This window comes from Streptomyces sp. CRN 30 (genome assembly GCF_034105845.1).
The window spans coordinates 1-52,554 of the sequence record NZ_JAVRHI010000092.1; the positions used below are offsets into that span (position 1 = coordinate 1).

Below are 52,554 nucleotides of genomic sequence, written 5' to 3' on the forward strand. Positions count from 1 at the left end.
GATTCCGGGTCCCGCCGCGCCGGTCGTGCCCCCGGCCCCCTCCCTGCCGCCCGCTCCCGCTCCCGCACCGGCCTTCGGTCCCGGCCCCGCCCCCGGTCACGACCCCTGGGCGCGGTACGACCCCTGGGCTGTCGCCCAGGGGCGGGCGGCCCTGCGGCGGAGCGGCGGCGGCGGTGGTCGGGCGCCGCGGCGCCCGCGGACCGTGGTGGCCGGCGTGGCGCTGCTGATCGCCCTGGTCTCCGGCGTCGGCGGCGGTGTCGTCGGCGCCTACCTGGAGCGCAACGGCGGCGTGGGCACCGTGGAGCTGCCGCAGGCCGACAGGGAACCGGCCGACCGCGACCCGGACAGCGTGGCCGGCATCGCGGCCAAGGCGCTGCCCGGGGTGGTCACCCTGCACGTGAGCGGCGCCGAGCAGGCCGGCACCGGCACCGGCTTCGTCCTCGACGACAAGGGCCACATCCTCACCAACGACCACGTCGTGCAGCCCGCCGGGGCCGACGGCGTCATAACGGTCACCTTCCACAGCGGCGACACCGCCGAGGCCACCGTCGTCGGCCGGGACAGCGGCTACGACCTCGCCGTGGTCGAGGTCCGCGGCGTCCGCGGCCTCACCCCCGTGCCTCTGGGCAACTCCGACAACGTCCAGGTCGGTGACCCCGTCGTCGCCATCGGCGCCCCCTTCGACCTGGCGGGCACGGTCACCTCCGGGATCATCAGCGCCACCGAGCGGCCCATCACGGCGGGCGGCGAGAAGGCCGACGGCAGCGACGTGTCGTACGTCGACGCGCTCCAGACGGACGCCCCCATCAACCCCGGCAACTCCGGCGGTCCGCTCCTCGACTCCGCCGGACGGGTCGTCGGCATCAACTCCGCCATCCGCTCGGCCGACGGCGCGGGCGGCCCGGAGAGCGGCCAGGCCGGCTCGATAGGGCTCGGCTTCGCCATCCCGGTCAACCAGGGCAAGCGCGTCGCCGAGGAGCTGATCAACACCGGCCACGCCACCCACCCGGTCATCGGCGTCACCCTCGACATGGACTACTCCGGCGACGGCGCCCGCGTCGGCGCGCGGGCCGGTGACGGCGGCCCCGCCGTCACCGAGGGCGGCCCCGGCGCCAGGGCCGGACTGAAGGCGGGCGACGTCATCACCGCCGTGGACGGCCGCCGTGTCCACTCCGGTGAGGAACTGATCGTCCGGACCCGGGCCCACCGCCCCGGCGACCGCCTGGAGCTGACCCTGGAGCGCGACGGCGAGGTGAGGAAGGTCTCGCTCGTCCTCGGCTCCTCGGACGGCGACTGACCGCCGGCACAAGCCCCGTAGGAGGACCGGAAAGGCAAACAATGCGGAAAGCCGCCGTGCGGACGCGTCAGGAGCGCACGGGACTGTACCGGTCTGACGGGATGGGCGGGTACCGTGGAGGCGGACCGGACATCCCAAGGAGCTTCAGGTGTTCAATGACATAGGACCGCTCGAGCTGGTCACGCTCGTTGTCCTCGCCGTGCTCGTCTTCGGTCCGGACAAGCTCCCCAAGGTCATCCAGGACGTGACCCGCACGATCCGGAAGATCCGCGAGTTCTCGGAGAGCGCCAAGCAGGACATCCGGCAGGAGCTCGGCCCCGAGTTCAAGGACTTCGAGTTCGAGGACCTCAACCCCAAGACGTTCATCCGCAAGCAGCTGGACAACGACGAGCTGGGGCTGAAGGAGATCCGCAACGGCTTCGACCTGAAGAAGGAGATGGCCGAGGTCACCGACGCCGTCCACGGCCGCGACTCCGAGTCGTCGGCGTCCGGGACGTCCTCCTCGTCTCCCTCCTCTTCCTCCGGCCGGGTCGACATGACCAAGAAGCCGGAGGGCGGCGCCCGCGACGAGCGCCCGCCCTTCGACGCGGACGCCACCTGAGCCCACCGGTTCCCTTCACGCCCGTCGACCTGCGCCTCCGCGCCGGTGACGGGCGTGACGTGCGTCATACTCCATCACGGTCGTCCACGGCTGGTTCCCGCCCTCCGTACGACCCACGCGCAGGGCGCTTTCCCGGCAGTTCCGATAGGTGTGGCTATGCTGCCGACTTGTTGTGCGGATCGTACGAGTACGCCCGAAGGGGGGCGGGCCGTGCCGGTCCGACGAGAGCGAGGAGGCGTCCGGGCACATGGAGACGACGAGTGGGGCAGTCGCGCAGGCGCCGGCCGCGGAGGGCGGAGAAGCGTCCCCGTCCGCCCGGCGTGCGGTCGACGGCTTCCTGCGTGCGCCCTTTCCGTGGTACGGCCTCGACGAGGCGTTCACCGGGCCGCGCCGGCTGATGCAGGTCGGCACGGCAGCCGACGGGGCCGTGGAGCACGGTTCCATCGGACACGGTGACGAACCGTCGGTACGCAACGAGCACGTGGCGGGCGACGATCAGGACGCCAAGGAGAAGTTCGCGGTCGTCGTGACGGTCGCGGCCAATCCGGTACGGCGCAGCGCCGACGGCACGGGGATGCTGGAGGCCACGTCGGTCTCCTCGGCGGCCTGGCTCGCCGGGGTGGGCCTGCTGTCCTGCACCTGGCCGGGACAGATGGACCACTCCCTGCGGGACGACTGGCTCGACCAGCAGACGGAGACGGCGTGGGTCCTCGCGGACGACCTCCACGGCGAGGACTGGTCGACGCTGTCGCTTCCCGTGGACGGGGTGCCGACGCGGTTCCACTACCGGGAGTCCGAGTTCGGGTGGGTCCTCGCCGGCTCCACCGAGCAGGGGGTTCATCTGGGGGCGTACGGGCGGGGCATGAGCGCGTACGGGCTGGCTTTCGCCGTTGTGAAGGATATCGGCGCCTACACGTGATTCCGGGCGGCTGCGGGCTCGTTGCGATTGCCCGCGCCGTTCCCCGCGCCGTTCCCCGCGCCCCTTACGGGGCGCGGTCCCTCTCGGGTGCGGATCAGGACTCCGGGCTAGAACTTGTTCCTGGGCGTGATGCCCAGGGACAGGCCCGAGAGGCCGCGCTGGCGGCCGCCCAGCTTGCCGGCGATGGCGCGCAGGGAGGCGCCCGCCGGGGAGTCGGGGTCGGAGAGGACGACCGGCTTGCCGTCGTCGCCGCCCTCGCGGAGACGGACGTCGATCGGGATGGAGCCGAGGACCGGGACCGTCGCGCCGGTGGTGCGGGTCAGGCCGTCGGCGACCGTCTGGCCGCCGCCGGTGCCGAAGACGTCGACCATCTCGCCGCAGTGCGGGCAGGGCAGCCCGGACATGTTCTCGACGACGCCGACGATCTTCTGGTGGGTCTGCACGGCGATCGCGCCGGCCCGCTCGGCCACCTCGGCCGCCGCCTGCTGAGGGGTCGTCACGACGAGGATCTCGGCGTTCGGCACCAGCTGGGCGACGGAGATCGCGATGTCACCGGTGCCCGGCGGCAGGTCCAGGAGCAGGACGTCCAGGTCACCCCAGTACACGTCGGCCAGGAACTGCTGGAGCGCGCGGTGCAGCATCGGGCCGCGCCACACCACCGGGGCGTTGCCCGGGGTGAACATGCCGATGGAGATGACCTTCACGCCGTTCGCCGACGGCGGCATGATCATGTTCTCGACCTGGGTGGGACGGCCGTCGGCGCCCAGCATGCGGGGGACGGAGTGGCCGTAGATGTCGGCGTCCACGACACCGACCTTGAGGCCGTCGGCGGCCATGGCGGCGGCGAGGTTCACCGTCACCGACGACTTGCCGACGCCGCCCTTGCCGGAGGCGACCGCGTAGACCCGGGTGAGGCTGCCCGGCTTGGCGAAGGGGACCTCGCGCTCGGTCTGGCCGCCGCGCAGCGCGGTGGCCAGCTCCTTGCGCTGCTCGTCGCTCATCACGTCCAGCGTGACGTCGACCCGGGTGACGCCCTCGACCCGGGAGACGGCGTCGGTGACGCGCTGGGTGATGGTGTCCCGCATCGGACAGCCGGAGACCGTGAGGTACACGGTGACCGCGACCGTCCCGTCCGCACCGATGTCCACCGACTTGACCATCCCGAGTTCGGTGATGGGCCGGTTGATCTCGGGGTCGTTCACCGTCGCCAGTGCCTCGCGCACCGCGTCTTCCGTAGCCATGAGGACGATGGTACGGCGCCCGGCGGGGCCCCCGGTAAGCCCGTCAGCGGTCGTCTGCGTCACGTCCCCGCGGCCGTTCCGCCGGGAGTGCCGGGAAGGATCCGGTATCGGAGCGGTGGCCGTTCTGCCGGACCTCCAGCTCCTTGAGGATGGACTCCAGCTCGGAGCGCATCCAGTCGCGGGTCGCCACCTCGCCGAGGCCGATGCGCAGGGCGGCGATCTCCCGGGCCAGGTACTCGGTGTCGGCGATCGACCGCTCGTTCTGTCTGCGGTCCTGCTCCAGGTTGACCCGGTCGCGGTCGTCCTGCCGGTTCTGCGCGAGCAGGATCAGCGGGGCCGCGTAGCTGGCCTGGAGGGACAGCATCAGCGTCAGGAAGATGAACGGGTACTCGTCGAAGCGCAGACCGGTCGGCGCGGCGATGTTCCACACCACCCACGCCACGATGACCACGGTCATCCAGACGATGAACCGCCCGGTGCCCAGGAAGCGCGCCACGCTCTCCGACAGCCGTCCGAACGCCTCCGGGTCCCATTCGGGCAGCAGCCGGCGGCGCGGCGGCCGGGGCTGGTCCAGGCGGGCGCCGCGGGGCCGGGAGGTGGCGGTCGCTCCCGAGACCGCGCGCTCCCGCACGCCGGTCTCCCGCTCAGGCGCCATCGGTCCGCACCTCCCCGGTGCCCTCGTCGAGGTGGTACTCGGTCTCCCGCCAGTCGTCGGGCAGCATGTGGTCCAGTACGTCGTCGACCGTGACCGCGCCCAGCAGCGACCCGGAGTCGTCCACCACGGGGGCGGCCACCATGTCGTAGGCGGCGAAGAACCCGGCGACCACGGGGAGCGCGGCCTCCGGTTCCAGGGGTTGCAGATCGTCGTCGATGATCGAGCCGACCAGGGTGTACGGGGGGTCGCGCAGCAGCCGCTGGAAGTGGACCGTGCCGAGGTACTTGCCGGTCGGGGTCTCGTCGGGCGGGCGGCAGACGTAGACCTGCGCGGCGAGGGCGGGGGACAGGTCGCGGTTGCGGACCCGGGCGAGGGCGTCGGCGACGGTGGCGTCGGGCCGCAGCACGATCGGCTCGGTCGTCATCAGGCCGCCCGCGGTGTGCTCCTCGTACGCCATCAGCCGGCGCATGTCGGCCGCGTCGGACGGCTTCATCAGGCTGAGCAGCCGCTCCTTGTCGGCCTCGGGCAGCTCGCCGAGCAGGTCGGCGGCGTCGTCGGGGTCCATCGCCTCCAGCACGTCGGCGGCGCGCTCCTCGGCGAGCTTGCCGAGGATCTCGATCTGGTCGTCCTCCGGCAGCTCCTCCAGTACGTCGGCGAGGCGGTCGTCGTCGAGGGCGGCGGCCACCTCCGCGCGGCGCTTGGGGGAGAGGTGGTGCAGGACGTTGGCGAGGTCGGCGGGGCGGAGCTGCTCGAAGGTGGCGAGGAGGTTCTCGGCGCCCTGGCCGTGCTCCTCGGCGGAGAACCCGGTGACGGCCGAGAACTCCACGGTCAGAGCGTCGCCCTTGCTGCGCCGGAAGGCCCCGCCGCGGCGGCCCTTGCGGACGAAGACCCGGTCGATCTCCCACTCCCGGCGGGCGGGGAGCTGCTGCACCGACAGGTCGAGGACGGTGACCTCCTCGCCGGTCTCGGTGAGGGTGACGCGGCGGTCGAGGAGTTCGCCGAAGACGAGGCGTTCGGTGGGGCGCTGCTCGAACCGGCGGACGTTGAGCACACCGGTGGTGAGGACCTGGCCGGACTGGACGCCGGTGACCCGGGTCATCGGCAGGAAGATCCGGCGGCGAGTGGCGACCTCCACGACCAGGCCGAGCAGGCGCGGGGGTTTCTGTCCGACGCGGAGCATGACGACCAGATCGCGCACCCGTCCGACCTGGTCGCCGTTGGGGTCGAAGACGGCGACACCGGAGAGATGCGATACGAAGATCCGGGGGGCGCCCGCTGCCATGGCCGCGGCTCCTTTTCGTCGAGCCCGCCTGTGCAGGCTGTGCTGCGTCGTGTTCCTGTGTCCCTTTTCCGAATTGCCCGCTCGGACGGCCTTCAGGCTAGCCCGTCCCGAACGTGTCCGCCCTGGTGGCCGGTCCGGACGGACTGGCTCCGCCGGCCGTGCCGGGCACCGGTACGCTGCCGTACGCCGCACCGGCCTCCCGCGAGAAAGGCAGCCCCACCCGTGACAGTGACTCCCCGGCGCAGAACCCCTCGGGCCGCTCTCACGGGCGCCGCGTGCGTCCTGGCCGTCGGGGCGGGACTGACGGGGTGCGGCGGCGACGAGGACCCCGACGCGGGCACCAACGGCGTGGGCAAGCTGACGGCCGCGCAGATCCAGCAGAAGACCCGGACGGCCGCCGCGGCCGCCGAGACGGTCCGGCTGCACGGCTCGGTGGTGACCAGCGGCCGCACGTACGCCCTCGACATGCGGCTGAACTCCGACGGCGGCACCGGCTCGGTGACGTCCAAGGGGTCGAAGTTCGACCTGCTGCGGATCGGCGAGCAGCTCTTCCTCAAGGCCGACGCCGGGTTCTGGAGCCATGACACGGGCAAGGCGGACGCCGCCGCGGCCGAGAAGCTGGCCGACAAGTACGTGAAGGTGCCGCAGGGCGACCCCTCGTACAAGAAGTTCAGCGGGTTCACGGACAAGGACGTCCTCCTCGACGGTCTGCTCGCGCTGCACGGCACGGTGGAGACGGACGGCCGGCACGAGCAGAACGGCACGCGCACCGTCCGCATCAGCGGCGACGACGGCTCGGGCGGTTCGCTCGACGTCTCCCTGGAGGGCAAGCCGTACCCCCTGCGCCTGGTCCGCGCGGGCAGCGCGGGCACGTTGCGCTTCTCCGACTGGAACAAGACGCTGGAGCTGAAGGAACCGGGCAAGGACGAGACCTTGGACTACGGCAAGCAGTTGCCGACGTCGTAGACGCTTGTGCTGTGGCGCCCCGTAAGGGGCGCGGGGCTCAGACATCGTGCGGCTCCGCCGCGTGGGCGCGCCCAGCCCCGACGAGCCCGCGGCCGAGGCCCTACCCCCGCCGCCCCCGGCGTTTGAACAGCAGCCGTGGCACCGCCGCCGGAACCGGCCGGCGCGTGGTCGCCGGCGTCGGCAGAGGCGCCGCCGCCAGGTCGCCGTCCGGCAACGGCACCGTCGACCCCACCGGCTCCAGCCGTACCACCCGGCACTCCCGCCCCCAGCGTTCGACCATCGCCTCGCCGTCGGGCGCGTTCAACCGCTTGCCCTTCAGCTCGGCGACAGCCGCCTCCCACGCCTCGGAGCCGGAGGCCAGTTCCACCACCCGCGCCGTCCAGGTGACCAGCCGGCCGCCCTTGTCCTTGCTGCGGACCGTCACCTCGACGTTCGCCCCGTCGGTCAGGGACGGCAGCGGCTGCTCGCCGGGGCCGTCGCCGACCACGCAGGCCGCGCCCTCGTACCAGACGTGCCACAGCGCGCGGGCCGGTGCCCCGGGGGAGCCGGCCCAGATGAGGCCGGACTTCTTCGTGGCCTCCTCGACGAGAGTCCGGCCGAGCAGCTCGCTTGTCATGCCGCCCAGCCTAGCCAGGCCGCCCGGCGCGGGCGGGTCAGAGCCAGCCGTTGCGCTTGAGGGTGCGGTGGATGCCGAAACAGATCGCCACGGTGACGCCGATGACCATCGGGTAGCCGAACCGCCAGTGCGTCTCCGGCATGTGGTCGAAGTTCATGCCGTACACCCCGCACACCATCGTCGGCACGGCGACGATCGCCGCCCAGGACGTGATCTTGCGCATGTCCTCGTTCTGCGCGACGGACGCCTGGGCGAGGTTGGCCTGGAGGATGGAGTTCAGCAGTTCGTCGAAACCGACGACCTGCTCCTGTACCCGGGCGAGGTGGTCGGCGACGTCCCGGAAGTACTTCTGGATGTCCGGGTCGACCAGCCGCATCGGCCGCTCGCTGAGCAGCAGCATGGGCCGCAGCAGCGGGGAGACCGCCCGCTTGAACTCCAGTACCTCGCGCTTGAGTTGGTAGATCCGGCCGGCGTCGCTGCCGCGCGGGGAACCCTTGCGGCCGGGCGAGAACACCTCGGTCTCGACCTCGTCGATGTCGTCCTGCACGGCGTCGGCGACCGCGATGTAGCCGTCGACGACGTGGTCGGCGATGGCGTGCAGCACCGCCGAGGGGCCCTTCAGCAGCAGCTCGGGGTCGTCCTGGAGGCGGTGGCGCAGCGTGCGCAGCGAGCCCTTGCCGCCGTGCCGGACGGTGATGAAGAAGTCCCGTCCGGTGAAGCACATGACCTCACCGGACTCCACGACCTCGCTGTTGGCGGTGAGCCGGTCGTGGTCGACGTAGTGGATGGTCTTGAAGACGGTGAACAGGGAGTCGTCGTACCGCTCCAGCTTGGGCCGCTGGTGGGCCTGGACGGCGTCCTCCACGGCCAGCGGGTGCAGCCCGAACTCCCGGGCGATACCGGCGAATTCGTCCTGGGTGGGCTCGTGCAGCCCGATCCACACGAAACCGCCGTCGCGGCGCACCAGGCGCATCGCCTCGTGCGGGGTGAGCGGGGCGTCCGTCCGGAGCCGGTGGCCGTCGCGGTAGACGGCGCAGTCGACGACGGCCGAGGCGGAGGCCGGGTCGCGGGTGGTGTCGTAGGCGCCGCTGTCCTTGCGCAGCGGGACGCGGGACGGGCGGACCGCGGCTCGCAGGTCACGGATCATCGACATGGCAGGCTCCTTCGCTACGGGCAGCGAACGGCGCCGACGACGGGTGGAACCACCCGGAATGAGGACGTCCTGCACAGGGCGTGCGTGCACGGGGCGTGCGTGCACGTGTCCGGCGCGTCCACAAAGCGGGGAGCACCGCACCGTCGCGGTGGCGGGCTTCGCTGCTGGTTCACATGAGACGAAGTGCTCTTCCGCAGGAAAGCGCGCGGCTGACGAAAGGCGGCAACCGGTTCGGTCCGGAAGCGGCGGCGTCAGCGGCCGGAAGAGCGGGTGGTACTGCACGGTCGACTTCGGTCCATGCCAGCCCCACCTCCTCCGGCCGATCCCTCGTGAGGGATGTCCATTCCCTCGTTTAGGAGGGTTCCCCGTAGGGGAGTGTTCATCACAGCGTCGAGGCTTCGAGTCACACGCTTCTGCGTGCTGCCCGACGACCGGCTCAGAGTACCAGCCACCCGTTGTGTCAAGGCGCCGCTTTGCCTTGTACTGACGAGTTCTATGCTCGCCGCATGGCTGATGTTCTTCCTCTGGTCGAGGCCCGGTTGCGCAGCGCGCTGGGGGAGCCGGACGCCCGCGCGGCCGTCACCTTCCTCGGCACGGACCGCATCGAGGTGCTGCGCTTTCGCGGGTCAGGCCCGGAGGGCGACGTCGTCCGCTACGCCACCCTCGGCATGTCCGCGCAGCCCATGGCGGACCCGACCGCGGTGCTCGCCGATCCGGTCGCGGGCCCCCGCGCCGAACTGGTCCTCTCGGTGCGGGCGGGGACCGCCGACACCGACAAGGTGCTCAGGCCGCTCGCCGTGCTCGCCGCGTCCCCGCAGGTCGAGGGCGTGGTCGTGGCCCCCGGCGCCTCCCTGGACGTGGGCGAGCCGCTGTGGCCCGGGGCGCCGTTCACCTCGGTCCTGGTGGCCGAGCCGGGTGGCCTGGTGGAGGACCTGGAACTGGACGCTCCGCTGGAGCCCGTACGGTTCCTGCCGCTGCTGCCGATGACGCCGAACGAGGCCGCGTGGAAGCGGGTCCAGGGCGGCCCGGCGCTCCAGGAGCGGTGGCTGACGCACGGCACGGACCTGCGGGATCCGGTCCGCCGGTCCGTACCGCTGGAGTGACGTAACTCACCGTACGGCCGGGCCCAGTTGGCGTCGGCCGGCGCGGACCGAGACGTGGTCCTCGGTGGCGTGCCGGGGCTTCGGCTCCTCCGCTTCTCCGCTCCTCCGCTTCATGGGCGAGCGCCCGGCGTCGTACGCCGACGACGACCGCGCCGGCGACGACCGCGAGGGCGGTGGAGACGGGGAGCGCGTCGCCGAGGCCCCGGCCGGCCCGGTGGCCGATGAGCCGGCCGACCGTGGCGGAGGTGTCCGCGAGGCCCGCGAAGACATCGCGATGCCGGTGACAGGCTCCGTCTCCGGCCGGATCGGCGGCGGAAAGACCCTGCTGTCGGCCTCGCCCTCGTCGTGGGGCGACGACGGACGCGCCGATGGACACGACGGCGGACGCGCCGGCGGACGCGCCGATGGACGCGCCGATGGACACGACGGCGGACGCGCCGGCGGTGGCCCGGACGGCCTAGGGCTGACGCGGGAAGCGAGCCGCGTCTGCTTCTGCCCGGTCGGAGGCGACGGCTCGGGGGTGCCCGGCCGGATGGGTGATCGTCCTTGACGTGGTGCGGATGGGGTAGGACCGTGGGGCCCTATGAGGGGCGAACCCAGTTGCCCGAAGTGTGGTGGCCGGGTCAGGGCTCCCGGTCTCTTCGCCGATTCCTGGCAGTGCGACGCGCACGGCCCCGTCCATCCGGTCCAGCCGGTGATACCGCCGAGCGTGGAAGCCCTCGAAGTCGTCGTGCACCGCACCCAGGTCCCGGTGTGGATGCCCTGGCCGCTGCCGGTCGGCTGGCTCTTCACGGGAGTGGCGTACGCGGGCGACGAACGTACCGGCGGCCGGGCGACCGCCGTCGCCTGCTCCGGTCCCGGGCCGCTCGGCGGCATCGGCGAGCTGATCCTGGTGGCCGAGGAACTGGGTGTCGGCCTCGGCGCGCACTACGCCGGCCTGGACGGGCCGGACCCCGGTCCCTCCCTCGACGTCGAGAAACCGCCCCAGGCCAAGGTGCTCGCCGCCGGTCGGCCCACGCCGCTGTGGCACGTCTCCGGCGCCCCCGCCGACCGGGCCGTCTTCGCGGGCGAGGCGCTGGGAATGTGGCTGTGGGCCGTCGTGTGGCCCGAGCGGGCGGGGCTGCTGATGTACGACGAACTGGTGCTGACGGATCTGCGCGAGGCGGGGGCGGAGGTACAGCTGGTGCCGTGCGGCGCGCTGTCTCCGCGGCTGATCGATCCGTAGGGGGTCCGGGATCCGTAGGGCCGCGCGGGTGCGCGAGGAGAAGTTCGGCGTCCGGTTATCCTTCTTTACGTCCTTCTGTTCGATGTCAACCCTCTGGAGTCGCCGTGCGTATCGACCTGCACTGTCACTCCACGGCCTCCGACGGAACGGACACCCCCGCCGAACTGGTGCGCAACGCCGCCGCCGCCGGGCTCGACGTCGTCGCGCTGACGGATCACGACACCACCCGCGGCCACGCCGAGGCCCTCGCCGCGCTGCCCGAGGGACTCACACTGGTCACCGGCGCCGAACTGTCCTGCCGGATTGGCGGCGTCAGCATGCACATGCTGGCCTATCTCTTCGACCCCGAGGAGCCCGCGCTGCTCGCCGAGCGCGAGCTGGTCCGGGACGACCGGGTGCCGCGCGCCAAGGGCATGATCGCCAAGCTCAACGAGCTGGGCGTCCCCGTCACCTGGGAGCAGGTCGCGCGGATCGCCGGTGACGGTTCCGTGGGCCGCCCGCACATCGCGACCGCCCTGGTCGAGCTGGGTGTCGTACCGACCGTGAACGACGCCTTCACCGGGGACTGGCTGGCCGACGGCGGCCGGGCCCACATGGAGAAGCACGAGACCGACCCCTTCGAGGCCGTCCGGCTGGTCAAGGGCGCGGGCGGTGTCGCGGTGTTCGCGCACCCGGCCGCCGCCAAGCGCGGCCGTACGGTGCCGGAGTCGGTGATCGCCGAGCTGGCCGCCGCCGGTCTCGACGGCATCGAGGTCGACCACATGGACCACGACGCCGCGACCCGGACCAGGCTGCGCGGCCTCGCCGGAGACCTGGGCCTGCTCACGACCGGGTCGAGCGACTACCACGGCAGCCGGAAGACCTGTGTGCTCGGCGAGTACACGACCGACCCCGAGGTCTACGGGGAGATCACGCGGCGCGCGTTCGGGGCGTTCCCCGTGCCGGGAGCCGGCGGAGCCTGACCCCCCCGCGGGCCGTCGCCCGTCCCGGGGCGTCATCCGTCCCGGGACGTTGCCTGTCTTGGGCTGTCGCCCGTCCAGGGTCGTTGCCTGGCTTGGGCTGCCGCCCGTGCCGGGTCGTCGCCCGCCGTCCGTTCCCCGTGTTCGCACCATCGCAAGGCCAGTAACGCACCCATGTTCGATGTCGCCGTCTTCGGTTCCCTCTTCCTGACCCTGTTCGTCATCATGGATCCCCCCGGGATCACCCCGATCTTCCTCGCCCTGACCGCCGGACGGCCGGGCGCGATGCAGAAGCGGATGGCCTTCCAGGCGGTCTGTGTCGCCGGCGGTGTGATCACCGTGTTCGGGCTGCTCGGCCACCAGATCCTGGACTACCTGCACGTGTCGGTGCCCGCGCTGATGATCGCGGGCGGACTGCTGCTGCTCCTCATCGCGCTCGACCTGCTCACCGGCAAGACGGACGAGCCCAAGCAGACCAAGGACGTCAACGTCGCGCTCGTACCGCTCGGCATGCCGCTGCTGGCCGGTCCCGGCGCGATCGTCTCCGTGATCCTCGCGGTGCAGAAGGCCGACGGCATCGGCTCCCAGGTCTCCGTCTGGTCGGCGATCTTCGCCATCCACGTCGTGCTGTGGCTCGTGATGCGGTACTCGCTGCTGATCATCCGGGTCATCAAGGACGGCGGCGTGGTCCTCGTGACCCGGCTCGCCGGCATGATGCTCTCCGCGATCGCCGTGCAGCAGATCATCAACGGGATCACCCAGGTGATCAACGGCGCCTGACTCCTGGGCGGCGGAGCCCACCCGGCGCTGCGGAGAACGTGCCGCACGCGGACGGGCCCCGTACACACCGTGTGTACGGGGCCCGTCCCTGCTGTGAGCGGAGATCCGCCGCTACGAGGCCGTGGTGTCGGCGGGGCGGATCCACAGCCGCTGCCCTATGGCCGCGGCCTGCTGGACGATGCGGTTGACGGAGGCGGCGTCCACGACGGTGGTGTCGACGGGCGTGCCGTCGACGTCGTCGAGTCGCATGACTTCAAAGCGCATGGCCTCTCCCTTCGTCTGGTCATCCTCCGCGGCGGGACGGACGGTCCCGTGAGGAGGACTACTGAGGGGAGCCCGCGGGTCATCGGTGCCCGGGGTTCCGTAATGAGTCAACGGGTCGTGTGTTACGAACATTCCCTACGCTAAGGAAATTTTTCGAAAGACTAATTACCGCACGGTAAGTTGTCGATTACCTGTGTGGAACAAGACTGACCGGGACCGGTTGTGTTCGCTGCGTGACCGCCGGGACAATGGAGGGGATGAACGACGACCTCGCTTCCCTGCCCTCCCGCATCGACCGCACCAACGAGCTGCTCCAGCGCATGCTCGCCGAGGTGGCGAAGACGCCCTCGACCCACGCGATCTTCGTCGATGCCGGGTACCTCTACGCGGCGGCGGGACGGCTGGTCGCCGGGACCGAGGACCGCCGTGCCTTCGACCTCGACGCCGAGGGGCTGATCGAGGCGCTCATCGACCGCGCCCGCACGATCTTCGCGGACAGCCGGCTGCTCCGGGTCTACTGGTACGACGGCGCCAGACGCCGCATCCACACCGCCGAGCAGCAGTCCATCGCCGAGCTGCCCGACGTCAAGGTCCGGCTCGGCAACCTCAACGCCAACAACCAGCAGAAGGGTGTCGACTCCCTGATCCGCAGCGATCTGGAGTCCCTCGCCCGGCACCGCGCGATCAGCGACGCGGCGCTCCTCGGCGGCGACGAGGACCTGGTCTCGGCGGTCGAGGCCGCCCAGGGGTACGGCGCCCGCGTCCACCTCTGGGGCATCGAGGCCCCCGAGGGACGCAACCAGGCCGACCCGCTGCTCTGGGAGGTCGACAGCCAGCGCACCTTCGACCTGGACTTCTTCAAGCCCTATGTCTCCCGGCGCAGCCTCCCCGTCTACGAGGCGTCGGGCACGGCCCGGCCGACCCGGGAGAACGTCCGCTTCGTCGGTTCCCAGATCGCGGCGAAGTGGCTGGCGGCACGCGGCCGGGAGGCGCTCGTCGAACTCCTCGACGGCCACCCCTATCTGCCCGGCCCGGTCGACCAGGACCTGCTGGTCGAGGCGGAGGGACTGCTCCAGTACTCCCTGCGCGGCCAGGCGGATCTGCGGCGGGCGCTGCGGGACGGATTCTGGGAGTACGTGCACACGCAGGACTAGTGGGTCCAGCGGGTCCAGCGGCTCCAGCGGGTCCAGCGGGTCCGTCCGGCTGGCTCGGTCAGTCGACCCGCACCACGAACTTGCCGCGCACCCCGCCGGCCTCCAGGGCCCGGTGCGCCGCCGCCGTCTCCTCCAGCGGGAAGACGGTGTCCACGGCCGGACGCAGCACGCCGTCCGCCACGTAGCGGGCGAGATCGTCGAAGAGCGGCCGCCCGGGGGCGCCGCTGAAGAACCGCACCCTGCCGCGCCCGTGCACGGCGCTGGCCGCGAGGTATCCCAGCGACGCCGCGATCCGCCGGGTGTCGACCGCGATCGTCACCATCCGCCCGCCGGGCCGCAGCAGCCTCCGGTGGGCGCGCAGCTCGGTGCCGACGGTGTCGAGCACGACGTCGAAACGGCCGAGGCCGCCGACGTCCCCGGGGGTGACGGTGCGGTGGTCGACGGCGTGGTGGGCGCCGAGGGCACGGACGAAGTCGAGGTTGGCGGCGCGGGCCAGCGCGGTCACCTCGGCGCCCAGGGCCCGCCCGAGCTGCACGGCGACGGAGCCGACGCCGCCCGCGGCGCCCCGTACGAGGAGCCGTTCGCCGGGGCGCAGCGCGGCCTTGTCGCGCAGTGCGGTGACGGCCGTGGTGCCGACCGGGAGCGCGGCGGCCTCGACGAGGTCCAGCCCCTCCGGGACCGGACCGAGCCGGTGGGCCGGTACGGAGACGTACTCGGCGGCGGTGCCCTTCGGGGTGCGGCCCGGGACGCCCCACACCCGGTCGCCGACCGCGAAGCCCGTCGTACCGGTGCCGAGCGCCGCGACCTCACCGGTGAAGTCGAGGCCGACGCGCTGCGGGAACGCCGAGCCGGTGAGCAGACGGGTGCGGCCCTCGCGCAGGTACAGCTCGCCGCCGTTCACGGAGAACGCCCGTACGCGCACCAGTACCTCGCCGGGCGCGGGGTCGGGGCGCGGCACCCGGCCCACGTAGAGGACGTCGGGGCCACCGAAGCGGTCGAAGAGTACGGCTTTCATTGTGGGGTTCATGGTGTTCATGAGGGCTTGTCTCGTCTCTGCCGGTGGGTGGGGGTGGGGGTGGGGGTGGGCGTGGAGGCCGAGCGTAGGGTGACAAGTGGACGGCATCGTCCACTTCTGGCGGAGGTGAGAGAGAGTGACGGCCGATTCCTCTCGGTTCGGAGAGGCGGCGGACGGAGCGGGGGACGCCGTGGGGGACGAGGCGGGCGCCGTCGGTGCCGGGCTGCGCGCGGACGCGCGGCGCAACCGGCGGCGGATTCTCGCGGCGGCCCGCGAGGTGTTCGCCGAGCACGGCATCGACGCGCCCATGGCCACCGTGGCCAGACGGGCCGGGGTCGGCGTGGCCACGCTCTACCGGCGTTTCCCGACCCGCGACGACCTGGTGGACGCGGCTTTCGCGCATCAGCTGGACACCTGTGCCCGGGTGCTGGCGGAGGCCGTGGCCGACCCGGACCCGTGGCACGGCTTCCAGCGGCTGTTCGAGACGATCTGCCGGTTGCAGCAGGAGGAACGGGGGTTCCCGGCGGCGTTCGTCGCAGCCTTCCCCGACCGGTCGAAGGACCACACGCGGGCCCGCGCGCTCGCCGAGCGGCAGCTCATGACCCTGATCCGCAGGGCACAGGCCGCGGGCGCGCTGCGGTCCGACTTCCACCCGTCCGACCTCGGGGTGGTCCTGCTCGCCCACTGCGGTCTGGTCACCGCGCTGCCCGGCGACGGGGCGGCGTCGCGGCGGCTGGTGGCCTACCTCCTCGAAGCGTTCCGCGCGCACCCGGCGCGGGGCGCGCTGCCGCCGCCGAGCGGGCTGCGGCTGGATTCGCTGCCGATGGCGGCGGAGGGGCGGGGATAGCGGGTCCGGGTCCGGGTTCGGGTTCGGGGCCGGGGGCAGCGGGTCCGGGTCCAGGTCCGGGGGCGTGAGGTGGTCCGTCAGGCGGCTGTCGTCGTGTCCCAGAAGTCGGCGAGGGCCGTGGCGGTGTGCAGCGGCCGGTCCGCGTTGGGGGAGTGCTCCGCCCCGGTGACGACGGTCCGGCGCGCGTCCAGTCGTAGCGCCATGTCGTCCAGGAGGGGCAACGGCCACGTGTCGTCGCGCTCGCCCGACAGGACGTGGAACGGCAGCGGCAGCACGGACAGCTCCGCGACCCGGTCCGGCTCGCTGCACAACTGACTTCCAGCGGCGAGGAGTTGAGCGGGCTTCGTGGTCAGCCAGCGCAGCCGCAGCCGCTCCTCGTCGACCGGGTCGCCGCCGGGGCCGCCGGGCCCAGGGGCCTCGCCGGGCCCGCTGACCTCCTCGGGCGCCCCCATGGTCTGCATCGTCTCCCAGACCTCAGCCATCGACATCACGGCGAGCGCGTCCCGCAGCAGCTTCACGCGCTGCTGCTGCGGCACCGAGATCTGCGCCGGACCCGAGGACATCAGGGTGAGGGAACGGAAGGGGGCGTGGTCGAGGAGGACGGCGGCACGGGCGATCTGGCCGCCGAGGGAGTGGCCGAGCAGGTGCAGCGGGGTACCGAGTGCGGCGGCCTGGGCGAGTACGTCCCGGGCCAGCTCCGGCTGGGCGTACGCGGACTCGTCGTGCTCCGGGCCGCCGGTCTCGTACTGGCCCCGGCCGTCCACGGCGACCGTGCGGTAGCCGCGCGCCGCGAGGGGCTCGTGCAGCAGGGTGAAGTCCTCCTTGCTGCCCGTGAAGCCGGGCAGCAGCAGCACGGTGCCGCGCGGCTCGACGCCGTCGGCGGCGGGCGAGTCGACGGCGGCGAACTCGCCGCGCGCGGTCCGCAACCGGTACGCGCGGGCGGCGGGGGGCGGGTCGAAGGCGGCGTTCCTGCTCACAGGCCGAGGGTATCGGGCCCCGGTGGAAACGCCGTCGGCCCGGTTCCGCGCGGGGCGGGACCGGGCCGACGGCTTCGGCTGCGGGAGATCAGCTCTCCGGGGACTCCGCGGCTTCCGGGGCCTTGGCGGTGGCCTTGCGGGTGCGGCGTGCCTTGGGCTTGGTCTCCGCCTCCGTACCCTCGATGCCCTCGGTGCCCTCTGCTGTGGCTGTCGCCTTGGTGGCCGCGGTCTTGCGGGTGCGGCGGGGCTTGGCCTCGGGTTCGGGTTCGGCGGCGGTCTGGGCCGGGATGTCGGCGGTGGTCTCGGCCGTGGCCTTGCGCGTGCGGCGCGCCTTGGGCTTGGCCTCGGTGCCTGCCGCGGTGTCGACCGCCGTCTCGGCCGCCGCTTCGGCCGGCGCCTCCGCCGTTGCCTTGGGCGCCGCCGTCTTGCGGGTGCGGCGGGTCTTCGGCTTGACCTCGGCCGCGGCGTCGGCCTCGGTGGCCTCCGCCGTGTCGACGGCAGCTTCGGCCGCCGTTTCGGCCGGGGCCTTGGCGGTGGTCTTGGCGGTGGCCTTGCGGGTCCGCCGTGCCTTGGGCTTGGCCTCGGTGACGTCGGCGACCTCGGCCACGGCGGCGTCGGTGGTGCCGGTGCCGGTGCCTTCGGCCGCGTCGACCGGCGTCTCGGCCGGGGCCGTCGCCTTGGCCGCGGTCTTGCGGGTGCGGCGCGGCTTCGCCTCGGCGGCCTGCGGGGCCGTCTCGGCCGGTGCCGTCGTGGACTCGGCGGTGTCGACCGCCGTCTCGGCGGCCGCCGCGGCCTTACGGGTACGGCGGCGCGGCTTGGCGACGGGCGCCTCCTCGGCCGGTGCGGTCGCCGCCGGGGCCGTCGCGGCCGGAGCGGCCTCGACGATCACCGGCACCTCGGTGGCGGTGACGGCCTCGGCCGACGGCACGGTCTGTGCCGGGACGGTCGGAGCCTCCGCCGACTTGCGGGTACGGCGGCGGCGCGACTTCGCCGGGGCCTCGGTGCCGGTCGGCGCCTCCGCGACCGCTACCGCGGTGACCGGCGCGGCCACGGCGTCGGTGACCGCCGCGGACGACGTGCCCTCCGAAGCCGAAGCCGAAGCCGAAGCCGGGACTGAGTCCACGATCGTCTGCGCGGCGTCCGGAACGACGGGGGATTCCGTCGCCGCCGTGGCCACCGACTGCCGGGACGGAGCTCCGTTGCGCGTGCGGCGGCGACGGCGCAGGGTGCGCGGCGCGTTCTCGTCCTCACCCGGCGTACCTGCGTCCGCCACACCGGTCGCACCAGCCGCGCTGGTCGCACCGGTCACGGCCGTGGCCGCCTCGTTGCCGGAGACCGCCGCGTCGAGGGGTGAACCGCCGCGCGTACGGCGCCGGCGCCGGGGCGTGCGCGCCGAGCGCTCACGGTCGGCGGACCGGGACTCGTCCGGCCCGGAACGGGAGTCGTCCCGTCCGGAACGCGAGTCGTCCCGTCCGGAACGGGAGTCGTTCCGCCCGCCCCGGCCGCCGCGACCGCGGTCCCGGCCACCCCTGCCCCCGGGCTCGCCCAGGTCCTCCAGCTCTTCGGCCGCCAGACCGGCGCGCGTACGGGCCGCGCGCGGCAGGACGCCCTTGGTGCCCTCGGGGATGGAGAGGTCGGTGTAGAGGTGGGGGGAGGTGGAGTACGTCTCCGGCGGGTCGTTGAAGTCCAGCTGCAGTGCCTTGTTGATCAGCTGCCAGCGGGGGATGTCGTCCCAGTCGACCAGAGTGATCGCCGTACCCTTGGCGCCCGCGCGGCCGGTGCGGCCGATGCGGTGCAGGTAGGTCTTCTCCTCTTCCGGCGACTGGTAGTTGATGACGTGGGTCACACCTTCGACGTCGATGCCGCGGGCGGCCACGTCGGTGCAGACGAGCACGTCCACCTTGCCGTTGCGGAAGGCGCGCAGCGCCTGCTCGCGGGCGCCCTGGCCGAGGTCGCCGTGGACCGCGCCGGAGGCGAAGCCGCGCTGCTGGAGCTGGTCGGCGAGGTCGGCCGCCGTGCGCTTGGTGCGGCAGAAGACCATGGCGAGGCCACGGCCCTCGGCCTGGAGGATGCGCGCGACCATCTCGGGCTTGTCCATGTTGTGCGCGCGGTAGACGAACTGCGTGGTGTTCGCGACCGTCTGGCCCTCGTCGTCCGGCGCGGTGGCACGGATGTGCGTGGGCTGCGACATGTAGCGGCGGGCCAGGCCGATGACCGCGCCCGGCATGGTCGCCGAGAAGAGCATGGTCTGCCGCTTGACCGGCAGCAGCTTGACGATCTTCTCGACGTCGGGCAGGAAGCCCAGGTCGAGCATTTCGTCGGCTTCGTCGAGGACCAGGCACTTGACGTGCTTCAGGTCGAGCTTCTTCTGGCCCGCGAGGTCCAGCAGCCGGCCCGGGGTGCCGACGACCACGTCGACGCCCTTCTTCAACGCCTCGACCTGCGGCTCGTACGCGCGGCCGCCGTAGATCGCGGTGACGCGCACGTTGCGGACCTTGCCGGCGGTCAGCAGGTCGTTGGTCACCTGCTGGCACAGCTCGCGCGTCGGGACGACGACGAGGGCCTGCGGGGCGTCGGTCAGGGCGTCGGGGGCGGCGCGGCCGGCCTCGACGTCGGCGGGGACGGTGACGCGCTCAAGCAGCGGGAGGCCGAAGCCCAGCGTCTTGCCGGTGCCGGTCTTGGCCTGGCCGATGACGTCCGTGCCCGAGAGGGCGACGGGGAGCGTCATCTCCTGGATGGGGAAGGGGTTGATGATGCCGACGGCCTCCAGGGCCTCGGCGGTCTCGGGAAGGATTCCGAGGGAACGAAACGTCGTAGTCAGGGTGCTGCCTCTTCTGTGTGCGCGGTGCGAGGCGAGCGCGGGGGTCGTGTCGGACCGTGCCGGGGACGTCGGCTGCCTTACGGGCGAGCCGTAGACACGGGACCTCTGCCGACGCTCTAGCGCTCGAACCGCTGAGGGTCCCCCTCCGGGCTGCCGTACACACCGTGGTGTACGGCCGGGAGGGCTGTCGGGCGGAGCCGATCGGGCCACCGACCGGGCATCCTCATGCGTGCGGCCCGACGAACACGTCACGTAGCCGTACGTCGCGTACTCGTACGTCACATACTCGGCAGGCGCATTACCACCATACCTCGAATCCACGCACATGCGATGGCCGAATTGGTCACGTAGTTGTCGTCACAGTGACTGACCAGGCCCTTACGGGTGTCGGCGGGCGGGCTATTGTGCGCTCCATGACGAGCTCTGACAAGCCTGGCACCGCCGCAGACGCCCCCGCCGGACGCACCGCAGTCGCCGACCGGGACTGGTCGGGCGCCGCCGCCGACCCCCAGTACCACGCCGCGGTCGTGGACCTGCTCGGAGCGCTCGCGTACGGCGAGCTGGCGGCGTTCGAGCGGCTCGCGGAAGACGCGAAACTGGCACCGACCCTGGCGGACAAGGCGGAGCTGGCGAAGATGGCCTCGGCGGAGTTCCACCACTTCGAGCGGCTGCGGAACCGGCTCGCCGAGATCGGGGAGGAGCCCACGGCGGCGATGGAGCCGTTCGTCGCGGCCTTCGCCGGGTTCCACAAGCAGACGGCGCCGTCCGACTGGCTGGAGGGCCTGGTCAAGGCGTACGTCGGCGACTCGATCGCCAGTGACTTCTACCGCGAGGTCGCGGCCCGCCTCGACGCCGACACCCGGGAACTGGTGCTGGCCGTGCTCGACGACACGGGGCACGCCGGTTTCGCGGTGGAGAAGGTCCGCGCGGCGATCGACGCGGACCCGCGCGTGGGCGGACGCCTCGCGCTGTGGGCGCGGCGGCTGATGGGTGAGGCCCTGTCGCAGTCCCAACGGGTGGTCGCCGACCGCGACGCGCTGTCGACGATGCTGGTGGGGGGCGTCGCGGACGGCTTCGACCTCGCGGAGGTCGGCCGGATGTTCTCCCGCATCACGGAGGCGCACACAAAGCGAATGGCGGCGCTGGGACTGGCGGCCTGAGCCACTCCGGCACCGGCCACTCCGGCACCGGTCGCTGCGGCACCGGCCACTGCGGTACTGGCCACCGGCACCGGCAGCTGCGGTACCGGTCGCTGCGGCACCGGCCACTTCGGCGCCGGTCGCTCCGGCACCGGTCGCTCCGGACAGGCCGCCCGAGGACGGGTCGCCCAACGACAGGCCGCCCCAGGGCGGGTCGTGGGAGATCGGCCGCGGGGGTGCGGCTGAGGCCGGGTCGTGGGAGATCGGCCGCAGAAGATCGGCCGTGGTGGACCGGTCGTGATGGGCTGTTCGTGGTGGACCGGCCGTGGTGGACCGGTCGCCCGAGGGCGGGCCGCAGGAGGCCGGTCGTGGTGGATCGGTCCCGGTAGACCGGTCGTGGTGGGCCGATCCCAGCGGACCGGCCGCAAGGGACCGGTCACGGCGGACCGGCCGCAAAGGACCGGTCGCGGGGGACCAGCCGCAAAGGACCGGTCGCCGGGGACCGGCCTAAGGGGCGCTCCCGGTGGACCGGTCGCCGGGGCCCGGACCGCTTGCCGGGGCTTCATGGAGGACGCCCCTCCGAGTCGGTCGGCAGTCGGCCTCACCCCGGGGGCGGTCAGCAGCCGGCCTCAGTCCGGGGGCAGCCGACGCCGAAGGGGCCGGCGCCCAGGGCGGCGGCCGGTCAGGCGGGTGCCGATCGGCCGCGCAGTCTTCCCGCCGGGCGCAGGAGGAGCGAGAGCGACGCGGCGGAGACGGCTGCCGCACCCAGAAGGACGGGAAGCAGACCGGCGGCGCCCAGCGCGCTGTGCGTGACGAACGCCCCGAAAAGCGCTCCGGCGACGCCGGTCGGCAGCACGAGCGCACGGGCCGGGAGCCGGTGCGAAAGCCGATGCGCGGCAGCCCACGCCAGCATCAGACCGAGGATCGCGGCGCTGAACACTTCCCACAGCATGTCGGGGTCCCTCCCACACGGCCGGCCTGCGCGAACAGTCACAGCCGTCATACCCCTGACCTGCGGAATGCAATCCTCCCCTATGGGGGACTTGTGCCCGGTCCGTGAGGGGGGACGGGACACGCGAAAGGGCCCGGCGGTCGGTCACCGCCGGGCCCTCTCCGAATACCGATGCGCCTACAGCGCGCCGAAGCCCACCTTGCGCGGAGCCGGCTCGCCGAGCTCGACGTAGGCGAGACGGTCGGCCGGGATCAGGACCTTGCGGCCGTGTTCGTCCACGAGGCTCAGCAGCTGCGACTTGCCGGCCAGTGCCTCGGCCACCACGCGCTCGACCTCCTCGGCACTCTGACCGCTCTCCAGAACGATCTCGCGGGGCGCGTGCTGCACGCCGATCTTGACCTCCACGGCTATGTCCCTCCGACGGTCAGTGATGTGCGCGATCTTCCGCGCCGTACCCAGCACACATTAGCCCGGTGAGGGGACGTACACGCTCCGCGCGGCAACGCCAGGAGCGAACAGTGGTCGGGAACAACGCGGCACGCACCGCGTCGACGGATCGCCGTGCGACCCCTCAGTGCTGCTCGATGCCGTGCAGCGGGAATCCGGCGATGCCCCGCCAGGCCAGCGAGGTCAGCAGCTGGACCGCCTGGTCGCGCGGCACGCTGCGGTCGCTGTGCAGCCACGAGCGGGCCACCACCTGCGCGAGGCCGCCCAGACCGGAGGCGAGCAGCATCGACTCCGCGCGGGAGAGCCCCGTGTCCTCGGCGATCACGTCGCAGATCGCCTCCGCGCACTCGGTCGTGACCTTGTCGACGCGCTCACGCACGGCGGGCTCGTTGGTCAGGTCGGACTCGAAGACCAGACGGAACGCGCCGCCGTCGTCCTCGACGTACGCGAAGTAGGCGTCCATCGTGGCGCGCACCCGCTGCTTGTTGTCGGTCGTCGACGCCAGCGCGTGCCGTACGGACTGGATCAGCGCCTCGCAGTGCTGGTCCAGCAGGGCGAGGTAGAGATCGAGTTTGCCGGGGAAGTGCTGGTAGAGCACCGGCTTGCTGACTCCGGCGCGCTCGGCGATGTCGTCCATCGCGGCCGCGTGGTAGCCCTGTGCCACGAACACTTCCTGAGCGGCGCCCAGCAGCTGGTTCCGTCGGGCGCGACGCGGCAGGCGCGTACCCCGCGGGCGTGCCGCCTCTGTCTGCTCGATGGCTGTCACGCCGCCTCCCAAAGTCGTCCCTGTGCGGTGTGCGCCGCGCCGCCATCGTACTTTTCGGTAACCGTGGTGTGTGCGGTGCGAGCGCAGAATTTCACGGACCGGACAGTGGCGAAAGAAGTGCAATAGGTTTCATACAGTGCCAGGTCGGGCATGCGCAGGCCCCTTCCGGCTGTCCGCCACCGGGTCGGCGGGGTCAGCGGTAGTCGTCCTCGTCGAGGGAGACCACACGCGCCTGCTCCGCGAGGTCGCCCTCGCTGGCGCGGCCGGGATCGACGCCGGTCAGCGGGTCGTCCTGGCTCGGCGCGAGGTCCGCCTGCTGTTCGGCGGCGTCGGCGTCCGGCGCTTCGACGTCGAGGTCCTGCGCCTCCTGCGCGCCCTCTTCTTCGAGCTCCTCGAAGGTCTCGGGATCGGTCGGGTCGATGGCCATGCTGCTGGCTCCCTTCGGTTCGGTCGGTTCGGTCGGTTCGGTGAACGCCCGGACGGCCCCTGTACTTACAGGGGTCTCACGCGGGTGCCCTCTCCGCGAGCCCCTAAGAGCCCCTATGGGCTTCTGAGAGTCTCTGAGCCTCCAGGGCCCAGGAGACACCCGAATCGGACGCCGTGCGATCCGGTGCTGCCGGTCGGCGGCCGAACAAATGCACCACTTTTGTGACGCCGAACACATGAACCACCGCGTGATCGTCTCGTAACATTGCCGCATGTCTTCGACCGAGCTGCCGTCCGTGCCGCCCGCCAACGTGCTGCCGAAGGTCGCGGCCGTCAGGGTGGCGGAGGGCGAGCGGCTGAGGTCGGTATATCTGCCGGGGATCACGCTGACCGTGCGTGCGCGGCGGCCGGCCCGGGAGGGACTGCCGCCCGCCCTGTACGTCCACGGCCTCGGCGGCTCCTCGCAGAACTGGTCGGCGCTGATGCCGCTGCTGGACGACGTCGCCGCGAACGAGGCGGTCGACCTGCCCGGCTTCGGTGACTCCCCGCCGCCGGACGACGGCAACTACTCCATCACCGCGCACGCGCGCGCGGTGATCCGCCACCTCGACGCCGCGGGGCGCGGCCCCGTGCACCTGGTGGGCAACTCGCTCGGCGGTGCCGTGGTGACCCGGGTGGCCGCCGTCCGCCCCGACCTGGTGCGCACCCTGACCTTGGTCTCGCCCGCGCTGCCGGAGATCCGCGTCCAGCGCAGCGCCGTACCGACCGGACTGCTGGCGCTGCCCGGCGTCGCGGCGCTGTTCACGCGCATGAGCCGTGACTGGACCGCCGAACAGCGGGTCCGCGGTGTGTTGGCCCTCTGCTACGGCGACCCCGGCCAGGTCTCGGAGGAGGGTTTCCGGCACGCGGTGGAGGAGATGGAGCGGCGCCAGCGGCTGCCGTACACCTGGGACGCGATGGCGCGCTCCGCGCGGGGGATCGTCAACGCCTACACGGTGGGCGGGCAGCACGGACTGTGGCGCCAGGCCGAGCGCGTCCTCGCGCCGACGCTGCTCGTGTACGGCGGCCGCGACAGACTCGTCGGCTACCGCATGGCCCGGCGGGCCGCCCGAGCCTTCCGCGACTCGCGGCTGCTGACCCTTCCGGACGCGGGACATGTCGCCATGATGGAGTATCCGCAGACAGTCGCCACGGCCATCCGCGAACTCCTCGCGGACACGGCCGGTTCGGCGGCCGGTGACGGCGCGGACCGCGCCGTCGCGGACAGGTACACCGACGAGAACACAGGAGGCTGAGGCGCGAAGTGGGACGCCACAGCCGCCGCGGACCGGCCCCCAAGGGCGACCCCGCGGACGCCGCCGCAGCAAGGCAACGCCGGAGCGCACGCCCGGAGGAGCGGACCACCCCGGGACGCGGATCGCCGCGTTCGAACGAGGGCAACACACGGTCGTACGAGGGCAACGCGCGGTCCAACGACGGCAATCCGCGCGCCTATGACGACAAGCCGTCCCGCGGTGTGCCCAGGCTGCCGGACGGCACTCCTGCGCACGGCGTGCGGCAGGTGCGCGGCGGGCACCCCGAGCAGCGGGAGCCGGGCGGCGGCTGGGGCGCGTTCCGCGAGTCCGGGCCCTCCGGCAGCGCACCCGGGACACAGCCCCACGGTCCCGGCGCGACCCGGGCCCCCGGCGCCGCGCAGAGCCCCGGTGTCCCCCTCCCGCGGCAGCGACGGACGCCCCCGGGCGGTCCCCGGCAGGACTACCTCGACGCCTTCGACGGCGGCAGGCGTGCTTTCGACGGCAGGGACGCCTACGACGGCAGCGGTGACGACGGCAACGTCTACGCGGCGCACGCGTCCACGTCCCCGCGCAACCGTTCCGACGCGCACGCCCCCACCGAGGACCCCTACGCCTCCGTCACCGACTGGACCGCCGAGACCGGCGCCGTCCACGCCGACGGGGACAGCCCCGACCGTGCCGACGGCAAGGAGAAGAAGGGCGCCAAGGGGCGGGCCTTCACCGGGGTCGCCGCCGCGGCCGTCACCACCGTGCTGGCCATCGTCGTGGCCGGGCAGGTCGCCGACGGGCGCGACGGCGCGGGCACGGCGTCCGGATCGGCCACGGACCAGGCGCGCGCCACCAGCGAGGCGGCCTCGGGAGCGGGCGAGGGCACGTCGGAGTCGGACACGGGCACCGAAGCGGAGAAGAACGGCTCGGCACCGCTCACCTACGCCCAGAAGATGGGCACGATCTATCCGCTCGCCGCCGACCTCAAGGCCACCGGGAAGTTCGACGCGGTCCCCGGCATCGCCAAGGCGCCGGGCAAGGGGCAGAAGTACACCTACCGGGTGGATGTCGAGAAGGGGCTGGGCCTCGACGGCGAACTCTTCGCGCAGGCCGTGCAGAAGACGCTCAACGACGATCGGAGCTGGGCCCACAACGGTGCCCGTACGTTCGAACGTATCCACTCCGGGGATCCTGACTTCGTGATCACGCTCGCCAGTCCGGGCACCACCGCCGACTGGTGCGCCAAGTCTGGCCTGGACACCACCGTCGACAACGTTTCCTGCGACTCGGCCGCCACCGAGCGCGTGATGATCAACGCCTACCGCTGGGCGCAGGGCGCCAAGACCTACGGCGACGACAAGATCTACGCGTACCGGCAGATGCTGATCAACCACGAGGTCGGCCACCGTCTCGGCTACAACCACGTGACCTGCGACAAGAACGGCGACCTCGCCCCCGTCATGCAGCAGCAGACCAAGTTCCTGGAGTACGACGGCATCCGCTGCCGCCCCAACGCCTGGGCCTACCCGTCCGGCTGACCAGCGCCCGCGGCGCACGTCCGGCGCACGGCCGGAGGCGTGGCGCCCAGGTGACTGCTTGATCCCCTAGCGCGATCGAACGCGCCCCGCGCGGGAAAGTTACGACCGTTCACCCCTTCTGGTGGCGCGATGGACAACCGTCCGTCGCGCCACCGCCTTGTCCGCATACGTTCGTCCCGCTGCGAGCCGCCGGACCAACGGCGGCTCCCCATACGGGAGATCGGGGGTGCGTGTGCGCATCGGACTACTGACAGAGGGCGGCTACCCGTACGTCAGCGGTGACGCCGGACTCTGGTGCGACCGGCTCGTGCGCGGGCTCGGGCAGCATGAGTTCGACGTCTACGCGCTCAGCCGCGGCGAGCGCCAGGAGGACGAGGGCTGGGTCCCGCTGCCGCCGCAGGTCAGCCGCGTACGCACCGCGCCGCTGTGGACGGCCGAGGACGACGGGATCGTGTACGGCAGGCGTGCGCGCCGACGTTTCGCCGAGTCCTACGGCGAACTCGCCGCGGTCCTCTGCGCGGCCGGCCGCCCGGACCCGGCCGGTGCGGCGGAGGACGCCTCGACCGCCGAGGCGGACCGTTTCGCCAGCGCCCTGCACGGACTCGCCGAACTGGCCCGCGACACGGGCGGACTGGTGAGCGCACTCCGCTCCGAGACCGCCGTACGCGCCCTGGAGCGCGCCTGTCGCGCGCCGGGAGCCCAGCACCCCGCACGCGAGGCGCGCGTGCCCGATCTCCTCGCCGTCGCCGCCCACCTGGAGCGCGCCCTGCGCCCCCTCTCGCTCGACTGGTACGAGGAGGACGGCCTCGGCGCCGTCGACCTGTGCCACGCGGCGTCCGGTGGCGCGGCCGCCCTGCCCGGCCTGCTCGCCGAGCACTTCTTCGGGGTTCCGCTGCTGGTGACCGAGTACGGGGTGCGGCTGCGCACCCATTACCTCACCAGTCCGGACGCCTCACCGGCCATACGCACCCTGCTCGCCGCGTTCCACGGCCGGCTCGCCGCCGCGATCTACCGGCGGGCCGCCCTGGTCACCCACGGCAACGCGCACGCGCGCCGCTGGCAGGAACGCTGCGGCGCCGACCGCGACCGGCTGCGCACGGTCCACGCGGGTATGGACGCGTCCCCGTTCGCCGAGGTCGGCGAGGCGCGGGGCTGCGGTGATCCCGGCACCCTGGTGTGGGTCGGCCGGATCGAACCTGCCAAGGACCTGGTCTCCCTGCTGCACGCCTTCGCCGAGGTGCGCGGGGCGCGGCCGGGCACGCGGCTGCGGATCATCTCCGGTGCCGGTGGTGCCGGTGGTGCCGGTGGTGCCGGCGGTGCGGGGGACGTCGAGTATCTCGCCCACTGCCGGGCCCTGGCCGCGCAGCTCTTTCCCGACGAGGCCGACGGCCCGCACGCGGTCGGCCGCAACCCGGTGACCTTCGAGGAGATCGGCGGACCGGACCTGCCGTCCGTCGCCGACGCCTGCGCCGCGGGCGCCCTGGTCGTCAGCTCCAGCGTCGTCGAGGGGTTCCCGGTCGGCCTGATCGAGGCCATGTTCTGCGGGCGAGCGACCGTGTCCACGGAGGCCGGCGCGGTGGTGGAGGCCATCGGCGGCACCGGACTGGTCGTACCGCCACGCAACCCCCGGGCGCTGGCCCAGGCATGTCTGTCCTTGCTGCGCGACCCCGAGCGCCGTGAGCGCCTGGGCGCCGCCGCGCGCGCCCGCGCACTGGAGCTCTTCACCGTGGAACAGAACACTGCGGCATTTCAGGGCATTTACCTGGAGATCCTCGCGCACACGCCACGCCACCGGGTGGTCCTCGACGATGCCGGCACCCCCCTGCCGTTCGGCGTGCCCGCCGAGATTCACGTCCCCGGCCCCCGGCTGACCCGCACCGCGTCCCGCGCGGTCACCCGAGGAGGGCCGGGCTGGGCGACCGGCACACCGGTCCGGGTGACGGCGCCCGCCACCGAGGGGGTGCGATGAGCGGCCTCGACGACCTTGACCGTCCCGTCACCCCGGCCAGTCCCGGCGCCTGGGACGAGCGCTCCCGCGCCTGCCTCGCTTCGGCCTCTGCCTCGGCGTCCGCCCTGGCGTCCGCGGCGGCCGCGGCGGCGGCTCCGCTGACATCCACGAATCCGCACCGGGACCCTTACCCGGACCCCGATCTGAACCCGGACCCGACGCCGGAGTCGGGCGGTACGGACCCCGGCCCGGCACCGGCCCCCGACGCACGCCTCGCCCCCGTCGGTGCCGATCGCCGTACCACCCTCCGCCGCCCCGGCGCCGACCCCGTGAAAGCCCTGATCCACCGCCACCGCGAGCTGTGCGAACGGGCCGTCGACCCCCTGGAGATCGCGGCGGGCCTGGAGGCCCACGGCGTCACCGACCGGACCGCCTCCCGCTTCCGCCACCGCGACGTGTTCTCCCTCGCCGAGGAGATGTACGCCCGCGTCCCGCACGACGGCGACCGGCCCGAACCGGCCCCCGACCCCACCGGACCCGCGACCGCCGCCCCGGCCGATGTCCCCGCGCCCCGGCCTCGCGCCGGCTGGATCGCCCTCACCCTGCTCCCGGGCGCACTCGGCACGGCGACGGTCGCCGGCCTGCACCTCACCCATGGGCGGCCTCGCCTGGTCATTGCCGCCGTCGGCACCCTCGCCGTGTTCCTCGCCGTGCGCGCGCTGCTCGGCCGGGGCAGGCCGAACGACCCCGCCGGCCACCACCCGGTCCTCTGGATCCTCTGGCTCACCGCCTACGCCGTCCTGGGCGACGGCCTCCTCACGGCGGCTCTCGGCGGCGGCCCCGACGGGCTGCCCACCGGCGCCGACGACGGCCCCTGGCCCGTCACCGTCGCGCCGGCCCTGGCCCTGACCCTGGCCTGCGCACCCGCGGCCTGGTGCATCCGCCTCTTCGGGGTGCGCGCCGGGCGCAGGCTCTCGGCCAGCCGCGGCCTCGAAGACTTCGCCGCCTCCGTACGCCCCCTGCTGTTCGGCAGCCTCGCCGCGTTCCTGTGCGCCCTGTCGGCCCTCCTCTTCCTCACCGGCACCGTCCTGGACGAGCCCGCGGCCTACGCCCAGGCCCTCCCGCTCGGCGCACTCCTGCTGCTGGCCCGTCTTCTCGCCCGCCACGGCTCCGCACACGCCCCGGCGCTCGTCCTCACCGCGGCGGCGACGGTCGAGGCCACCGCCCTGGCGGCCCTCTTCGCGAGCCGGCTGCCCGGCTGCGACGCCCTGGCCGCCCCTGTCGAGGCCCTGGTCGCCGCCTGCGGCCCGGGAAGCGTCCCGACCGCCGCGTGCGGCGCCGGAGCCCTGGTCCTCCTGCTCCACGCGGCCCGTCGGCTCACGAGGGCCTCGGCCCACGCCCACCCGGAGCCGCGCCGATGACCACGCCCTCTCTCCGCCCGGCCCTTCCCCGGACAGCGGCTTCCGACCGCGAACCGCGCGACCGAACCGGTCGCCGCCCGCACGGCCACGCGCTCGTCACCCGTCGCGGCGCCCGCGCGGCGGCGAGAGCGCTCCGCACCGCGCCCCGCGCCGGCGCGAGGCACCCGCGCGCGTGACCGCGGACGCTCGCCTGCCACCACGCGCACTCCCCGCCACACCGTCCCGCCCCGCCCCCCGGGCCCTGCCCACCTCTTCCGCACCACCTCTTCCGCACAACGCCCTCCGCACCACCCCGGCCCGACCTACGGGCCCTGCCCACCCCCTCGGCACCACCCTCAAGGAGAACCGCACATGACCACCTCCCGACCCGACACCTCGGCCCCGGGAGCCGACCGATGAGAGTCCTGCTGATCGGAGCCAACGGGTACATCGGCCGCTTCGTCGCCGACCGCCTCCTCGCCGACCCGGCCGTCCAGCTCACCGCGCTCGGCCGCGGCGACGACGCCGACGTCCGCTTCGACCTCGCCAGTGGCAGCCCCGGCGCCCTCACCCGCTTCCTCGACGCGGTCCACCCCGGCGTCGTCGTCAACTGCGCCGGCGCCACCCGCGGCGGAGCCCGCGACCTCACCCGGCACAACACCGTCGCCGTCGCCACCGTCTGCGAGGCCCTGCGCCGCAGCGGCTGCGGCGCCCGCCTGGTGCAGATCGGCTGCAGCGCCGAGTACGGCCCCAGTCAGCCCGGGTCCTCCACGGCAGAGGACGCCGTACCCCGCCCCGGCGGTCCCTACGGCGTCAGCAAACTGGCCGCCACCGAACTGGTCCTCGGCTCCGGACTCGACGCCGTCGTCCTCCGCGTCTTCTCACCGGCCGGACCCGGTACCCCCGCCGGCTCCCCGCTGGGCCGCCTCGCCGAGGCCATGCGCCGCGCCATGCAGTCCGGCGACGGCGAACTCCGTCTCGGCGGCCTCGGCGCCCAGCGCGACTTCGTCGACGTCCGCGACGTGGCCCGCGCGGTGCACGCCGCCTCCCTCTCCGCCGCCCAAGGCGTCATCAACATCGGCTCGGGCCGCGCCGTCCGCCTGCGCGACGCCGCCGCCACCCTCGCCCGCGTGGCCGGCTACGGCGGCGCCCTCCACGAACTCGACGGCCCGCCCGGCGCCCTGCGTCCGGTCATCGGCCACCCCCGCGGCGAATCCGCGGTCCACCGCTCCGACGGGCTCGGCCACCGCACCGAGGTACCGGGCCACCACCGCGCCGACAGCGTCGGCCACCGCGTGGACGGCCTGGGCCCCCGCAACGAGGCCGACCACCCCGCGCCCGTCGCCTACCCGTACCCGGACGGCTGCGGCAGTTGGCAGCAGGCCGACGTCCGCACCGCCCGCGACCGTCTGGGCTGGCGGCCCCGTATCAACCTCGAAGAGTCCCTGGCCGACATCTGGATGGAGGCCGCGTGCCGCATCTGACCAGCAACAGAGGAGGAGCGACCGCGAGTACCGACGTCCGGACCGGCCTCGGCGTCCCCGGCCTGGCCCACCCCCTGGTAGCCCCCGCTGAATGGGCGGAACTCATGCGCCCCGGCACCTCCTTGCACTGGGTCGTCCTCGACGTCGCCGACGGTCCGGGCGCCGCCCCCGACCCGCACTGCCTGGAGGCGGCCGGCCGACTCCGCAACACCGGCATCCGCGTACTCGGACGGCTCGACGCCGCCCACGGCGCCCGCCCCTTCGGCGAACTGGTCGCGGACGCGCACCGCTATGCCGACTGGTACCGGACCGACGGCTTCCTTCTGGACCACTGCCCCGGCGAACGCGAGGCGCTCCCCACGACCCGCCGTACCGTCGCAGCGCTCCGGGCGGTCGGCGACGGCGCGTACATCGTCCTCGGCCACGGGACCCACCCCCATCCCGGCTACGCCGAGAACGCCGACCAACTGATCACCTTCCGCGGCCCCTGGAGCGACTACCGCTGGTCCCAGGTGGCCGAGTGGACCGCCGACTATCCGCCCGAACGCTTCTGCCACCTCGTCCACGGCACGCCCGGCCCCCACCTCGACGAGGCCCTGCGCATCGCCCGCTGGCAGGGCGCCGGAACGGTCTGGTTCACCGACCGCACGGACCGCGGGGGCCGCGCCGACCCGTGGGAGACGATGCCCGGCTACTGGGACGACCTCGTCTCGCGCATCGGGACAGGTGTCTCGGAATGAAAAAGGCCGTGGCAGTGTTACAGACAGAACCACCGTAATGATCGACCGACCAACGGAGTCCCCGTGTCGCTGCCACCCCTGGTCGAGCCGGCTTCCGAGCTCACCGTAGACGAGGTCCGCAGGTACTCCCGCCACCTGATCATCCCCGACGTCGGGATGGACGGGCAGAAGCGGCTGAAGAACGCCAAGGTGCTGGCTGTCGGCGCCGGTGGCCTGGGCTCGCCGGCGCTGATGTACCTCGCCGCCGCGGGCGTCGGCACGCTCGGCATCGTGGAGTTCGACGAGGTCGACGAGTCCAACCTGCAGCGCCAGATCATTCACAGCCAGGCCGACATCGGCCGCTCCAAGGCGGAGTCCGCCCGGGACACCGTCAAGGGCATCAACCCGTACGTGAACGTGGTCCTTCACGAGGAGCGGCTCGAGGCCGACAACGTGATGGACATCTTCAGCCAGTACGACCTGATCGTCGACGGCACCGACAACTTCGCCACGCGCTACCTGGTCAACGACGCCTGTGTCCTGCTGAACAAGCCGTACATCTGGGGTTCGATCTACCGCTTCGACGGCCAGGCCTCCGTCTTCTGGTCCGAGCACGGCCCCTGCTACCGCTGCCTCTACCCGGAGCCCCCGCCCCCCGGCATGGTTCCCTCCTGCGCCGAGGGCGGCGTGCTCGGTGTGCTGTGCGCGTCCATCGGCTCCATCCAGGTCAACGAGGCCATCAAGCTCCTCGCGGGCATCGGCGAGCCGCTCGTCGGCCGCCTGATGATCTACGACGCCCTGGAGATGCAGTACCGCCAGGTCAAGGTCCGCAAGGACCCCGACTGCGCGGTCTGCGGCGAGAACCCCACCGTCACCGAGCTCATCGACTACGAGGCCTTCTGCGGCGTCGTCTCCGAGGAGGCCCAGGCGGCGGCCGCCGACTCCACGATCACTCCCAAGCAGCTCAAGGAGTGGATCGACGACGGCGAGAACATCGAGATCATCGACGTCCGCGAGCGGAACGAGTACGAGATCGTCTCCATTCCTGGCGCGCGGCTGATCCCGAAGAACGAGTTCCTCATGGGCACCGCCCTGGAGAGCCTCCCGCAGGACAAGAAGATCGTCCTGCACTGCAAGACCGGTGTCCGCAGTGCGGAGGTCCTCGCGGTTCTCAAGTCCGCGGGCTTCTCGGACGCCGTCCACGTCGGCGGCGGCGTCATCGGCTGGGTCAACCAGATCGAGCCGGCCAAGCCGGTCTACTGAGCCCCCCCCGGCCAGGTCCTCCGAGCGGCGGGGGTCCCGCGCACCTACGGTGCCCGGGGCCCCCGCCGCCGTCGTGAGCGGGGACCCTAGGAGCAGACCTTGCCGTCCTCGGGCACCGTCCCGTCCAGGAGGTAGGCGTCCACCGTGGAGTCGACGCAGTCGCTGCCGCTCCCGTAGGCACCGTGGCCCTCGCCCTTCCAGGTGAGCATCACCCCGACGTCCTTGCCCAGCTCGTCCGCCATCTTGCGGGCGCCCTCGTAGGGTGTCGCCGGGTCGCCCGTGTTGCCGACCACCAGCACCGGAGCGGCTCCGACCGCGCTGACCTCGGGCGTCTCGTGCTGTCCGGCCACCGGCCAGTCGTGGCACCAGCCGGCGGTGTCCCAGCCCAGGAAGGCGCCGAAGACGGGCGAGATCCGCTCGAACTCCGGCAGCAGCGCCTTGGTCTCCTCCAGGGTCGGCCGCTCCTTGTCGTCCAGGCACGATATGACCCGCTGGGAGTGCGTGGTCGTGCCGTAGTGCCCCGAGGGGTCACGCTCGTTGTAGCCGTCGGCGAGCGCCAGCAGCTCCGAACCGTCGCCCTCCTCGGCCGCCGTCAGCGCGCTGGTCAGGGCCGGCCAGCTGGTCTCGCTGTACAGCGGCAGCACGATCCCGGTGATGGCCAGCGTCTGCGTCAGCTCCCTGCCGGACGTCGACGTCGGCAGCGGCTCGCTGTCGATCCGCTCCAGCAGGTCGGCGATCTCCCGCGTGCCCTGCTTCGCGTTCTGACCGGTGGAGCGGAGGTAGTCGTCGAGCGCCCGCTGGAAGCCCCGGGTCTGGTGCTCGGCATGGCCGATGGTGTCGGCGGTCGGGTCGACGACCGCGTCCAGCACCAGGCGCCCCACGTTCTTCGGGAACAGATGGGCGTAGACGCCGCCCAGCTCGGTGCCGTAGGAGATGCCGAAGTAGTGCATCTTCTTGTCGCCCAGCACCTCGCGGAGCAGGTCCATGTCGCGGGCGGTGTCCGTGGTCGAGACGTGCGCCATCAGCTTGCCCGCGGCCTGCTCGCAGCCCTCGCCGAAGGACGCCGCGTCCTTCAGGAAGCTCTGCTCCTCGGCCGGCGTGTCCGGGGTGGCGTCCACCGCGGCCTCGGCGGCCTGTATCTCCTTGTCACCGCGGCAGCGGATGCCCTCGCTCGCGGCCACCCCGCGCGGGTCCCAGCTGACCAGGTCGTACTGCTCGTGGAGCGCGGAGGCGATGCTCGCGTACGACGGCATCGTGGAGACGCCCGAGCCGCCGGGTCCGCCGAAGTTGAACAGCAGGGAACCGGCCCGGCGGCCCCCGGTGGCCTCGGAGCGGATCAGGGCCAGGCCGATCCGCTCGCCGTCGGGCTTCGACCAGTCCAGCGGCACCTGGAGCGTGGCGCACCGCCACTCGCTGCCCGGGGCCGGGGTGTCGCCGGTGGCCTTGCAACGGCCCCAGTCCAGCCGCTGGGACGTCAGGGCCTTCCCCGCGGCCTTGTCGCCCTCGCCGGCCCCGCCGTCCTTGCCGCTCTCCGACGTGTCCCCGCTGCATCCGGTCACCAGCAGTCCCGCTGCTGCCAGTGCCGCCGTCCACCGTGCGTATCGCGACCTCGTGTACCTCGTGTACCGCCCCATGCGCGCTCCCCCCTGACGGGCCGTCCGCGCTGAGCGGCGGACGGCTGTGATGCCATGGTAGGTGGCGCCCGAGAACCCCGCTGCGGCCTGTGGATAACGCTTTGACCTGCCGATTTCCGAGCGCGGGCCGGGGAGGTCAGGAGCAGACGGTTCCGGCTTTCGGGGTCCGTCCGTTCAGCAGGTAACCGTCGACCGCCTTCCGCACACAGGCGTTCTCGCTGTCGTAGGCGCCGTGGCCCTGGCCCTTGTAGGTCAGCTCGACGCCGACGTCCGGGCCCAGGGCGTCCACCATCTTCGCCGCGCCCTCGTACGGCGTCGCCGGGTCGCCCGTGTTGCCGACGACCAGGATCGGCGGGGCGCCGGGAGCGCTGACGTCGGGGTGGTCGGCCGCGCCCGGCACCGCCCAGTCGGTGCAGCTCACCATGGACCAGGCGAGGTAGTCACCGAACAGTGGCGAGGCGGAGCGGAACTCCGGCAGCTTCTTCTCCACGTCCCGCTCGTCGTAGCGGGGCTTGTCGTCGGCGCAGTTGATGGAGACGTTGGCCGCGGTGATGTTGCTGTACCGGCCGTCCTCGCCGCGTCCGTTCAGCGCGTCCGACAGCGCCATCAGGATGCTGCCGTCACCGTCGTACGCCTGTTCAAGGCCCTCGGTGAGGTACTCCCACAGGTCCTTGGAGTACAGGGACTGGGCGATGCCGCTGGTCGCGGCGGTCTCGGTGAGCCTGCGCGGCGTGATGCCGGGGATCGGCCTGCTGTCCAACCGCTTCAGCAGGCGGGCGATGCGGTCCTTCACGTCCTCGGCGGTGTCGCCGACTGGGCACTCCTCGGTCTTGGAGACGCAGTCCTCGGCGTAGTTGTCCAGGGCGCGCTGGAAGCCCTTCGCCTGGCCCAGCGAGCCCTGTTCCGAGTTCTGCGTCGGGTCGACGACGGCGTCGAAGACGGCCCGGCCGACCTTCTCGGGGAACAGGTGGGCGTAGACGCCGCCGAGTTCGGTGCCGTAGGAGATGCCGAAGTAGTGCAGCTTGTCGTCGCCGAGGACGCGGCGCATCAGGTCCATGTCGCGGGCCGCGTCGGTCGTGGCGACGTGCGGCAGCGTCTTCTCGGAGTTCTTCTCGCAGGCCGCGTTGAACTTCTTGTTGCCGTCGACCAGTTCCTTGCGCTCGGTGGCGTCGTCGGGCGTGGCGTCCTGCTGGAACCAGGTGTCGAGCTGCTTGTCGTCCAGGCACTCCACGGGGGCGCTGCGGCCGACCCCGCGCGGGTCGAAGCTGACCAGGTCGTAGCGGGTGCGCAGGTTCTTGTAGTCGTCACCGAAGGCGGGCAGGGTGGTGACGCCCGAGCCGCCGGGGCCGCCGAAATTGAAGACCAGTGAGCCGATCCGCCGGTCGGCGTCGCCGCTGGACCGGGCCCGGATCAGGGCGATCCCGATCGTCTCGCCGTCGGGGTCGTCCCAGTCGAGCGGCGCCTTCATGGTGGCGCACTGCCATGTGCCGCCGTCCGGCAGGGGCGAGGGCGCGGCGCCGCCGCCCTGCGCCGCGGACGGGGCGGGGCAGTCCCGCCAGCTCAGTTCCTGCTGGTTGACGTCTCCGTCCGCCGCGGCCTCACCGCCGCAACCGGCCAGCAGGGAGGACAGCAGTACGGCGGAGGCGGCGGGGGCGGCGGCGCGCAGCCGGGCTGGGATCGGCATGCCCTCATCGTGCGGCGGCGCCGGGCGGGACGCTCGGGGCGTGGGCCGTACGGGGGACGACACCGGGGAGCGGGCCGTACAGAGAGGACGACACCGGGGAGCGGGGGCTGTCGTGAACCCGGCGGGGTCCGCTACAGCGCCTGTTTCCGCGTCAGGTGGTTGAACGCCAGCCATCCCGGCAGCACCGGCAGCCACAGGGTCAGCAGCCGGTACAGGAGCACCGCGGGTGCGGCGACCTCCTTGGGCAGGCCCACGGCGATCAGGCCGACCGTCAGGGTGGCCTCCACCGCTCCCACACCGCCCGGCGTCGGCGCCGCGGAGCCCAGCGCGTTGCCCGCGAGGAAGACGACGGCGACGCTGGCGAGGCTGATGGACGTCGCCTCGTCGCCGAACGCGCGGATCGAGGCGTCCAGGCACATGACGAAACAGGCCGTCAGCAGCAGCATGCCGCCGATGCCGGTGACCAGCTTCTGCGGCCGCTGGAGCACGTCGAGCATGCGCGGGACGACGCCGGCGAAAAGCGACCGCACGCGCGTGACGACGAATTTCCGCAGGAACGGCACGGACGTGACCACGAGCACCAGGACCGCCACCGTCAGCAGACCCGCGATGACCGTCCGGGACGGCGACAGGGACGGCGTCTTCTCGGTGCCGGTCAGGTAGCCGAACGACAGCAGCATCAGGATGTGGCAGCCGAGCCCGAAGAGCTGCGACGCGCCCACACTGGCCACGGCCAGACCGGGCCGCACCCCCGCGCGTTGCAGGAAGCGCGTGTTCAGGGCGACACCGCCGACCGCCGCCGGAGCGACGATCTTCACGAAGGAACCGGCCACCTGGGCGGCGACCGCCCGCAGGAAGGGCACCCGCTCGGGGACGAACCCCAGCAGGGACATCGCCGCGGCGACGTAGCTCGCCGCCGAGAACAGCACGGCCGCGATGACCCAGCCCCACTCGGCGTTGGAGACGAGCGGGCCGAACTCGATGTGGGTGAGCTGCGTCAGCAGGAAGTACGCGCCGATCGCGCCGGCGATGAAACTGATCAGCGTCCGCGGCCGGATCCGCTCCAGGCGGGCCGGTTCGACGGGGGCCTGCGGCCTGATCCGGAGCACCTCGTGCCGGATCTGGGTGAGCAGGTCGTCCTCGCGCGCCTCGTCCATCGCCTCGTCGAGAGCGCGTTTCTCGGCCCGCTGCTCCGCGCGTACGGCCTTCTTGTCTAGCTTGTCCGACTTGCCGGGCCTGTCATGCTCCTCGGCGGTGGCGCCGGTGTCGGTACCGGCCGCGGCCTCCACGCGGGCCTGCTTGGCCTGCCGGGACGCCTCCAGGACGGCCTCGCGTTCGCGCTGGGCGCGCTCACGGGCGAGTCTGCGCAGCGTCGCGCGCGTGGAGCGGCTCAGCGCGATCGGCTGGAGCATCGGCAGGCAGTCGGCCACGGCGTCCGGGCCGAGGACGCTCAGCGCGGAGGCCACCGCGCGCTCGGCACCCACCCGCAGTCCGAGTGTGACCAGCAACTGGGAGATGTCCATGCGCAGCAGCAGGTCGCCCGCGGCGATCTCACCGGTGCGCAGGTCGGTGATGCTCACCGTGCCGGAACGATCCACCAGGATCGCGTCACCGACCAGCCTGCGGTGCGCGATCCGCCGGGACTGCAGGGCCCGGACCTGCTCCCAGGTGTCACGCAGCAGGTCGTCGGTGATCTCCTCGTCCGGCAGCGAGTCCAGGGAGCGTCCGCCGGTGTGCTCGTAGATGAGCATCACCGCGTCGGGACCCAGCTCGGAGGTGGCGATCAGCTTGGGCGCGTTGGCGCCGGCCGCGATCGCCGCGTAGGCCAGCAGAGCCTCCTGCTCCAGCGCCTGGCGCAGCGACTGGAGGCTGCTGCGGGTGGCGAAGCCGCGCAGCGTCAGATTGCGCCACGCGCGGTAGAAGAACCCCTGAGCCTGCTGCTCGCGGTCGACCACCGTGACGTCCAGCGGCGGACCGTCCTCCAGCGTCACGAAGTAGCGGCGGCCCCGGTCACCGGTCTCGACGGTGTCCGCGGGCGCCTCCTCGCGGGAGGCGGTCACCGGGCGGAAGCCCACCGTCATCAGCCCGGCCATGAGCGTGCGCCCGGTGGGACGGACGTTGGGGGAGCCGACCGCGTACAGCGTGCCGTAAGCCACGCTCCAGCCGATCAGCACCGTGAGGATGATCGAGAACGGCGTCGTGTAGCCGGTGACGAGCATGCTGAACGCGGCGAGGAGCAGCACGATCCACAGCACCGCGCGCCACCGAGGCCGGCGGGACATGCCGACCGCTGTCATGTATGCGATGACCGGCGCCAGGTAGCCGTGCACCGGGTCGGTCAGGGCGTGGATGTCGCCGGGCGAGGGCTGGGTGAGCGCCTCCTGGATCGAGCCGGGGGCGGCCTTGGCGACCCACAGGTCCGTGGCGAGTGTCACGCCGTGGGCGAGGACGGCCGCCAGCACGCCGTCCGCGATGCGCAGTCCGTCGCGTTTGATCAGCCGTTCGATCGCGAAGGCGACCGGCACCAGCAGGATCGCGATGCTGGAGGCCAGACCAGCGATCTTGATCAGCAGGTCGGGGGCCTGGCCGGTGCCCTTGTTGATGTCCTGTTCGAGGCCGGAGGTGGTGCCGTGGGCGAACGCGGCCACGGCCAGCAGCACGCCGACGGCGAGCACGCCCACCATGAACCGCATCAGGTCCGAAGGGCGGTGCACGCGCGCGGGGAGGAGCGGTTCGTCGCCCTCCACCTCGTCGATGTGCGTGGTGTCCGTGTCGACGCGCGCGGTCTCCGCGCGGTCGGCGTCCGGTGCGGTGCTCCCGGTCCTCTTCCGGCCGCCGGCGGTATCGGGGCGCGACGAAGCGTCAGAGGCGCCCTGCGTGTCGCCGGGCCGCACACCCTGCTGCTTCATCGTCTCTTCTTGCTCCCGTATCACTGGTCACCGCCCGCATGATGGTGGCATGCCGCACCGACGCTCGGAGGCATCAGGGTGCACACGCGGGCCGCACAGTCTGCCCCAAGCGCCGCGACCGGGCGAGGGACGCGGAGCGTCCGCGCGAGCGCGCCGCGGTGTCGGTGGGGTGCGGCAGGATGGGGTGAATGAGCGACGAGAGCCTTCCGGGCGGCAGCCTCCCAGACGACGGCGGCCCCGGCCCCGCGGACGCGCTGCCCGAGTACGCCGAGCGGGTCCTGGAGGTCACCGAGCTGATCCCGCCCGGCCGCGTCATGACCTACGGGGACGTCGCCGAGTGGCTGGAGGAGGGCGGCCCCCGGCAGGTCGGCCGCGTGATGTCCCTCTACGGCACCGGTGTCCCGTGGTGGCGCGTCGTCCGCGCCGACGGTGTACTGCTCCCGGGGCACGAGCTGCGCGCGCTCGACCGGTACCGGGAGGAGGGCACGCCCCTGCGGGAGGCGGGCCGGACCGCCGAGGGCCATCTGCCGCGCGTCGACATGAGGCGAGCGCGGTGGGACGGCGGCGAACACGCGCAGGGTCACACCTGAAAGCTTCCGCCATCGGACGCCCCGGAGAGTGCCCGGTGATCCGTACGAGGGAACCGGCGCGGAACGGGCACGTCCGTGACATGACGTACGTTCGAGGGGCGAGGGACACCGGAGACGCGGGCTCCGGGACGGAAGAGGCGAGGGAAGGACCGCGACAAGCGGAAGCCCTGCTTCCCGCCCCCTCGTCGGCGTAGCGTCGGCCGCGCGCGTCCCGTTCACCCCGCGCCCACCGCCCGCCACCCGGAGCGGTCGTCCCACCAGCACACCCACCAGGACCGGCGAACCACGTGAGCTCCTCATCCTCCATCAGGCACCCGTCGCACCCCCAGGTGCGGCAGGGGACCCGTGGCGCTTACCGACTGGTCCGTACCCCGCCCTCGCGCGAGGATCCCCCTCTGTTGGACGCCGCCCAGCGGGCCGTGGTTGACCATGGCACCGGTCCGCTGCTCGTCCTCGCCGGTCCCGGCACCGGCAAGACCACCACGCTCGTCGAGTCCGTCGCGGACCGGATCGCGCGCGGCGCCGATCCCGAGCGGATCCTCGTCCTGACCTTCAGCCGGAAGGCGGCCGTCGAGCTGCGCGACCGCATGGCGCGCCGCACCGGCGCGGCGCGCGCCCCGCGCGCGACCACGTTCCACTCGTTCAGCTACGCCCTCGTCCGGGCGCACCAGGACAGCGACCTGTTCGCCGAGCCGCTGCGGCTGCTGTCCGGCCCCGAGCAGGACGTGACCGTGCGCGAGCTGCTGGCCGGCCAGGCCGACCTGGAGCGGCTCGGACTGGCGCACGTGCGCTGGCCCGACGAACTGCGCGCCTGTCTGACCACCCGGGGCTTCGCCGACGAGGTCCGCGCGGTGCTCGCCCGCAGCCGAGAGCTGGGCCTCGGCCCGGACGCCCTCGCCGACTTCGCCCGGCACATCGGCCGCCCCGACTGGCGGGCCGCCGCGGTGTTCCTCGCCGAGTACCTCGACGTACTCGACCTCCAGGGCGTCCTCGACTACGCGGAACTCGTCCACCGCGCGGTGCTGCTCGCCCACCGTCCCGGCGTCGCCGAACGGCTCGCCGCGCAGTACGACGCCGTCTACGTCGACGAGTACCAGGACACCGACCCGGCGCAGGTCCGGCTGCTGCACGCGCTGGCGGGCGGCGGCCGCACCCTCGTCGCGCTCGGCGACCCCGACCAGTCGATCTACGCGTTCCGGGGGGCCGACGTCGGCGGCATCCTCGACTTCCCGCACGCCTTCCCGCGCGCGGACGGACGCCCGGCGCCCGTGCGGGTGCTGCGCACCTCCCGCCGTTCCGGAGCCGAGCTGCTGGCCGCCACCCGGCTGCTGACCCGGCGCATGCCGCTGACCCGGCTCCCCGCCGACCAGGCGCGTGCCCACCGTGAGCTCATGCCGGTACGGGACGGCGGGCACGTCGAGGTGTACACGTACCCGACGACCGGTACGGAGCTGGACAACGTCGCCGACGTCCTGCGCCGCGCGCACCTGGAGGACGGCGTCCCGTGGAGCGAGATGGCCGTCCTCGTGCGGGCCGGCTCCCGCACGCTCCCGGCGGTCCGCCGCGCCCTGACGTCGGCCGGCGTCCCGGTCGACGTGGACGGCGACGACCTCCCCCTGCGCCACGAGCCGGCGGTGGCCCCCCTGCTGACGGCCCTGCGGGCGGTGGCCACGGCGGAGGCGGAGGCCGGCGGTGACGCCGCAGAACCGGGGGCCGGCGGTGTCGGCGCGGCGCCGGGGGGCGACGGTGGTGGCGCGGACCTGACGGACGGCGATGATGGCGCGGAGTCGGCGGGCGGTGATGCCGAAGAGCCGCTGGGCGGTGGCGATGGCGGTGGTGGCGGCCATGGCGTGGATCCGGAGGCCGGCGGGCTCGGCGCGGCGCCGGGGGGCGGCGATGGTGGCGCGGAGCCGGCGGACGACGATGCCGAGCAGTCGTTGAGCGGTGGTGGTGGCGGTGACGCCGGAGATCTGGAGGCCGGCGGTGTCGGCACGGCGTCGGAGGCCGGCGGTGTCGGCGCGATGCCGGGTGGCGGCGGCGGTGTCGAGGAGGCGGAGGGCGGGGGCCGTGCCGAAGAGGCGGGACGCGGCGCGGTGGTCCACCGCTGGCTGGACACCGAGACCGCACTCACCCTGCTCACCTCCCCCCTGGCCGGCATGGACTCGGCCGATCTGCGGCGTCTCGGGCGGGCCCTGCGCGAGGAGGAGCGAGCCGCGGGCAACGCTCTGCCGCCCCCCTCCGACCGCCTGCTCGCGCGGGCACTGGCCGAACCGGAGCGGCTGACCGTCCACGACCCCGCGTACGCGCGTGGCGCCCAGCGCCTGGGCGCACTGCTGCGTACGGCTCGGCAGCGCCTCGCGGACGGCGGCACGGCCGAGGAGGCCCTCTGGGAGCTGTGGGCGGGCACCCCGTGGCCCGGACGCCTGGAGCGGGCCGCCCGACGCGGCGGTGCCGCCGGCCGGAACGCCGACCGTGACCTCGACGCCGTCTGCGCCCTGTTCGCCACGGCCGCGCGCGCCGAGGAGCGCACCGGCGGCCGGGGCGCCCTGAACTTCCTGGAGGAGATCGAGGCCGAGGACATCGCCGCCGACACCCTCGCGCGGCGCGCGGTACGCCCGGACGCGGTGCGTCTGATGACCGCGCACCGCTCCAAGGGCCTGCAGTGGCGGCTGGTCGTCGTCGCCGGTGTCCAGGAGGGACTCTGGCCCGACCTGCGCCGCCGGGGCTCCCTGCTGGAGGCCGACCGGATCGGACGGGACGGACTCGCCGAGCCCCTCACGCCCGGCGCGCTGCTCGCCGAGGAACGCCGCCTGTTCTACGTGGCCGCCACACGCGCGCGTGACCGCCTCGTCGTCACCGCCGTCAAGGCACCGGCCGACGACGGTGACCAGCCCTCCCGGTTCCTGACCGAACTGGGCGTCGAACCCCAGGACGTCACCGGCCGCCCGCGCCGCCCGCTGTCCGTCGCGGCCCTGGTCGCCGAATTGCGCGCCACCACCGTCGACCCGCGCGTCTCCGACGCCCTGCGGGAGGCCGCCGCCCGTCGCCTCGCCCGGCTCGCCGCCCTGGGCGACGACGAGGGCCGGCCCCTGGTGCCCTCCGCGCACCCCTACCGCTGGTGGGGCATGTTCGAGCCCACCAAGTCCAAGGTGCCGCTGCGCGACCGGGACCAGCCCGTCGTGCTCTCCGGCAGTGCCCTCGACCAGCTCGCGAACACCTGCGCGCTGCAGTGGTTCCTCGGCCGCGAGGTGAAGGCCGACGCACCCGCGACCGCCGCCCAGGGCTTCGGCAACGTCGTGCACGTCCTCGCCGACGAGGTGGCCTCCGGGCAGACCCCGGCCGACCTCGACGTCCTCATGGAACGGCTCGACTCCGTGTGGAACGCGCTCGCCTTCGACGCGCCCTGGAAGTCGGAGCAGGAGAAGGCCAACGCGCGCGTGGCGCTCGAACGCTTCCTGAAGTGGCACGTCATGGACCGCACCGGCCGCACGCCGGTGGCCAGCGAACACGACTTCGACGTCACCCTGGGCGCCGGTGACTACGAGGTGCGCATCCGCGGCCAGATGGACCGCGTGGAGGCCGACGGCGAGGGCCGCGCCTACGTCGTCGACTTCAAGACCGGCAAGCATGCGCCCAGCTCCGCCGAGGTGGCCCGCCATCCGCAGCTCGCCGTCTACCAGCTCGCCGTCCGCGAGGGCGCCGTCGACGAGGCGTTCGACGGCGTACGTCCCGAACCGGGCGGCGCCGAACTCGTCCAGCTCCGGCAGGGGGCCGCCAAGCGGGACGGCGGCGAGACGCTGCCCAAGGTGCAGGCCCAGGAGCCGCTCGGGGGCGGCGAGGGGGAGGGCGGAGGCGAGAGCGGAGGAGAGGGCGAGTGGGTCGGTGAACTGCTGGCCACGGCCGCCGGCAAGGTTCTCGACGAACGGTTCGCCCCGACCGCGGGCCAGCACTGCACGCACTGTGCGTTCCGGGCGTCGTGCAGCGCGCGACCGGAGGGCCGGCACGTGGTGGAGTGACCCACGGAACCTCCTTGAACTGGCGCGCACCGGCGTGAACCGCGTGAACCGCGTGACACATCGCACGCCCCGTGCTGACCTGCGCATCTCCCGCCCCGTAACGTCCGTCCGGCCCCGGCTGTCAGTGGCCGCCGCTAGCCTTTTCGACGTGCCCGCTCGTATCACCGATCCCGATCAGCTCAAGGAGCTCCTCGGTATCCCCTTCACCCCGGAGCAGACGGCCTGCATCACGGCGCCGCCCGCCCCGCAGGTGATCGTGGCCGGAGCCGGTTCCGGCAAGACGACGGTGATGGCGGCGCGCGTGGTCTGGCTGGTCGGCACCGGCCAGGTCGCCCCCGAGCAGGTGCTCGGCCTCACCTTCACCAACAAGGCCGCCGGTGAACTCGCCGAGCGCGTCCGCAAGGCCCTGGTGAAGGCAGGCGTCACCGACCCCGACGTGATCGACCCGGACAACCCCCCGGGCGAGCCGGTGATCTCCACCTACCACTCCTTCGCCGGCCGGCTCCTGACCGACCACGGCCTGCGCGTCGGACTCGAACCCGCCTCCCGCCTGCTCGCCGACGCCACCCGCTACCAGCTCGCCGCGCGGGTGCTGCGCGAAGCCCCCGGCCCGTACCCGGCCCTGACCCGTTCCTTCGCCGACCTGGTCGGTGACCTCCTCACCCTCGACTCCGAGCTGTCCGAGCACCTCGTGACCCCGGAGGAACTGCGCGCCTGGGACGCGGACCTCCTGGAGACCCTCCGCGGCGCCAAGCTCAGCAACGCCGACCTGCGCAAGGTTCCCGAGGCCGCCGCCGCGCGCGGGGAGCTCGCCGGCCTGGTGACCCGCTACCGGTCCGCCAAGCGCGACCGCGACCTCCTCGACTTCGGCGACCAGATCGCCCTCTCCGCGCGGCTCTCCCGGCTCCCCGAGGTGGGCCGGCTGCTGCGCGAGGAGTTCCGGGTCGTACTGCTCGACGAGTACCAGGACACCTCGGTGGCCCAGCGCGTCCTCCTCGCGGGCCTCTTCGGCGGCGGCACCGGCCACCCCGTGACCGCCGTCGGCGACCCCTGCCAGGCGATCTACGGCTGGCGCGGCGCCTCCGTCGCCAACCTCGACGACTTCCCCGAACACTTCGCGCGCGCCGACGGCCGCCCCGCCGTCCGCCAGTCGCTCAGCGAGAACCGCCGCAGCGGCGGCCGGCTCCTCGACCTCGCCAACGGCCTCGCCGAACCCCTGCGCGCCATGCACGCGGGCGTGGAGGCCCTCCGTCCCGCCCCGGGCGCCGAGCGCGACGGCACGGTCCGCTGCGCCCTGCTGCGCACCCACGAGGAGGAGATCGACTGGATCGCCGACTCGGTCGCGCACCTCGTACGGACCGGAACGGCCCCGGGCGAGGTCGCCGTCCTGTGCCGCACGGCGACCGACTTCGCCGAGATCCAGGGCGCCCTGGTGGCCCGGGACGTCCCCGTCGAGGTCGTCGGGCTGTCCGGGCTGCTGCACCTGCCCGAGGTCGCCGACCTGGTCGCCGTCTGCGAGGTACTCCAAGACCCCGGGGCCAACGCGTCGCTGGTCCGGCTGCTCACCGGCCCGCGCTGGCGCATCGGCGCGCGTGACCTGGCCCTCCTGGGCCGCCGCGCCCGGCGTCTCGTCTCCCACGCGCGCGTGGACGGCGACGACGACCCCGACCGCAGGCTCGCCGAGGCCGTCGAGGGCGTCGACCCGTCCGAGGTGATATCGCTCGCGGACGCGCTCGACACGTTCCTGGAGACGCCGATGGACAGCGGCGGCGACGACGACGGGCTGCCGTTCTCACCGGACGCGCGCGTGCGCTTCGCCCGCCTGGCCACCGAGCTGCGCGACCTGCGGCGCTCACTGGCCGATCCGCTGATGGACGTACTGCACCGCGTCCTCGCCGTCACCGGCCTGGAGGTCGAGCTGTCGGCGTCCCCGCACGCCCTCGCCGCCCGCCGCCGAGAGACCCTGTCGAACTTCCTGGATGTCGCCGCCTCCTTCGCCGCCGGCGACCGCGAGGCGTCCCTGCTGGCCTTCCTCGGCTTCCTGCGTACTGCCGCGCAGTACGAGAAGGGCCTGGACAACGCCCTGCCCGGCGGCGAGAACACCGTCAAGGTGCTCACCGCGCACAAGTCCAAGGGCCTGGAGTGGGACGTCGTGGCCGTGCCCGGACTGGTCACCGGCACCTTCCCCAGCACGCAGGGCCGCGAGAAGTGGACCGCCCAGGGCAAGGTCCTACCGCACGGGCTGCGCGGCGACGCCGACACCCTGCCCGACGTCGGATCGTGGGACTCCCGCGGGCTGCGCGACTTCCACGACGCCATGAAGGAGCACCAGCACACCGAGGAGCTCCGCCTCGGCTATGTCACCTTCACCCGGCCCCGCTCTCTCCTGCTCGGTTCCGGCCACTGGTGGGGGCCCACCCAGAAGAAGCCCCGCGGCCCCTCCGACTTCCTGACGGCCCTGTACGACCACTGCGTCGCCGGACACGGCGAGATCGAGGTCTGGGCGGACGAACCCGCCGAGGAGGAGGAGAACCCCGCACTGCACAGGGCCACCGCCGAGCAGGTGTGGCCGCTGCCGCTGGACGCGACGGCCCTCGCGCGGCGCCGGACGGCCGCCGAGACGGTCCTCGCCCACCTGGAGGACCTCGCCTCCCCGGACCACGGCCGTCCCGCCGCGCCCCACGACCCGGACACCTACGACGACCCGGACTGGCCCCCACCGGAGGACGACGAGCCGCCCTACGAGGAGGACCCCTTCCTGGAGGAGCTCCCCCCGGACGATCCCCCGCGCGGAGAGCCGTACGCCGTGGAGGCGCCCCCCGTAGAGGCGCGCCCCGCACAGAGACTCCCCGCTCCGAGGCGCCCCCTGGGGACGCTCCCCGCGGAGACATCCCTCACACCGGAGGAGGAGCGCACCATAGCCTCCTGGGACCGTGACCTCGACGCCCTCGCCGGTGAGCTCCAGCGCGCGCGGGAGAGCGTCACCGAGGTGCCGCTGCCGGCCTCGCTGACCGCGTCCCAGCTGCTGCTCCTCGCCGCCGATCCCGACGGCCTCGCCCAGGAGCTGGCCCGCCCGATGCCCGCGCCGCCCCGGCCGGCCGCCCGCCGAGGCACCCGCTTCCACGCCTGGGTCGAGGCCCGTTTCGAGGAGCTGACCCTGCCCCTGCTGGAACCCGACGAACTGCCCGGCGCCGACGCCGAGATCACAGGGGAGCAGGACCTGGAGGCACTCAAGGACGCCTTCGAACGCACCGAGTACGCGCGGCGCACCCCGTACCGCGTGGAGGCCCCCTTCCAGTTCTCCCTGGGCGGACGGATCGTGCGGGGCCGTATCGACGCCGTCTACAAGGAGGGCGACGGGGACGCGGCGACGTACGAGATCGTCGACTGGAAGACCTCCCGCACCCGCTCCGCGGACCCGTTGCAGCTCGCCGTGTACCGCCTGGCCTGGGCCGAACAGCAGGGCGTCCCGCTGACCTCGGTGACCGCGGCGTTCCTGTACGTGCGCAGCGGCGAGGTGGTGCGCCCCGACGACCTGCCGGGCCGCGCCGCGCTGGAACGGCTGCTCGCGGGGGTCCACGGTGACGAACCGCACGGTCAGGGTGTCGGTGGGGCCCAGTAGGCTCGTGAGTATGAGCAAGCCCGTTGACAGTGCCGTCAGCGCCGTCCGCGTGTTCGTGGACCACCACCGCGCCGCCTTCCTCGACGACCTGACCGAGTGGCTGCGCATCCCGTCGGTCTCGGCCCGGCCCGACCACGCGCCCGACGTCCGCCGCAGCGCCGACTGGCTCGCCGCCAAGCTCAAGGAGACCGGCTTCCCGACCGCCGAGGTCTGGGAGACGCCGGGCGCCCCGGCCGTCTACGCCGAGTGGCCCGCCGACGACCCCGCGGCGCCCACCGTCCTGGTCTACGGACACCACGACGTGCAGCCCGCCGCCCGCGAGGACGGTTGGTCCAGCGACCCCTTCGAGCCCGAGATCCGCGGAAACCGCCTCTACGCGCGCGGTGCCGCCGACGACAAGGGCCAGGTGTTCTTCCACACACTCGGCGTCCGCGCCCACCTCGCCGCCACCGGCCGCACCGCCCCCGCCGTCAACCTGAAGCTGATCGTCGAGGGCGAGGAGGAGTCCGGCTCCCCGCACTTCCGCGCCTTGGTCGAGGAGCACGCCGAACGGCTCGCCGCCGACGCCGTGATCGTCTCCGACACCGGCATGTGGTCCGAGGACACCCCCACCGTCTGCACCGGCATGCGCGGCCTCGCCGAGTGCGAGATCCGCCTCCACGGCCCCGACCAGGACATCCACTCCGGCTCCTTCGGCGGCGCCGTCCCCAACCCGGCCACCGAGGTCGCTCGGCTCGTCGCCGCCCTCCACGACGAGCACGCACGCGTGACGATCCCCGGCTTCTACGACGGTGTCGTCGAGCTGACCGAGCAGGAGCGCCGGCTCTTCGCCGAGCTGCCGTTCGACGAGCGGCAGTGGCTGCGCACCGCCAGGTCGCACGCCGCGCACGGAGAGGCCGGACACACCACCCTGGAGCGCGTCTGGGCCCGCCCCACCGCCGAGGTCAACGGCATCGGCGGCGGCTACCAGGGACCGGGCAGCAAGACGATCATCCCGTCCGACGCGATGGTGAAGATCTCCTTCCGCCTCGTCGCCGGACAGGACCCCGACCACGTGGAGAAGGCCGTCCGAGCCTGGGCCGCGGGACGCGTACCGCCGGGCATCCGCCTGGAGATCGCGTTCAGCGCGGCCACGCGCCCGTGCCTGACGCCACTGGACCACCCGGCGCTGCGTTCCGTGGTCCGCGCCATGGAGCGGGCCTTCGAGAAACCCGTGCGCTACACGCGCGAGGGCGGCTCCGGACCCGCCGCCGACCTCCAGGACGTCCTCGGGGCGCCGGTGCTCTTCCTGGGCATCTCCGTTCCCTCCGACGGCTGGCACGCCCCCGACGAGAAGGTCGAGCTGGACCTGCTCCTCAAGGGCGCGGAGACCTCCGCCCACCTCTGGGGCGACCTGGCGGCCCACTGGCGGCACGGCCCCTGATCCATGCAGCCGCACCGTCCGGACCGGCGTCCGGCGCGGGGCACACTGGAAGGGCCCGCACCACCGAGCCCTGCCGGACCCGGTCGCCGTCCGCCGCCAGAACCCGCCGAACCGCCTGTCGAAACACAATCCGCCGTACCGGGGGAGTTGGAAGCACCTGTGACCACCTGGACCGACCGCACCGCCGAACGTCCCATCTCGCTCACCGCCCCGAGCGGTGTCGACCGCGCCGCGCACCACCGGCTCGACGAGGCCTGGCTCGCGGCCGCGTGGAGCCACCCCACCACGCGCTGCTTCGTGGTCTCCGGCGGTCAGGTCCTCATCGACGAGACGTCCGACGGGCGTACCGAACTCGTCATGACGCCCTCCTTCGAGGCCCCGCTGACCGAGGCCCACCGCTACTTCCTCGGCATCGACGAGGACGGCGTCAGCTACTTCGCCCTGCAGAAGGACTCGCTGCCCGGCCGCATGGACCAGTCCGCGCGCCCGGCCGGTCTGCGCGAGGCCGGACTGCTGCTCTCCCCGCGCGACGCGGGCCTCATGGTGCACGCCGTCGGCCTGGAGAACTGGCAGCGCACCCACCGCTTCTGCTCCCGCTGCGGAGAGCGCACCGCCATCGCGGCGGCCGGTCACATCCGCCGCTGCCCGGCCTGCGGCGCCGAGCACTACCCGCGGACCGACCCCGCCGTGATCATGGCGGTCACCGACGAACAGGACCGCATCCTGCTCGGCCGCCAGGTGCACTGGCCCGAAGGCCGCTTCTCCACGCTCGCCGGATTCGTGGAGCCCGGCGAGTCCATCGAGCAGTCGGTGCGCCGGGAGGTCTTCGAGGAGGCCGGGATCGTCGTCGGCCCCGTCGAGTACGTCGCCAGCCAGCCCTGGCCCTTCCCGTCCAGCCTGATGCTCGGCTTCATGGCCCGCGCCGTCTCCACCGACATCACCGTCGACGGCGACGAGATCCACGAGGCCCGCTGGTTCTCGCGCGACGAGCTGGGCGCCGCGTTCGAGGCCGGCGAGGTCCTGCCGCCCTACGGCATCTCGATCGCCGCCCGCCTGATCGAGCTGTGGTACGGCAAGCCCCTGCCGACCCGCCAGTTCGTCTGAGCCGAAGCGGACACGGCTGAGGGGGCGTCCCACCGGGACGCCCCCTCAGCCGTGAAGGAACCCGCTTACGCGCCGATCTTCTGCTTCACCTGGGCCAACGACGGGTTGGTGAGCGTCGAGCCGTCGGGGAAGAGCACCGTCGGGACGGTCTGGTTGCCGCCGTTCGCCTTCTCGACGAACGCGGCCGACTCCGGGTCCTGCTCGATGTTGATCTCGGTGTAACCGATGCCCTCACGGTCCATCTGGCTCTTCAGTCGCCGGCAGTAGCCGCACCACGTGGTGCTGTACATCGTCACAGTGCCCGACATGTCTCTCGCGCTCCTTCTAGCGGCTCGGGGGTGCGTCTCCTCGCACTCGCCCAACGTCCGCGGCACCGTCTCCATTCCCGACGGCCACCAGGGGCAGGCCCACCGCATTAACCAGGGGCAGGCCCACCGCATTAATACGACCGCGACCCCTCGCCTGTGGACAACCGACGCACCCGTCTCCCGCGACCTGGCAGCATGGCTGTGTGACAGCAGCAACGCACTCCACCCTCTTCCCGCAGGTACCGGACTCGGCCGACGCGGTGCTCGACGGGCTCGACCCCGAGCAGCGCGAGGTGGCCACCTCCCTGCGCGGACCGGTGTGCGTGCTGGCCGGCGCGGGCACCGGCAAGACCAGGGCGATCACCCACCGCATCGCCTACGGGGTGCGGGCCGGCATCCTGCAGCCCAACACCGTCCTCGCCGTCACCTTCACCAACCGCGCCGCGGGTGAGATGCGCGGCCGGCTGCGCCAGCTCGGCGCCGTCGGAGTCCAGGCCCGCACCTTCCACTCCGCGGCGCTGCGCCAGCTCCAGTACTTCTGGCCGAAGGCGATCGGCGGAGCCATGCCCCGGCTCGTCGACCGCAAGATCCAACTGGTCGCCGACGCCGCCGCGACCTGCGGTCTCCGCCTCGACCGGGGCGAGCTGCGGGACGTCACCGCCGAGATCGAGTGGTCCAAGGTCACCCAGACCGTCCCTGCCGACTACGCCCTGGCGATGGCCAAGGCGGGACGTGAGGCCCCCCGCGACCCCGCCGAGACCGCCCAGATCTACTCCGCCTACGAGAATCTCAAGCGCGGGCGCGGAGCCATCGACTTCGAGGACGTCCTGCTGCTGACCGTGGCAGTCCTGCAGGACCGGCAGGACGTCGCCCAGCAGGTCCGCGCCCAGTACCAGCACTTCGTGGTCGACGAGTACCAGGACGTCAGTCCGCTCCAGCAGCGGCTGCTCGACCTGTGGCTCGGCGACCGTGACGACCTGTGCGTGGTCGGTGACGCCAGCCAGACGATCTACTCGTTCACTGGAGCAACCCCGGACCATCTGCTCGACTTCCGGATCCGCCACCCCGGAGCCACGGTCGTCAAGCTGGTCCGCGACTACCGCTCCACGCCCCAGGTCGTCCACCTGGCCAACGGGCTGCTCGCCCAGGCCCGGGGCCGCGCCGCCGACGCCCGCCTGGAACTGCTCTCCCAGCGCCCCGCCGGCCCCGAGCCCGGCTACACCGAGTACGCCGACGAGCCCGCCGAGGCCGAGGGCACCGCCCGCCGTGTCCGGGAGCTGATCGACTCCGGCGTCCCGCCCGCCGAGATCGCCGTCCTCTTCCGCACCAACGCCCAGTCGGAGATCCACGAGCAGGCCCTCGCCGACGCCGGTGTGCCCTACCAGCTGCGCGGCGCGGAACGGTTCTTCGACCGCCCCGAAGTGCGCAAAGCGATCACGGCCCTGCGTGCCGCGGCCCGCTTCGGCGGCAACGACGCCCTCCTCGACGACACCGTCGACCTGCCGTCCCAGGTCCGCGCCGTGCTCTCGGGGGAGGGCTGGACGACCGAGCCCCCGGCCGGGTCGGGCGCGGTCCGCGAGCGCTGGGAGTCACTGGCGGCGCTGGTGAACCTCGCGCAGGACTTCTCCGCCGCCAAGCCCGGCGCCGCCCTCTCCGACCTCGTCGCCGAACTCGGCGAGCGGACCGCCGCCCAGCACGCGCCGACCGTCCAGGGCGTCACGCTCGCCTCCCTGCACGCGGCCAAGGGCCTGGAGTGGGACGCCGTCTTCCTGGTCGGGCTCGCCGAGGGCATGATGCCGATCACCTACGCAAAGACCGACGAGCAGATAGAGGAGGAGCGCCGCCTCCTGTACGTCGGAGTCACCCGTGCGCGCGAACGCCTCCACCTCTCCTGGGCGCTGGCCCGCTCACCCGGCGGCCGCGCCAACCGCCGCGCCAGCCGCTTCCTCGACGGGCTGCGGCCCGGCTCCACGGGCGCCGGCGGACGGGTGGCCGCAGGGGGCGCCGGGGGAGTGGAGCGGGGC

At 73.1% G+C, this 52,554-nt stretch carries 42 protein-coding genes; 25 read left to right on the top strand and 17 right to left on the bottom strand.

Features of this window, described 5'->3' with window-relative positions:
- From UW392_RS08910 to UW392_RS08920, 3 genes are all read left to right on the top strand, one after another.
- A partial coding sequence (locus tag UW392_RS08910) for a S1C family serine protease (protein WP_320774349.1) occupies positions 1-1,297 on the top strand: 1,297 nt, incomplete at its 5' end.
- A 148-nt stretch (positions 1,298-1,445) separates the two neighbouring features.
- Positions 1,446-1,898, top strand: a complete 453-nt coding sequence (locus UW392_RS08915; RefSeq protein WP_320774350.1) for a sec-independent translocase — start codon at positions 1,446-1,448, stop codon at positions 1,896-1,898.
- 247 nt (positions 1,899-2,145) lie between these two features.
- Complete coding sequence (locus UW392_RS08920) at positions 2,146-2,817, top strand: hypothetical protein (RefSeq protein WP_320774351.1); 672 nt, start codon at positions 2,146-2,148, stop codon at positions 2,815-2,817.
- A gap of 107 nt (positions 2,818-2,924) precedes the next feature.
- On the opposite strand, the gene UW392_RS08925 is transcribed toward UW392_RS08920, so the two are convergent.
- The 3 genes from UW392_RS08925 to UW392_RS08935 are packed head-to-tail and all read right to left on the bottom strand — an operon-like array spanning position 2,925 to position 5,995.
- The gene (locus tag UW392_RS08925; protein WP_320774352.1) at positions 2,925-4,058 is read right to left on the bottom strand and encodes an Mrp/NBP35 family ATP-binding protein; all 1,134 of its coding nucleotides are present in this window, start codon (positions 4,056-4,058) and stop codon (positions 2,925-2,927) included.
- A gap of 43 nt (positions 4,059-4,101) precedes the next feature.
- Positions 4,102-4,713 carry a DUF1003 domain-containing protein gene (locus UW392_RS08930; RefSeq protein ID WP_320774353.1) on the bottom strand — a complete coding sequence of 204 codons (612 nt, stop codon included), beginning with the start codon at positions 4,711-4,713 and terminating at the stop codon, positions 4,102-4,104.
- Positions 4,703-5,995 carry a magnesium transporter MgtE N-terminal domain-containing protein gene (locus UW392_RS08935; RefSeq protein WP_320774354.1) on the bottom strand — a complete coding sequence of 431 codons (1,293 nt, stop codon included), beginning with the start codon at positions 5,993-5,995 and terminating at the stop codon, positions 4,703-4,705. Before UW392_RS08935 ends, UW392_RS08930 begins: the two co-directional genes overlap by 11 nt.
- A gap of 222 nt (positions 5,996-6,217) precedes the next feature.
- On the opposite strand from UW392_RS08935, the gene UW392_RS08940 reads away from it, so the two are divergent.
- Positions 6,218-6,961, top strand: a complete 744-nt coding sequence (locus UW392_RS08940; RefSeq protein WP_320774355.1) for a hypothetical protein — start codon at positions 6,218-6,220, stop codon at positions 6,959-6,961.
- A 100-nt stretch (positions 6,962-7,061) separates the two neighbouring features.
- Here the strand turns inward: UW392_RS08940 and UW392_RS08945 are convergent, their stop codons facing one another.
- The gene (locus tag UW392_RS08945) at positions 7,062-7,577 is read right to left on the bottom strand and encodes a hypothetical protein (RefSeq protein ID WP_320774356.1); all 516 of its coding nucleotides are present in this window, start codon (positions 7,575-7,577) and stop codon (positions 7,062-7,064) included.
- Positions 7,578-7,614: 37 nt separating this feature from the next.
- Positions 7,615-8,730 carry a magnesium and cobalt transport protein CorA gene (locus UW392_RS08950; protein WP_320774357.1) on the bottom strand — a complete coding sequence of 372 codons (1,116 nt, stop codon included), beginning with the start codon at positions 8,728-8,730 and terminating at the stop codon, positions 7,615-7,617.
- 506 nt (positions 8,731-9,236) lie between these two features.
- Between UW392_RS08950 and UW392_RS08955 the strand changes: the two genes are divergently transcribed.
- The 5 genes from UW392_RS08955 to UW392_RS08975 all read left to right on the top strand — a co-directional run bounded on the left by UW392_RS08955 (position 9,237) and on the right by UW392_RS08975 (position 12,797).
- Positions 9,237-9,833 (top strand): suppressor of fused domain protein, encoded by a 597-nt coding sequence (locus UW392_RS08955; protein ID WP_320774358.1) that lies wholly within the window; start codon positions 9,237-9,239, stop codon positions 9,831-9,833.
- Positions 9,834-9,945: 112 nt separating this feature from the next.
- Positions 9,946-10,383, top strand: coding sequence for a hypothetical protein (locus tag UW392_RS08960; RefSeq protein WP_320774359.1), 438 nt, complete (start codon positions 9,946-9,948; stop codon positions 10,381-10,383).
- A gap of 33 nt (positions 10,384-10,416) precedes the next feature.
- Entirely contained in the window at positions 10,417-11,058 is a 642-nt protein-coding gene (locus UW392_RS08965) for a DUF6758 family protein (protein WP_320774360.1), read from the top strand.
- Between the two features lie 104 nt (positions 11,059-11,162).
- The gene (locus UW392_RS08970) at positions 11,163-12,020 is read left to right on the top strand and encodes a PHP domain-containing protein (protein WP_320774361.1); all 858 of its coding nucleotides are present in this window, start codon (positions 11,163-11,165) and stop codon (positions 12,018-12,020) included.
- 171 nt (positions 12,021-12,191) lie between these two features.
- The gene (locus UW392_RS08975; RefSeq protein ID WP_320774362.1) at positions 12,192-12,797 is read left to right on the top strand and encodes a MarC family protein; all 606 of its coding nucleotides are present in this window, start codon (positions 12,192-12,194) and stop codon (positions 12,795-12,797) included.
- Positions 12,798-12,908: 111 nt separating this feature from the next.
- Here the strand turns inward: UW392_RS08975 and UW392_RS08980 are convergent, their stop codons facing one another.
- Positions 12,909-13,061, bottom strand: coding sequence for a hypothetical protein (locus UW392_RS08980; protein ID WP_320774363.1), 153 nt, complete (start codon positions 13,059-13,061; stop codon positions 12,909-12,911).
- 257 nt (positions 13,062-13,318) lie between these two features.
- On the opposite strand from UW392_RS08980, the gene UW392_RS08985 reads away from it, so the two are divergent.
- Complete coding sequence (locus tag UW392_RS08985) at positions 13,319-14,215, top strand: NYN domain-containing protein (protein ID WP_320774364.1); 897 nt, start codon at positions 13,319-13,321, stop codon at positions 14,213-14,215.
- Between the two features lie 58 nt (positions 14,216-14,273).
- Here UW392_RS08985 and UW392_RS08990 read toward each other — a convergent pair whose 3' ends face one another.
- Entirely contained in the window at positions 14,274-15,230 is a 957-nt protein-coding gene (locus UW392_RS08990; protein WP_320774365.1) for an NADP-dependent oxidoreductase, read from the bottom strand.
- 190 nt (positions 15,231-15,420) lie between these two features.
- Here UW392_RS08990 and UW392_RS08995 point away from each other — a divergent pair, with 190 nt between their 5' ends.
- A complete protein-coding gene (locus UW392_RS08995) occupies positions 15,421-16,077 on the top strand; it encodes a helix-turn-helix domain-containing protein (protein WP_320774366.1) in 657 nt (218 codons plus the stop codon).
- A 77-nt stretch (positions 16,078-16,154) separates the two neighbouring features.
- Here the strand turns inward: UW392_RS08995 and UW392_RS09000 are convergent, their stop codons facing one another.
- On the bottom strand, positions 16,155-17,054 hold the full coding sequence (locus tag UW392_RS09000) for an alpha/beta hydrolase (RefSeq protein ID WP_320774367.1): 900 nt from the start codon (positions 17,052-17,054) through the stop codon (positions 16,155-16,157).
- A gap of 88 nt (positions 17,055-17,142) precedes the next feature.
- Positions 17,143-19,782 (bottom strand): DEAD/DEAH box helicase, encoded by a 2,640-nt coding sequence (locus UW392_RS09005; protein WP_320774368.1) that lies wholly within the window; start codon positions 19,780-19,782, stop codon positions 17,143-17,145.
- Positions 19,783-20,288: 506 nt separating this feature from the next.
- Here UW392_RS09005 and UW392_RS09010 point away from each other — a divergent pair.
- Positions 20,289-21,035 (top strand): ferritin-like fold-containing protein, encoded by a 747-nt coding sequence (locus UW392_RS09010; RefSeq protein ID WP_320774369.1) that lies wholly within the window; start codon positions 20,289-20,291, stop codon positions 21,033-21,035.
- Between the two features lie 661 nt (positions 21,036-21,696).
- Here the strand turns inward: UW392_RS09010 and UW392_RS09015 are convergent.
- From UW392_RS09015 to UW392_RS09030, 4 genes are all read right to left on the bottom strand, one after another.
- Entirely contained in the window at positions 21,697-21,966 is a 270-nt protein-coding gene (locus UW392_RS09015; RefSeq protein WP_320774370.1) for a hypothetical protein, read from the bottom strand.
- Between the two features lie 177 nt (positions 21,967-22,143).
- The gene (locus UW392_RS09020; protein ID WP_043503917.1) at positions 22,144-22,371 is read right to left on the bottom strand and encodes a DUF3107 domain-containing protein; all 228 of its coding nucleotides are present in this window, start codon (positions 22,369-22,371) and stop codon (positions 22,144-22,146) included.
- A 166-nt stretch (positions 22,372-22,537) separates the two neighbouring features.
- Entirely contained in the window at positions 22,538-23,179 is a 642-nt protein-coding gene (locus tag UW392_RS09025) for a TetR/AcrR family transcriptional regulator (protein ID WP_320774371.1), read from the bottom strand.
- 193 nt (positions 23,180-23,372) lie between these two features.
- On the bottom strand, positions 23,373-23,606 hold the full coding sequence (locus UW392_RS09030; RefSeq protein WP_320774372.1) for a hypothetical protein: 234 nt from the start codon (positions 23,604-23,606) through the stop codon (positions 23,373-23,375).
- A gap of 271 nt (positions 23,607-23,877) precedes the next feature.
- Between UW392_RS09030 and UW392_RS09035 the strand changes: the two genes are divergently transcribed.
- The 7 genes from UW392_RS09035 to moeZ all read left to right on the top strand — a co-directional run bounded on the left by UW392_RS09035 (position 23,878) and on the right by moeZ (position 33,240).
- Complete coding sequence (locus UW392_RS09035; RefSeq protein ID WP_320774373.1) at positions 23,878-24,900, top strand: alpha/beta hydrolase; 1,023 nt, start codon at positions 23,878-23,880, stop codon at positions 24,898-24,900.
- 8 nt (positions 24,901-24,908) lie between these two features.
- On the top strand, positions 24,909-26,426 hold the full coding sequence (locus tag UW392_RS09040) for a DUF3152 domain-containing protein (RefSeq protein WP_320774374.1): 1,518 nt from the start codon (positions 24,909-24,911) through the stop codon (positions 26,424-26,426).
- Between the two features lie 232 nt (positions 26,427-26,658).
- Positions 26,659-28,395: a DUF3492 domain-containing protein gene (locus UW392_RS09045; protein ID WP_320774389.1), complete on the top strand. Its 1,737-nt coding sequence runs from the start codon at positions 26,659-26,661 to the stop codon at positions 28,393-28,395.
- On the top strand, positions 28,392-29,795 hold the full coding sequence (locus UW392_RS09050; RefSeq protein ID WP_320774375.1) for a hypothetical protein: 1,404 nt from the start codon (positions 28,392-28,394) through the stop codon (positions 29,793-29,795). The genes UW392_RS09045 and UW392_RS09050 overlap by 4 nt, the downstream gene beginning before the upstream one ends.
- 395 nt (positions 29,796-30,190) lie before the next feature.
- On the top strand, positions 30,191-31,258 hold the full coding sequence (locus UW392_RS09055) for an NAD-dependent epimerase/dehydratase family protein (RefSeq protein WP_320774376.1): 1,068 nt from the start codon (positions 30,191-30,193) through the stop codon (positions 31,256-31,258).
- Positions 31,246-31,998 carry a spherulation-specific family 4 protein gene (locus tag UW392_RS09060; protein ID WP_320774377.1) on the top strand — a complete coding sequence of 251 codons (753 nt, stop codon included), beginning with the start codon at positions 31,246-31,248 and terminating at the stop codon, positions 31,996-31,998. Before UW392_RS09055 ends, UW392_RS09060 begins: the two co-directional genes overlap by 13 nt.
- 63 nt (positions 31,999-32,061) lie before the next feature.
- Positions 32,062-33,240 carry an adenylyltransferase/sulfurtransferase MoeZ gene (gene moeZ / locus UW392_RS09065; RefSeq protein WP_320774378.1) on the top strand — a complete coding sequence of 393 codons (1,179 nt, stop codon included), beginning with the start codon at positions 32,062-32,064 and terminating at the stop codon, positions 33,238-33,240.
- 86 nt (positions 33,241-33,326) lie between these two features.
- Here moeZ and UW392_RS09070 read toward each other — a convergent pair whose 3' ends face one another.
- The 3 genes from UW392_RS09070 to UW392_RS09080 form a co-directional block, all read right to left on the bottom strand.
- Positions 33,327-34,874, bottom strand: coding sequence for an alpha/beta hydrolase (locus tag UW392_RS09070; protein ID WP_320774379.1), 1,548 nt, complete (start codon positions 34,872-34,874; stop codon positions 33,327-33,329).
- A 136-nt stretch (positions 34,875-35,010) separates the two neighbouring features.
- Positions 35,011-36,558, bottom strand: coding sequence for an alpha/beta hydrolase (locus UW392_RS09075; protein WP_320774380.1), 1,548 nt, complete (start codon positions 36,556-36,558; stop codon positions 35,011-35,013).
- Positions 36,559-36,689: 131 nt separating this feature from the next.
- Positions 36,690-39,467, bottom strand: coding sequence for a lysylphosphatidylglycerol synthase domain-containing protein (locus tag UW392_RS09080; protein WP_320774381.1), 2,778 nt, complete (start codon positions 39,465-39,467; stop codon positions 36,690-36,692).
- Positions 39,468-39,655: 188 nt separating this feature from the next.
- Here UW392_RS09080 and UW392_RS09085 point away from each other — a divergent pair, with 188 nt between their 5' ends.
- The 5 genes from UW392_RS09085 (at position 39,656) to nudC (ending at position 50,222) form a co-directional block, all read left to right on the top strand.
- Positions 39,656-40,057 (top strand): MGMT family protein, encoded by a 402-nt coding sequence (locus UW392_RS09085; RefSeq protein WP_320774382.1) that lies wholly within the window; start codon positions 39,656-39,658, stop codon positions 40,055-40,057.
- Between the two features lie 287 nt (positions 40,058-40,344).
- Positions 40,345-44,073: an ATP-dependent DNA helicase gene (locus UW392_RS09090; RefSeq protein ID WP_320774383.1), complete on the top strand. Its 3,729-nt coding sequence runs from the start codon at positions 40,345-40,347 to the stop codon at positions 44,071-44,073.
- A 148-nt stretch (positions 44,074-44,221) separates the two neighbouring features.
- Positions 44,222-47,695 (top strand): ATP-dependent DNA helicase, encoded by a 3,474-nt coding sequence (locus UW392_RS09095; protein ID WP_320774384.1) that lies wholly within the window; start codon positions 44,222-44,224, stop codon positions 47,693-47,695.
- A 10-nt stretch (positions 47,696-47,705) separates the two neighbouring features.
- Positions 47,706-49,118 carry a dipeptidase gene (locus tag UW392_RS09100; RefSeq protein WP_320774385.1) on the top strand — a complete coding sequence of 471 codons (1,413 nt, stop codon included), beginning with the start codon at positions 47,706-47,708 and terminating at the stop codon, positions 49,116-49,118.
- A 159-nt stretch (positions 49,119-49,277) separates the two neighbouring features.
- Positions 49,278-50,222, top strand: coding sequence for an NAD(+) diphosphatase (gene nudC / locus UW392_RS09105; protein WP_320774386.1), 945 nt, complete (start codon positions 49,278-49,280; stop codon positions 50,220-50,222).
- 65 nt (positions 50,223-50,287) lie between these two features.
- Here nudC and UW392_RS09110 read toward each other — a convergent pair whose 3' ends face one another.
- Positions 50,288-50,530: a mycoredoxin gene (locus UW392_RS09110; RefSeq protein WP_320774387.1), complete on the bottom strand. Its 243-nt coding sequence runs from the start codon at positions 50,528-50,530 to the stop codon at positions 50,288-50,290.
- Positions 50,531-50,733: 203 nt separating this feature from the next.
- Here UW392_RS09110 and UW392_RS09115 point away from each other — a divergent pair.
- Positions 50,734-52,554: ATP-dependent helicase (locus tag UW392_RS09115; protein WP_320774388.1), on the top strand; the 1,821-nt coding region annotated here is incomplete at its 3' end.

Excerpts from the sequence above, each read along its gene's own strand:
- UW392_RS08920 (WP_320774351.1), top strand. The coding sequence starts at position 2,146 with ATGGAGACGACGAGTGGGGCAGTCGCGCAGGCGCCGGCCGCGGAGGGC.
- UW392_RS08925 (WP_320774352.1), bottom strand. The coding sequence starts at position 4,058 with ATGGCTACGGAAGACGCGGTGCGCGAGGCACTGGCGACGGTGAACGAC.
- UW392_RS08930 (WP_320774353.1), bottom strand. The coding sequence starts at position 4,713 with ATGGCGCCTGAGCGGGAGACCGGCGTGCGGGAGCGCGCGGTCTCGGGA.
- UW392_RS08935 (WP_320774354.1), bottom strand. The coding sequence starts at position 5,995 with ATGGCAGCGGGCGCCCCCCGGATCTTCGTATCGCATCTCTCCGGTGTC.
- UW392_RS08945 (WP_320774356.1), bottom strand. The coding sequence starts at position 7,577 with ATGACAAGCGAGCTGCTCGGCCGGACTCTCGTCGAGGAGGCCACGAAG.
- UW392_RS08950 (WP_320774357.1), bottom strand. The coding sequence starts at position 8,730 with ATGTCGATGATCCGTGACCTGCGAGCCGCGGTCCGCCCGTCCCGCGTC.
- UW392_RS08955 (WP_320774358.1), top strand. The coding sequence starts at position 9,237 with ATGGCTGATGTTCTTCCTCTGGTCGAGGCCCGGTTGCGCAGCGCGCTG.
- UW392_RS08960 (WP_320774359.1), top strand. The coding sequence starts at position 9,946 with ATGGGCGAGCGCCCGGCGTCGTACGCCGACGACGACCGCGCCGGCGAC.
- UW392_RS08965 (WP_320774360.1), top strand. The coding sequence starts at position 10,417 with ATGAGGGGCGAACCCAGTTGCCCGAAGTGTGGTGGCCGGGTCAGGGCT.
- UW392_RS08975 (WP_320774362.1), top strand. The coding sequence starts at position 12,192 with ATGTTCGATGTCGCCGTCTTCGGTTCCCTCTTCCTGACCCTGTTCGTC.
- UW392_RS08980 (WP_320774363.1), bottom strand. The coding sequence starts at position 13,061 with ATGCGCTTTGAAGTCATGCGACTCGACGACGTCGACGGCACGCCCGTC.
- UW392_RS08985 (WP_320774364.1), top strand. The coding sequence starts at position 13,319 with ATGAACGACGACCTCGCTTCCCTGCCCTCCCGCATCGACCGCACCAAC.
- UW392_RS08990 (WP_320774365.1), bottom strand. The coding sequence starts at position 15,230 with ATGAAAGCCGTACTCTTCGACCGCTTCGGTGGCCCCGACGTCCTCTAC.
- UW392_RS09005 (WP_320774368.1), bottom strand. The coding sequence starts at position 19,782 with ATGACGCTCCCCGTCGCCCTCTCGGGCACGGACGTCATCGGCCAGGCC.
- UW392_RS09010 (WP_320774369.1), top strand. The coding sequence starts at position 20,289 with ATGACGAGCTCTGACAAGCCTGGCACCGCCGCAGACGCCCCCGCCGGA.
- UW392_RS09015 (WP_320774370.1), bottom strand. The coding sequence starts at position 21,966 with ATGCTGTGGGAAGTGTTCAGCGCCGCGATCCTCGGTCTGATGCTGGCG.
- UW392_RS09030 (WP_320774372.1), bottom strand. The coding sequence starts at position 23,606 with ATGGCCATCGACCCGACCGATCCCGAGACCTTCGAGGAGCTCGAAGAA.
- UW392_RS09035 (WP_320774373.1), top strand. The coding sequence starts at position 23,878 with ATGTCTTCGACCGAGCTGCCGTCCGTGCCGCCCGCCAACGTGCTGCCG.
- UW392_RS09050 (WP_320774375.1), top strand. The coding sequence starts at position 28,392 with ATGAGCGGCCTCGACGACCTTGACCGTCCCGTCACCCCGGCCAGTCCC.
- UW392_RS09055 (WP_320774376.1), top strand. The coding sequence starts at position 30,191 with ATGAGAGTCCTGCTGATCGGAGCCAACGGGTACATCGGCCGCTTCGTC.
- UW392_RS09070 (WP_320774379.1), bottom strand. The coding sequence starts at position 34,874 with ATGGGGCGGTACACGAGGTACACGAGGTCGCGATACGCACGGTGGACG.
- UW392_RS09075 (WP_320774380.1), bottom strand. The coding sequence starts at position 36,558 with ATGCCGATCCCAGCCCGGCTGCGCGCCGCCGCCCCCGCCGCCTCCGCC.
- UW392_RS09080 (WP_320774381.1), bottom strand. The coding sequence starts at position 39,467 with ATGAAGCAGCAGGGTGTGCGGCCCGGCGACACGCAGGGCGCCTCTGAC.
- UW392_RS09085 (WP_320774382.1), top strand. The coding sequence starts at position 39,656 with ATGAGCGACGAGAGCCTTCCGGGCGGCAGCCTCCCAGACGACGGCGGC.
- UW392_RS09100 (WP_320774385.1), top strand. The coding sequence starts at position 47,706 with ATGAGCAAGCCCGTTGACAGTGCCGTCAGCGCCGTCCGCGTGTTCGTG.
- UW392_RS09110 (WP_320774387.1), bottom strand. The coding sequence starts at position 50,530 with ATGTCGGGCACTGTGACGATGTACAGCACCACGTGGTGCGGCTACTGC.